This window comes from Acinetobacter sp. 1294596, assembly GCF_000582925.1.
In the GTDB taxonomy this organism is placed as follows: Bacteria; Pseudomonadota; Gammaproteobacteria; order Pseudomonadales; family Moraxellaceae; genus Acinetobacter; species Acinetobacter radioresistens.
Genome location: NZ_JFCC01000027.1, coordinates 1 through 40,399 on the forward strand (window position 1 = coordinate 1; position 40,399 = coordinate 40,399).

33 protein-coding genes and 2 pseudogenes are annotated in these 40,399 nt (G+C 42.5%); 24 read left to right on the forward strand and 11 right to left on the reverse strand.

Annotated features, from left to right (window positions below):
* A pseudogene (locus tag J502_RS10270) lies at positions 1-205 on the reverse strand (alkyl hydroperoxide reductase subunit F); the annotation flags it as partial.
* Between the two features lie 310 nt (positions 206-515).
* Here J502_RS10270 and J502_RS10275 point away from each other — a divergent pair.
* Both J502_RS10275 and J502_RS10280 read left to right on the forward strand, forming a co-directional pair.
* Positions 516-731, forward strand: coding sequence for a DUF1653 domain-containing protein (locus J502_RS10275; RefSeq protein WP_005406270.1), 216 nt, complete (start codon positions 516-518; stop codon positions 729-731).
* A 46-nt stretch (positions 732-777) separates the two neighbouring features.
* Positions 778-1,362, forward strand: a complete 585-nt coding sequence (locus J502_RS10280) for an O-methyltransferase (protein ID WP_005406438.1) — start codon at positions 778-780, stop codon at positions 1,360-1,362.
* A 34-nt stretch (positions 1,363-1,396) separates the two neighbouring features.
* Here the strand turns inward: J502_RS10280 and J502_RS10285 are convergent, their stop codons facing one another.
* Both J502_RS10285 and ahpC read right to left on the reverse strand, forming a co-directional pair.
* Entirely contained in the window at positions 1,397-1,603 is a 207-nt protein-coding gene (locus J502_RS10285) for a KTSC domain-containing protein (RefSeq protein ID WP_005019605.1), read from the reverse strand.
* A 183-nt stretch (positions 1,604-1,786) separates the two neighbouring features.
* The gene (ahpC, locus tag J502_RS10290; protein WP_005019607.1) at positions 1,787-2,350 is read right to left on the reverse strand and encodes an alkyl hydroperoxide reductase subunit C; all 564 of its coding nucleotides are present in this window, start codon (positions 2,348-2,350) and stop codon (positions 1,787-1,789) included.
* Between the two features lie 373 nt (positions 2,351-2,723).
* Between ahpC and hrpA the strand changes: the two genes are divergently transcribed.
* Together hrpA and J502_RS10300 are read left to right on the forward strand one after the other, a co-directional pair.
* The gene (gene hrpA, locus J502_RS10295; protein WP_502322086.1) at positions 2,724-6,548 is read left to right on the forward strand and encodes an ATP-dependent RNA helicase HrpA; all 3,825 of its coding nucleotides are present in this window, start codon (positions 2,724-2,726) and stop codon (positions 6,546-6,548) included.
* Positions 6,549-6,578: 30 nt separating this feature from the next.
* Entirely contained in the window at positions 6,579-7,688 is a 1,110-nt protein-coding gene (locus J502_RS10300; RefSeq protein WP_005019614.1) for a beta-ketoacyl-ACP synthase III, read from the forward strand.
* 94 nt (positions 7,689-7,782) lie between these two features.
* Here the strand turns inward: J502_RS10300 and pdxR are convergent, their stop codons facing one another.
* Complete coding sequence (pdxR, locus tag J502_RS10305; protein WP_034684000.1) at positions 7,783-9,270, reverse strand: MocR-like pyridoxine biosynthesis transcription factor PdxR; 1,488 nt, start codon at positions 9,268-9,270, stop codon at positions 7,783-7,785.
* Between the two features lie 250 nt (positions 9,271-9,520).
* On the opposite strand from pdxR, the gene J502_RS10310 reads away from it, so the two are divergent.
* Positions 9,521-10,768, forward strand: a complete 1,248-nt coding sequence (locus J502_RS10310) for an aromatic amino acid transport family protein (protein WP_034684001.1) — start codon at positions 9,521-9,523, stop codon at positions 10,766-10,768.
* A gap of 116 nt (positions 10,769-10,884) precedes the next feature.
* On the opposite strand, the gene J502_RS10315 is transcribed toward J502_RS10310, so the two are convergent.
* The 6 genes from J502_RS10315 to J502_RS10340 all read right to left on the reverse strand — a co-directional run bounded on the left by J502_RS10315 (position 10,885) and on the right by J502_RS10340 (position 17,622).
* Positions 10,885-12,300 (reverse strand): NAD(P)/FAD-dependent oxidoreductase, encoded by a 1,416-nt coding sequence (locus J502_RS10315; protein WP_005019620.1) that lies wholly within the window; start codon positions 12,298-12,300, stop codon positions 10,885-10,887.
* A 19-nt stretch (positions 12,301-12,319) separates the two neighbouring features.
* Positions 12,320-13,651, reverse strand: coding sequence for an APC family permease (locus tag J502_RS10320; RefSeq protein ID WP_005019621.1), 1,332 nt, complete (start codon positions 13,649-13,651; stop codon positions 12,320-12,322).
* A 195-nt stretch (positions 13,652-13,846) separates the two neighbouring features.
* Positions 13,847-14,554 (reverse strand): cache domain-containing protein, encoded by a 708-nt coding sequence (locus tag J502_RS10325; RefSeq protein ID WP_034684002.1) that lies wholly within the window; start codon positions 14,552-14,554, stop codon positions 13,847-13,849.
* A gap of 73 nt (positions 14,555-14,627) precedes the next feature.
* Entirely contained in the window at positions 14,628-15,347 is a 720-nt protein-coding gene (locus J502_RS10330; RefSeq protein WP_034684004.1) for a FadR/GntR family transcriptional regulator, read from the reverse strand.
* 56 nt (positions 15,348-15,403) lie between these two features.
* Positions 15,404-16,174, reverse strand: a complete 771-nt coding sequence (locus tag J502_RS10335) for a nuclear transport factor 2 family protein (protein ID WP_005026659.1) — start codon at positions 16,172-16,174, stop codon at positions 15,404-15,406.
* Positions 16,175-16,191: 17 nt separating this feature from the next.
* Positions 16,192-17,622 (reverse strand): gamma-aminobutyraldehyde dehydrogenase, encoded by a 1,431-nt coding sequence (locus tag J502_RS10340; protein ID WP_034684006.1) that lies wholly within the window; start codon positions 17,620-17,622, stop codon positions 16,192-16,194.
* A 384-nt stretch (positions 17,623-18,006) separates the two neighbouring features.
* On the opposite strand from J502_RS10340, the gene gabT reads away from it, so the two are divergent.
* The 3 genes from gabT to J502_RS10355 all read left to right on the forward strand — a co-directional run bounded on the left by gabT (position 18,007) and on the right by J502_RS10355 (position 22,156).
* Positions 18,007-19,287, forward strand: a complete 1,281-nt coding sequence (gabT, locus tag J502_RS10345) for a 4-aminobutyrate--2-oxoglutarate transaminase (protein WP_005406392.1) — start codon at positions 18,007-18,009, stop codon at positions 19,285-19,287.
* Positions 19,284-20,732, forward strand: a complete 1,449-nt coding sequence (locus J502_RS10350; protein WP_005406326.1) for an NAD-dependent succinate-semialdehyde dehydrogenase — start codon at positions 19,284-19,286, stop codon at positions 20,730-20,732. Before gabT ends, J502_RS10350 begins: the two co-directional genes overlap by 4 nt.
* A gap of 152 nt (positions 20,733-20,884) precedes the next feature.
* On the forward strand, positions 20,885-22,156 hold the full coding sequence (locus J502_RS10355; RefSeq protein WP_005406255.1) for a Glu/Leu/Phe/Val family dehydrogenase: 1,272 nt from the start codon (positions 20,885-20,887) through the stop codon (positions 22,154-22,156).
* Between the two features lie 149 nt (positions 22,157-22,305).
* Here the strand turns inward: J502_RS10355 and dsbD are convergent, their stop codons facing one another.
* A complete protein-coding gene (gene dsbD, locus J502_RS10360; RefSeq protein ID WP_034428826.1) occupies positions 22,306-24,180 on the reverse strand; it encodes a protein-disulfide reductase DsbD in 1,875 nt (624 codons plus the stop codon).
* Positions 24,181-24,469: 289 nt separating this feature from the next.
* On the opposite strand from dsbD, the pseudogene J502_RS10365 reads away from it, so the two are divergent.
* The 16 genes and pseudogenes from J502_RS10365 (at position 24,470) to J502_RS10440 (ending at position 40,201) form a co-directional block, all read left to right on the forward strand.
* Positions 24,470-24,892 (forward strand): annotated as a pseudogene (locus J502_RS10365) (YeeE/YedE family protein).
* Complete coding sequence (locus J502_RS10370) at positions 24,889-25,302, forward strand: DUF6691 family protein (protein WP_005019643.1); 414 nt, start codon at positions 24,889-24,891, stop codon at positions 25,300-25,302. The pseudogene J502_RS10365 and the gene J502_RS10370 overlap by 4 nt, the downstream one beginning before the upstream one ends.
* A gap of 13 nt (positions 25,303-25,315) precedes the next feature.
* Complete coding sequence (locus J502_RS10375) at positions 25,316-26,188, forward strand: MBL fold metallo-hydrolase (protein ID WP_005406491.1); 873 nt, start codon at positions 25,316-25,318, stop codon at positions 26,186-26,188.
* Positions 26,189-26,520: 332 nt separating this feature from the next.
* Positions 26,521-27,969: an NAD-dependent succinate-semialdehyde dehydrogenase gene (locus J502_RS10380; RefSeq protein WP_005406355.1), complete on the forward strand. Its 1,449-nt coding sequence runs from the start codon at positions 26,521-26,523 to the stop codon at positions 27,967-27,969.
* Positions 27,970-28,109: 140 nt separating this feature from the next.
* Positions 28,110-29,045, forward strand: coding sequence for a p-hydroxyphenylacetate 3-hydroxylase reductase component (locus tag J502_RS10385; protein ID WP_005406405.1), 936 nt, complete (start codon positions 28,110-28,112; stop codon positions 29,043-29,045).
* A 345-nt stretch (positions 29,046-29,390) separates the two neighbouring features.
* On the forward strand, positions 29,391-30,797 hold the full coding sequence (locus J502_RS10390) for an aldehyde dehydrogenase family protein (protein WP_034684009.1): 1,407 nt from the start codon (positions 29,391-29,393) through the stop codon (positions 30,795-30,797).
* 763 nt (positions 30,798-31,560) lie between these two features.
* Entirely contained in the window at positions 31,561-32,988 is a 1,428-nt protein-coding gene (locus J502_RS10395) for an amino acid permease (protein WP_005404447.1), read from the forward strand.
* Positions 32,989-33,219: 231 nt separating this feature from the next.
* Positions 33,220-34,092: an urease accessory protein UreD gene (locus tag J502_RS10400; RefSeq protein ID WP_005404448.1), complete on the forward strand. Its 873-nt coding sequence runs from the start codon at positions 33,220-33,222 to the stop codon at positions 34,090-34,092.
* Positions 34,093-34,178: 86 nt separating this feature from the next.
* Complete coding sequence (gene ureA, locus J502_RS10405; protein ID WP_005019651.1) at positions 34,179-34,481, forward strand: urease subunit gamma; 303 nt, start codon at positions 34,179-34,181, stop codon at positions 34,479-34,481.
* Positions 34,482-34,490: 9 nt separating this feature from the next.
* On the forward strand, positions 34,491-34,817 hold the full coding sequence (locus tag J502_RS10410) for an urease subunit beta (RefSeq protein WP_005404449.1): 327 nt from the start codon (positions 34,491-34,493) through the stop codon (positions 34,815-34,817).
* Positions 34,814-36,514: an urease subunit alpha gene (gene ureC / locus J502_RS10415; RefSeq protein WP_005404450.1), complete on the forward strand. Its 1,701-nt coding sequence runs from the start codon at positions 34,814-34,816 to the stop codon at positions 36,512-36,514. Before J502_RS10410 ends, ureC begins: the two co-directional genes overlap by 4 nt.
* Before the next feature lie 54 nt (positions 36,515-36,568).
* Positions 36,569-37,687, forward strand: coding sequence for a V-type ATP synthase subunit I domain-containing protein (locus J502_RS10420; protein WP_034684011.1), 1,119 nt, complete (start codon positions 36,569-36,571; stop codon positions 37,685-37,687).
* Positions 37,688-37,812: 125 nt separating this feature from the next.
* Positions 37,813-38,298, forward strand: a complete 486-nt coding sequence (ureE, locus tag J502_RS10425; RefSeq protein WP_034684013.1) for an urease accessory protein UreE — start codon at positions 37,813-37,815, stop codon at positions 38,296-38,298.
* Positions 38,285-38,950, forward strand: coding sequence for an urease accessory protein UreF (locus J502_RS10430; RefSeq protein ID WP_034684015.1), 666 nt, complete (start codon positions 38,285-38,287; stop codon positions 38,948-38,950). Before ureE ends, J502_RS10430 begins: the two co-directional genes overlap by 14 nt.
* Before the next feature lie 56 nt (positions 38,951-39,006).
* The gene (gene ureG, locus J502_RS10435; protein WP_005019668.1) at positions 39,007-39,621 is read left to right on the forward strand and encodes an urease accessory protein UreG; all 615 of its coding nucleotides are present in this window, start codon (positions 39,007-39,009) and stop codon (positions 39,619-39,621) included.
* Between the two features lie 10 nt (positions 39,622-39,631).
* Entirely contained in the window at positions 39,632-40,201 is a 570-nt protein-coding gene (locus J502_RS10440; RefSeq protein ID WP_005019671.1) for a HupE/UreJ family protein, read from the forward strand.
* Positions 40,202-40,399 lie beyond the last annotated feature (198 nt).

Here is a 40,399-nt window from a genome sequence, read left to right on the forward strand (position 1 = left end):
CTTTGGCCACACCAAAGCTTGGGCGGCGGCTGTGCTGGCCATCAAGGCGTGCAGTCACCTGATCAGACAGGGCGGCAATTTCATTGACCAGCTCTTTAATTTTATCTGACTTGTCAGAGCCATCTAAAGAGGCAACCAGTTCAATCGGGCTTTCCAGACGTTCGAGTAATGTTTTAAGTTGTGCTGAAGTATTTTGGTCTAACATTGCTAACTTCTCCAAAGGAGTCAATATTAAGGAATGAATTGATGATACTGCAAAGCTATTAATAGGTAAAACAATATGTTTTTATAAATACAATCGGTTTTAAGAATTGCGATTAAAGAATAGAGCCGGTTTTTCGGGCCTGTTCTGATCTTGTTTTTCATGACTTAGCTGTTTAGGCGGTGTGTAATTCGCTCGGTTCTCAATTGCAGGCGACGAGACAGTAAATAAAATATTTTACTTTCTTCATGCAGCAAATAAAATTTTTTATGGCATAGTCATGATTGTTAAATTTCTCTCGATGGAGTGCATCATGCAAATTACCCGTGGTATTTATCAGCATTATAAGGGACAGCTATACCAGGTTTTTTCTGTAGCGAAACACAGTGAAACACAAGAGGAACTGGTTATTTATCAATGTCTATATGGTGATTATTCAATGTGGGTTCGACCTTTAAGTATGTTTAAGGAAACGGTGGAGGTAGAAGGTGAAATCATTCCCCGATTTAAACTTATCCAGATCGTATAAATTTTAAATTTATAAAAAATTTATAATAAAAACAGGAAAAACTGCCATGGCGACTTCCGAATTTAATGCCTATATGGCTGAGCTCTATCAATCTTTCCAAGCTCATGATGCAGACCAGAATGACCGATTGCTGCGCTATCGAAATATTGAGCCAGAATCGGCTTACTATTTATCTATGCTAGTGCGTATTCAGCAACCCGAGAGATTGCTGGAAATTGGTACTTCTACCGGATACTCTACACTCTGGCTGGCAGAGGCGGCCAGAGCAACAGGGGCAAAATTAGTTACTCTGGAAATAGAGAAGGAACGGAGTCAGCAGGCACAGTGGCATGCACAAAAAATGGGATTAACTGATGTAATCCGGTTTTGGGTCGGAGATGCGCTTGAGTTTCTTCGCCACACTCAAGAACAGTACGATTTTATTCTACTTGATGCAGAGCGGGATGCCTATATTATCTACTGGCCTTATTTAAAGAAAGTTTTGACCCCAAAAGGGGTCCTGATTGTAGATAACGTAATTTCACATGCAGATCAGGTTAAAGATTTTATATCTTTACTTCAGCAGGAGCAGGACATGATGTTAACGACACTGGATCTAGGAGCCGGTATACTCATGGCAACACGAACCTGAATCTTTTATTTTCAAAACTTTAATGTACTGAAACTCACGCTATTGATAGCCGGTCAAAGTGCAAATTAAACTCCAGATATTTGTGAACAAAAGCAGTTTTGTCAGTAACGCGCATCATATTGTCATATACAAATGCCGGTACGGGGTGATAAAGCTCGCCTGTACCATTATTATAAAAAATTTTTAAATAACGTGAAGTAGAGTCATATTTCCAGTAAATAACAGCTAAAACTTGTGGCATAGGTTTCCTCCACGCTTTAGTTATATTTTCATTTATAATGCTTATAAGCTGACCATAGTCGAAATAAATCTTTCTGTGAGTATAAAATATGTTATTGCTGTGCTGGCTCGGCTATAGAATAAAATTCAAATAAAAAAACCGTCTCAAATGAGACGGTTTTTTATTAGCTTAATCTAATCAAGATTAGATTTTACCTACTAGGTCGATTGAAGGAGCAAGTGTTGCATCGCCTTCTTTCCATTTAGCTGGGCATACTTCACCTGGGTGAGCGTGAACGTATTGAGCTGCTTTTACTTTACGAAGCAGTTCAGATGCATCACGGCCGATACCGCCAGCATTGATTTCAACGATCTGGATTTTACCTTCTGGATCGATAACGAAAGTACCACGGTCAGCAAGACCATCAGCTTCGATTAATACTTCAAAGTTTTTAGCCAGAGTCCAAGTTGGATCGCCTACCATTGGGTATTCGATTTTCTTGATTTCTTCTGAAGAGTCATGCCAAGCTTTGTGAGTGAAATGAGTGTCAGTAGAAACTGAGTAGATTTCAACACCTAGCTGTTTGAATTCAGCATAGTTGTCTGCAAGGTCACCAAGCTCAGTTGGGCAAACAAAAGTAAAGTCTGCTGGATAGAAGAAGAATACAGACCATTTACCTTTCAGGTCAGCTTCAGTAATTTCGATGAACTGGCCGTTCTGATAAGCAGTTGCTTTGAATGGTTTAACTTCAGTATTAATTAAGCTCATCATTGTCTCCATGATTGAGTGTTAGCATTTAAATTTCATGATCTAGAATAGATAATTTTTTATCATTGGTAAAATAGTATTTTTACATTGCTTAAATCGGTAAAACAAATTAAGCCATTTCTATTTTACCTAAGTCTTGTCCGGTTCATTTTTTAAGGCGAAATCTAGAGCCAGACGGGACAAGCATTTTTGCTACGCATATAACATGCCGTCGGACCCTTTAAAATTCAAGGGTTAAAATGAAAAAAACACTAAATATATTAAAGTGAGAATTCTTTCACTGGATGTCATTACGGCGTAAAATAGACAGTTCGTATTTTTATATCAGGAATTGCGCTCGGTGCTGAGTCATTTAAATGTAGATCAACTGGTCATGGCGCGGGACTCTTATCGTTTAAATCGGCTAGGTAAAGGTAAAGATGCAAATCCCAAGCAGTATCAGGAACTTTTTGAAAAATCTAACGCCAAGGTGCGGGCACGTGTAGAACGCCTCCCGAATATTAAACTGAATCAGGATTTGCCAGTCACGCAATATGCGGACAAACTGATTGAAGCAATACAAACGCATCAGGTCATTATTGTGGCAGGGGAAACCGGCTCTGGTAAAACAACACAATTACCCCAGATAGCAATGCTGGCAGGCCGCGGCCTGACGGGAATGATTGGTCATACCCAGCCGAGACGTCTGGCAGCGCGTAGCGTGTCACAGCGTATTGCTGAAGAAGTGGGTGAAAAGCTTGGGGAATCCATTGGCTTTAAAGTCCGTTTTAATGAACAGGGCTCACAGGATTCTATAGTCCGGTTGATGACAGACGGAATTCTGCTGGCTGAGCTGACCCATGATCGTTATCTGACTAAATATGACACGATTATTATTGATGAGGCGCATGAACGTTCACTAAATATTGACTTTATTATGGGCTACCTGAAGCAGCTCATAAAAAAACGTCCTGATTTAAAAGTCATTATTACCTCGGCAACACTAGATGTAAATCGGTTTAGTCATTACTTTAATGGTGCACCAGTCTATGAAGTGGAAGGCCGGAGTTTTCCGGTTGAGGTACGTTATCGTCCGATTTCCGACCTGAACATTGCAGGAAGTGATGATGATGAGTTTGATGACTTCGAAGAAAATTTACCACGTGCAGTAGTTCAGGCTGTAGAAGAGTGCTTCAAGGATGCAGAAGAAAAAGGTCATCCGGAACATGCAGATATCCTGATCTTTTCAAGTACAGAACAGGAGATTCGCGAACTTCAGGAAACTCTGGAAAAACATGGTCCACGGCATACAGAAATCTTGCCACTGTTCGCACGCCTGGGTTTAGGTGAACAGCAGAAAATTTTTAATCCGGGAGGAAAGGGCCGGCGCATTATTATTGCTACTAACGTGGCAGAAACGGCACTGACTGTTCCTAATATTCGCTATGTGATTGATAGCGGTTTTGCCCGTATTTCCCGCTATAGTTATCGCTCGCGCGTACAGCGCTTGCCGATTGAAGCGATATCGCAAGCTGCTGCAAACCAGCGTAAGGGGCGCTGTGGCCGTATTGCGCCTGGGGTCTGTATTCGTCTGTATAGTGAAGAAGACTTTTTAAGCCGGCCAGAATTTACAGAACCTGAGATCAAGCGGACAAACTTGGCTTCAGTCATTCTGCAAATGCAGAGTTTAGGTTTAGGAAATCTTGAAAATTTTGACTTTATTGAGCCGCCTGACCACCGCCTGGTTAATGATGGACGTAAGCTGCTCATTGAACTGGGTGCACTAAACGAGAAAAAAGCTGAGCTGACTAAAATTGGTCAGATGATGGCACGTATGCCAATTGATCCAAGACTTGCCCGCATGATTCTGGGTGGGGCACACTTCGGTGCGTTAAATGAAGCTCTGATTATTGTGAGCGCACTGGCTGTACAGGACCCACGTGAGCGACCTGCGGATAAACAGACTCAGGCGGATCAGAAACATGCTTTATTTAAAGAAGCTGATTCAGATTTTCTATTTTATTTGAAGCTCTGGTCAACTTTAAAAGGCAACAAGGATAACCAGCTAAGTGAAAATAAACGTCGCGCATTTGCACGTCAGCATTTTTTAAGCTGGCTACGTTTACGTGAATGGAAACAGACTCATAAACAACTTGTTGAACTGGCTGAAGGCTTAAAGCTGAGTTTTAATGATAAACCTGCCAGTTATGAAAACCTGCACCGAGCCCTGCTAACCGGATTACTTTCCTTTATTGCCAACAAGACTGATGAAAAAAATGTCTATATGGCGGTGCGCCAGCAAAAGGCACGAATTTTTCCTGCTTCTGTTTTACATAAGGCGGGTGCATCTTGGGTAATGGCTTTTGAAATGGTAGAAACTTCACAGGTCTATCTACGGACATTGGCTAAAATTGAACCGGAATGGATTTTGCTAGCAGCCCGTGATTTGCTGAAGCATCACTATTTTGAGCCACACTGGTCGAAAAAAACAGGTATTGTAAATGCCTATGACCAGATTTCGCTATTTGGTTTAATTATTGAGCCAAAACGCCTGACCAATTTTGAAAAAGTTGATCAGGCAGCAGCTCATGAGATTTTCCTGCGAGATGCTCTCACAACCGGTAACCTGGGCATTATACCGCCATTTCTAAAACATAACCTGCTTAAACTTGAAGAAGTAGAGCGGGTAGAAGACAAGCTGCGCCGACGTGATCTGGTTGTAGATGAAGAAACTGTCTATCAGTTTTATGCTTCTAAAATTCCTTCTGAAATTGCCAGCCGACGCAGTTTTGAAGACTGGCTGGCTACAGTTGAGGCCAAAGAACCGCGTTTCTTATATGTCGATGAAGAGTCACTCTGGCTGAATGACCGTCCGACTACACAGCAGTTTCCGGATTATCTTCAAAATGGACAGTTACGTTTGGCTGCAAGTTACCGCTTTGACCCAAGCCATGATGAAGACGGGGCTACAGTAAAAATTCCATTACAGGCATTAGCGCAGGTCAATGAAGAGATCTGGTCTTGGGGAATTCCAGGCTGGCGTCAGGAACTGGTTGAGGCCTTGCTTAAATCTTTGCCAAAGGATAAACGACGTAATCTGGTGCCGATCACGGATACTGCACGCAAGTTGCTGCGTGAGGTACAGGATAAGGATTTGCAGCGTCATGTTCTGAATTATCTGACATTTGCCTTGCGGGGTGAACAGATTACAGAGAAGGATTTTTCAGTTGAACGGATTGATCAGTACCTGATTCCTTTTATCAAGGTAACTGATGAAAAAGGCCGAGTGATTGAAAAAGGACGTGATCTGGCAGAGCTAAAAGCACGTTGCCGTCAGGAAACCCAGCGACCGGTAAAACAGCTGAAAGGTGAATATAAAACTTTTCCGGAAAGCTTTATTTTTGAAGCCACTCAGAAAGTAACAGGCGTAGTGATAAAACAGTATCAGGCTCTGGTTCCGGTAAAAAGCTTTAGTGAGATAGAAGCTAAAGATGAATCAGGTGTTGTTATACAAAGTTTTAATGATCAGGCCGAAGCCATTAAACAGCATCGTGAAGGAGTAATTCGTCTGATTCACATGCAGTTAGGTGACCTGATACGTCAGCTTAAAAAGCAGTTGGGTAAGCCTCTGGCTCTGGCTTATTCGCCATTAGGTGACCGGGCCAAACTGGAGCAAATGCTGGTATATGCGACTTTGCAAATGGCATTAACTGAACTGCCGGTGAATGCCGAAGAGTTCCAGAATGTACTGGCAGAGGTTAAGGGAAATTTCCTGAGTTATGGCCAGCAGGCTTTGGCAGCACTCAGCGATATTTTTATTCAGTGGCAAGATATTCGCCGTAAACTGCTCGTGCTTGATCCGGAAATTTTTGGGCGTAGTATTGATGATATTGAAGATCAGCTTGACCTGATGCAACTGGGCGATTTCGTTTATACCCAGCCGCCTGAGGTATGGGCAGAATTTCCACGTTATTTGAAGGCCTTGGTTCTGCGTCTGGAGCGTTTGCCTAATAACCTGCAACGTGATGAAGCTGCTATTGCCCAGGTTGACCCGTGGATGGACAAGTTATTCAGTGTCCGTAACAATCCGAAATCTATAGACTTTTACTTTATGCTTGAAGAATTACGTATTTCCCTGTTCTCCCAGCCTATGAAGACCAAAATACCTGTTTCTGCAACTCGACTGCAAAAACTATGGGATCGGCTCGGAATCAGTTAAAATACCGTCATTCTTTAAAAGGAGTTTTACATGGGCATCCGCATTACTGGTACTGGCTTGTTTCATCCTGAAAATGTCATTACCAACGAAGAGTTAGTTGAAAGTTTAAATGCTTATGTGGAACAGTATAACCTAGAAAATGCTGAAAAAATTGCTGCAGGTGAACTAGAGCCCCGCCGTGGTTCAAGTGCTGAATTTGTTGAAAAGGCATCAGGCGTCAAGCGTCGTTATGTGTCTGAAAAAACTGGTATTCTTGACCCGAAACGTTTGCGTCCACATTTGCAGGAACGTGCTGATGACCAGCTGTCGTTACAGGCAGAGTGGGGCGTAATTGCTGCCAAGCAGGCGATGGAAAATGCTGGTGTTACACCTGAAGATATTGATGTCGTGATTCTGGCATGTTCAAACATGCAGCGCGCTTACCCGGCAGTTGCTATTGAAATTCAGACTGCTCTGGGAATTCAGGGGTATGCCTATGACATGAACGTGGCATGCTCTGCAGCGACCTTTGGCCTGAAACAGGCTCATGATGCCATTAAGACAGGCGCGCGTCGTGTATTGCTGGTCAATGTTGAAATTACATCTGCGCATTCTGATTTCCGTTCACGTGACAGTCACTTTATTTTTGGTGATGTAGCGACTGCTTCTATTATTGAAAATACAGACAGCAAATCTGGCTTTGAAATTCTGGACACACAACTGTTTACTCAATTTTCCAACAATATTCGTAATAATTTTGGTTTTTTAAATACTAGTGAAAATGCCAATATTGATGACAAGCGTTTCCGTCAGGATGGCCGCAAAGTATTTAAGGAAGTATGTCCGCTGGTCGCAAAAATGATTACTGCTCAACTTGAGAAAAACAGTATTCAGCCTAATGAAGTAAAACGCTTCTGGTTACATCAGGCCAATGCCAGCATGAATGAATTAATCTTGAAGCTGGTAGTAGGCAAAGAAGCAGCCCAGCCAGGGCTTGTTCCAATTATTCTGGATGAATTTGCCAATACTTCTTCTGCCGGGGTCATTATTGCCATGCACCGCACAGCACACGAAGTAAACGATGGTGAATATGGAATTCTGTGCTCGTTTGGTGCAGGTTATTCTGTAGGCTGTATTCTGGTACAAAAGCACGTAGTATAAAAATATCTTGTTAAACTCTTAAGAAGGGTACAGTTTAGGCTGTGCCCTTTTTATTGCATTTGTATAGTGAGTAAAAGGGTAGCTTTAACCCGGCTCAAAGTGCAATCTGATGTTCTTTTAGACATTGTCTTAATACGCTAAATGCTACAAGCATGTCTTTCTCCTTTACACAGGCGAAGCCCAGTAGCAGTCCGGCTTGTGAGCGGGTTGCATCCGAATAATAGCGTGATAAAGGTCTTACTTTGACACCACGCGAAAGGGCCATTCTGGCAATTGCAACGTCATCACTATGCTCTGGCAGCTTGAGGACCAGGTGTAACCCTGCTGCATGACTAAATTCATGAATAAACTCTGTGCCCAGATAGCGCTCAATCAGTTCAATTAGAAATGCACGGCGTTTACCATACAAAATTCGCATCCGACGGATATGAGCGGCATAATGACCTTCTTGAATAAATTCAGCCAGTGCCCGCTGTGTAAGTAAATGCCCGCCCCGATAAAGCTCGGCAGCTACCGTTTTCAGTGATTCGACCAGACTTTTAGGAATGACCATATAACCGATCCGTAAAGCCGGGTAAATCGTTTTACTGAACGTTCCCATATAAATGACGGGCGTATTTTCTTCCAGTCCCTGCAAGGAGGGAAAAGGCTGGCCGGAAAAGCGAAATTCACTGTCGTAGTCATCTTCAATTATCCAGCTGCCGTGATAACGGGCCAGGTTTAACAGTTGTCGGCGTCTGGATACGCTCAAGTGCGAACCAAGCGGATACTGATGTGAGGGAGTAACAAAGATCAGTTTAGGAACGGAAGACGTATGATCAGGAATAAGACCTTCATGATCAACGGGTACCGGATTAATACACAGTCCATTGATCCGTAAAATATTACGCGCACCCCAGTATCCCGGATCTTCAATCCAGACCTGATCACCGGCATCGCATAAAGAGCGTGAAACCAGATCTACTGCCTGATGAATACCTTCAGTAATTAGAATCTGGTCAGCCTCACAGCGTACAGAGCGCGCAACCCGCAAATAATCTGCTAATGCCTGTTTAAGTTCAAGACAGCCCCCGTCATTGCTATAGATGAGCCGTGAAATTTCCGGCTGGCGGCTTAAACGGTTCAGAATCCGACCAAACTCGGCGTGTGGAAATTCGGTAACGTCTGGTGCGCCTGGCACAAAAGCACCCCACTGATAGGGGGATGCGGCTGCACTTTCAAGAAATGCAGTACCACGCTTAGACAGATGCTTTAACTGTTGCTGGTTGGGCTGTTCTGCCAGATGTTCATGTCCCGGTACCGTCAGATAGCTCTCCGGCAGGTTTTCAGCGACCCAGCTGCCACGTCCCGTATGTGCCTGAATATAACCTTGTGCCTGTAAATGCTCATAGGCATTCAAGATAGTATTACGTGAAACCTTGAGTTCATGAGCCAGATCACGCGAAGCCGGTAGCCGTGTTTTAGGCGGTAAAATACCTTCTGTGATGGCATCACGTAAACAGCAGAATACCCGGTGATATAGAGCTCCCTCGGTCTGTTTCTGTAAGCGCTGTAACAGATGGTCTCCTAACAAGCTAAGCAATTGGCTCTCTCCGGTTTATTAAAAATGGCTCTCGTTTCTGGCCCCATAAAGCATGAAATTATAAAACCTTATGGATGGGCCAGCAGGTTCAACCCTGGAGCTGAACATATACTCAGGCTTAATTTACTGAAATTCAAGGGTCTTAAAACAAGCAGGATTGATCAGAAGATGAATCTGAACCCGTTATAAAAGCATAACAGGAAATTAGAAACCTAAGTCATCAAGGACTATAATTTATAAGGAATTCATCATGTCAGAAGAGACCATACAAGGCGCAGTACCTTTTACCGTTGCAGAGTGCAAAGAAGCGCCTGTCAAATCTTTAAGTTTTCTGGAAGGCGTTGCAATGATTGTCGGCACCAATATTGGTGCAGGTATTCTTTCTATAGCCTATGCAGCGCGTAAGGCAGGTTTTATGCCCTTGCTATTCTGGTTAATTGTCGCTGGTATTTTGACCACCATTACCATGCTATATGTTGCCGAGTCAACATTAAGAACCCGGGCACATCTGCAACTAAGCGGCCTGTCCGAGCGTTATGTAGGTGCTTTAGGCTCATGGATTATTTTCGCAGCGGTTTGTGTTAATTCAATGGGTGCATTAATCGCCTATATGAGTGGTAGTGGTGAGCTGCTGAATTCGCTGACCGGCCTGCCAAGGTCACTCGGCAGTCTTATTTTCTTTATTCCCGCGGCAGGAATATTATGGCTCGGGTTAAAAGCGATTGGCCGTAGTGAAAAAGGAATCTGTATATGCATGGTTGCTATGCTGGCAATTTTATTCGGTGCGACATTGCTCAATGAAAAAACCCAGTTTGTAAATCTGATGCAGGGCAACTGGATCTATATGATTCCAGTATTTAATGTCGTGGTGTTCTGTTTTTCTGCCCAATATATCGTGCCAGAAATGGCACGTGGTTTTAGTGATAAGCCTGAGCAGCTGCCAAAAGCTATTATTACCGGTATGGTAATTACATTTATTCTGCTGGCTGCGGTACCGATGTCCGTGATTGCTCTTAGTGGTCTGGATAACATTACCCAGGTAGCAACTTTAAGCTGGGGCAAGGTACTGGGTAATTGGGCCTTTTTCTCTGCTAACCTGTTTGCCTTGTTTGCAATGCTGACTTCGTACTGGGGGCTAGGTGGCAGTCTGGTTACAAATATCGGTGATCGTTTTAAACTGGCAATTCATACCGATATGAAAAAGCGTCTTCTGGTCATGGCCATTGTAACTCTTCCACCATTTTTGCTGGCTTATAGCGGTATGGTCTCTTTCGTTAATGCTCTTTATATCGCGGGAACATTTAGCGGTGTAGTCCTGTCTATCATGCCCATGCTTATTTTAAAAGGTGCGCGTGCGCGTGGAGATATTCAACCTTCATGGACATGCAGCTCTGCCATTACTCACCCGGGCATTAAAATTCTGATTATTCTTATCTATTTTGCCAGTGCTGTTTATGCTATTGCTGCATTATTCAAATTATTGCCAGCTGGCTGGTAATTTTTATTGTTTCTAAACCTTAACTGCTCATTTATGAAACCGGTAAAGCGATTTGCTTTACCGGTTTTTAATGATTTTAAGCTGGAGAAAACTATTTATATTTCTTAAATAAAATATTAAAAAGACACCATTTTACCTGGATTCATTAAAGCTCCCACACCATAAGCACTTTTTGCAATTGGAATCACAACAGGGGCCAGAGTGCGCGCAAACAGGATGTTGGCATGATCAATCTGGGTGAGCATTTTAAAATCACTAGATTGACCAATAAAATCTGCTGCAATGGCTTTACCAATACGCACAGTCTGGGCAACACCGTGGCCACTCCAGCCATGCACGGCATAAATTGGAAACTTACTCCCGAACTTACGGCTGTCTACAGCACCATTGACTGTCAAATCAGTGGTACCACTCCAGACAAAATCGATTTCAACCTGCTTGAGCTGTGGGAAAACTGTATGAATACGATTTTTTAAATAGTTCAAGGTCTTCTCTGGTGACCAGCAGCTACCTGTACCTTGTCCGCCAAACAACAACCGGTTCTGTGTGACCGGGCGATAATAGTCAATCTGAAATTGGGTGTCGTAAACCGGATGCTCCTCAGGCAGAAGCTCATGAATATCAAGCTCAAGCGGAGCAGTGGTACTAACGTAAGTATAGAAGGGAAGCGTCGTCTGTTTTTTCTGTGGAAGCAACTTAAATGATGCATGATGTACAGCCATCACTACACTTTTACGTGCCTTGACTGTACCAGTTGCTGTTCTGACATAAACGCCGTCTTCGGCTTCTTCAATTGCAATTACTTCAGTCTGTTCATACACGATACCCCCATTTTTGCAGAAGGCATAAATCAGGCCACGGTTTAGAGCAAGTGGATGAATCTGGCCGCCTAACTCATCAATCAGCCCGCCGGTATAATAGTCTGATTTAATGTATTCACCTAATTCGTGTTTACCTACAATACGTGTATGGTCTTCACCCAGATATTTACGGGCATCTGCGCCTTGGGTAAGACCAACCAGATGACCTTGATGAACCGCAGCAGTAATGTGTCCCCGTTTTCGCTGAAAATCCAGACCGTATTTTTCAGAGATTTCATCAATTAACCGCATCGCCTCTGTAGAAGTAAAATGCCAGAGTTTTTTTGCATCTTCATAGCCAAAATGTTCTGCCATTTCACCTGCTTCCCAGCGGGCCAGACCAGGTGTCAACTGGCCACCATTACGCCCCGAAGCGGCACTACCAACACGATTTTTCTCAAGTATAACAGTTTCGACCCCCTGTTCAGCCAGATGTAATGCAGTAGAGGCGCCTAGCAGGCCTGAACCAATGACAACCACATCACATTCACAATCAGTTTGCAGGGCATTAAATTCATGCCAGTCTGCCAGAGAACTTTCATAGTAATTTGCCGGATGGTCAGCCTGTAGATGACGGGGATTAACCCAGTTCCATTCTTTACCTGCCTGTTGAGTGGTTGACTGCTTAAAAACAACATCATTTAATATTATAGGTTTAGATATATTTAACATGGCTTTTGACCTCAATGAATTAATAAACATTGCTGATAGCAATATTCTGCTTTTTAAATTTTTTGTAAAAGAAAACGGAGATACCGGCCAATAACCAGATACAACCAAATATCAAGGAAGAATGATCCAGATTGAACCAGAGGCACAAGATGGCACAGACCGAAATAAATGGTAAAACCAGGTTGAGGAACTTATTTCTGAGTCCTCTGCGTTGCTGTTTTTTAATATAAAATTGCATAAATACTGAAAAATTCACCGCAGTAAAGGCGACCAGAGCACCAAAACTGATCAGGCTAACGACTTGGGCGAGATCCAGAAAAGCTGCACTCATTGAAATGAGGCCGACAAATAATACCGAAAAAAGTGGCGTACCGAGTTTAAAGTGAACTGCACCAAAGAATTTACGCGGGAAAATACCATCTCTGCCCATGATATGCAAAAGCCGCGAGGCACTGGCATGGGTAGCAAGGCCGGAAGCAAAGGTATTCATAATCTGCCCACACAGGAAAACCGACTGAAAAAAGGCTCCACCTACATAAAGCACAATTTCTGGCAGGGCTTCACTCGGATTATTGAAACGGACATTGCTGGGAAAATAAAGCTGGATAAACCAAGATGCACTAATAAAGATCAAACCGCCAATAAGGGTGGTCATCAGTACCGCACGTGGGATATTCCGCTTCGGGTCTTTGGTTTCAGCAGATAATGTCGTGACTGCATCAAAACCTAAGAATGAAAAACATAAAATTGATGCGCCAGCGATAAGTGGTAAAAGCTCATGATCTCCATTCCATAAGGGCGTAAGAGTCAGAACATGCTCATAACCTTGAGAAGAGCCTATACCCTGAATTACCAGATAAACAAATATAACCATGAGAATAATAGGCGCAAAAACAAAAGCCAGACTTAAGTTGGCTAATATGTTGATACGAAAACAATTCACCAGCGTGACAGCACTTGCAGAAATCATGACCCAAGCCCAATAAGGAACATCTGGAATCAGGGCAGTGAGGTAAATGGAAGCGAGTAACACATTAATGAGCGGAAGTAGGAGATAATCCAGCAGCGCGCACCAGCCAACAAAAAAGCCGTATTGTGGACCACAGCTTTCAGCAGTATAGGTATATGCTGAACCTGCTTTTTCAGATTCACGACTAAAACGCGCATAACTCCATGCAGTTAGCACCATTGCAATTAATGCCAGTATATAAGCTAAAGGTACGTGTCCATCGGTAACACCCGAAACAATGCCAAAGGTATCAAATACCGTCATCGGAGTCATGTAGGCAATACCAATAATAATGACTTGCCAGAGGGTCAGTTTTTTTAAATTTACAGTAGTTTTTTCCATATTATAAAAGCCCTTATATTTCTGTTTGCTACCCTGCAATTTTTAAGCCAGTCACTGATATGTTGCTGATATAAATAAAATAAGCATAAAGAATATGTGCCCAAACTTTTAAGTTCAGGTTCTTGTAATTTATAAGGTGGCTTGGCTTCTAATCAGAGGCTCAATTTAAAGCCTTTACCCATAACTGGTTTAAAGCTATAAAACCAGTAGCTGCAAGGGCTGGGATGACCGCACAATTGTACTAGCCATAGGCGTATGTCTCACCAGAGTACCCGTGCGAAAACCTTTTGTGTTGGAGGTAATTACACGGGCTGTATCATTAATAATTACAGCAGCCTGCTTGATTTTGCGAAGGCTAGGCAGAAAAACTTTTTCAAGTGAAGAGACCAGTAAGTCAATAGCAATTACCCCTACAAACTGGCTTTGTACCATTACGGGATAGGCTGTGGTAATTGTGTAGGCACCGTTACAGATATAGTCGACATAAGGCCCTTGAATATAGGGCTGTTTACTGCATGCTGGCTGTTGAAACCAGTCAAAGGACCGGAAATCGAGAAAACGCTGGGCATTCTGGTAGTTTTCAAGTTTAGCCTGTTGCAGTTCATCACCTTTTTTAAACCACCATTCCAGTGTCCAGTAATCTTTTTCTTCCTGGTTTTCGGGAGTATATCCTGCAAAACCAATCCCATGGGTATAAGTCGATTTTTCTAATGCAGCCTTAATTTCATATTGTAAAGCTTGACGCTCCTCAGTCGACAGTTTAATACCGCGACCCGGATCTATTATACGTCGAGATAAAATATGGCTGGGCTGCTGGGCCAATTGCTGTGCAGTTGAAGTGGTCTCACTTATAACCTGCTCGAGTAACATCTGGAGCTGTTCTATATATAATTCTGTTTTCATTCCTTTATATCCTTGTCCTTGTTATTTCACCGTCTGGATAGGAACATGCAACGTTCCGGTATATCTATTCTTGTTATGCGATGGACAGTTTGTACTCAAGCATCTGGTCAGTCAGCATTGAGATAATTTTTTTGGTGTGCAGTGCTGCCTGAGCTTCATCTGCCTGATCTAGCAATGGCAATAATTGTTGATACTGCTCAACTACATCTATATGAAAGTCTGTATCCTGATAAAGTATCGCAACCAGAGGGGCCCACTCTGCCTGAATAGAAAGCTCCTGATTGGCTAGTCTTGAGGACTGTGCAAACGAAGTTAGAGTTAACAGACAGCGCATATCGGTTTGTGCGCGGGTATCCGGTTGTATAGCCTGTGCAAACAAATGGATCAGTTCCTTCATTTTTGAAAGATCTTGTGTTGTCGTGCGCTGGGCAGCCAGATATACACTATGGCCAAGAATGGCGCTATGGTATTCGCCCAGATCTGCCAGATAATCACTGCTGGCCTGCCGCAAGGGATGCTGCTCTAGCAACAGATCAGGAGAAATTTCACAGATAAAACTTCCACCGTTACGTCCACGTCGCGTATCAATCAGGCCTTTTACTCTCAAGGTGTTTAATGCTTCACTAACCGTAATAGGTGATACTCCCATAAGGCGGGCCAAATCGGCCTCATTTGGAAGCTGTTCATTACTTTTGAGCAGACCGGAAATGATTGCATTTTCTAGCCGTCCTACCACCTGTTCCGAGCGCGTGGCCTGCTCGATAGGCGCAAATATAATGGTGTGTGCTGTCATGGCTAACTCTCTTTAAAGCCAGGCATAAAATACCCGGCTCAGGAAGCGGCTAATCTTTAAAATACGCCATAGCGATGTACAGCCTGGTCATCTTGGGGAACTGGAGCAATTGCATCCCAGAGTTCAACGATTTTACCGTCTTCTACACGCCATAATTCAAAATAGGCATGACGTGTACCTGCAATACTTCCTTCAGAGTGGGTCAAGACAAACTGGCCATCGGCAATGGTGCGATGAATTTTCGAGTATAGCAAACCTTGACCTTCGTTACGGATTTTGTTGAGGAAATCGATCACTGCTACAGTACCGTCGCCAATATCAGGACTATGCTGCTGAAATAATTCGCCGTTAGCATAATCTCTGAAGCCTTCATAATCACCTTCAATCAGCGTACGGGTAAAAAATTCTTTTACCAGTGACCGGTTATGTTCTTCCTGACCAGTCTTTGCTACCTCAGTGGGCCCATCAAGCTGGGTACGGCCACTAAGATTGGCTGCTGCTTCAGGTACCAATCCGTCCCAATGTTCTACAATTTTGCCATCTTTAACCCGGTAAATATCAAAACCGACCAGTGGCTGTTCATCTAGCCCTTCAAAGCGTCCATGAATAGCGACCAGATCGCCATCGGCCAAGATGCGAACAGCTTCATGTTTAAGATTTGGACAGTCTTGTACCAGTTGACGCAAACCAGAAAGCCCATCTGCGACCAGAGGCGAGTGTTCAATAAAGTCTGCCGAGAAGTAACGTTCAAGCGCACTGGTGTCATGCAGGCTGAACAGTTCATGATGCGCAGTTCCGACCAGTGCTTTAATTTCCTGTTGATTCATGTTTAGCTCCAGCCTGACTAGTCGTTTGAACTCATTACGTGCTTGATACGGGTATATTCTTCAAAACCGTAACCTGACAGGTCTTTACCATAACCTGATTTTTTGAAGCCGCCGTGTGGCATTTCAGCAGTCAGCGGAATATGCGTGTTGACCCATACTGTACCAAAATCAAGTTCGCGGCTGAGACGTGTAGCACGCCCGTGATCTCTGGTCCATACACTTGAAGCCAAGCCGTATTCAACATTATTGGCTTTATAAATGGCATCTGTTTCATCACTAAATTTTTGTACGGTAATCACTGGACCAAAAATTTCATTTTGAATTGCTTCATCCTGCTGTTGCAGACCGGTAATCACTGTAGGTTCAAAATAATAGCCTGGACGGTCAGCATGATGACCACCAGTTTCAATTTTGGCATGTGAGGGCAGACGTTCAATAAAGCCTGTCACATGTTTAAGCTGGTTGGCATTATTGAGTGGGCCATATAAGGCATTTTCATCATCTGGTTCACCGAACCGAGTGTTCTTTGCAGCAGCCACCAGTTTCTGCACAAATTCGTCATGTACTGCTTCAGATACAATTACTCGGGTTGCGGCGGTACAGTCTTGCCCGGCATTAAAGAAGCCGGTCATGGCTATCATCTCAGCCGCCTTGTCGAGGTCGGCATCTTCAAAAACCAGAACCGGAGCTTTACCTCCAAGTTCCAAGTGAGCCTTGGCAAGATTGGCCGCAGCAGAGGCTGCCACCTGTAAACCGGCACGCACTGAACCGGTAATCGATACTAAGGCTGGAACTTTATGTGAAACCACCTTGGAGCCTACATCTGCCTTACCTAGCACCACGTTAAAAGCGCCTTTTGGAAAAAATGGTGCTGCAATTTCTGCCAGCAGTAAAGTGCTTTCCGGTGTGGTATCACTAGGTTTAAGCACAACGGTATTGCCTGCAGCCAGTGCAGGTGCAATTTTCCAGACAGCCATCATGAGTGGATAGTTCCAGGGTGTTACCTGACCGACTACACCCACTGGCTCACGGCGGATACTGGACGTTAAGCCTTCCAGATATTCAGATGTTGCTGTCCCTTCCAGTAAACGTGCTGCGCCTGCAAAAAAGCGGATCTGGTCCGCACATATTGCTACTTCTTCAGAAGCGATCAGATGCTTAAGCTGTCCAGTATTACGGCTCTGTGCTTCAATTAGGCGGTCTGCATTGGTTTCAATAGCATCGGCCAGGCTTAGTAAAGCTTTCTGGCGTGCAGAGGGCGTAGTCCGTCCCCAAGTTTTAAATGCTTCTTTAGCAGCAGCATAAGCGGCATCTACTTCTGCTTCAGTTGCATTAGGCGACTGTGCATATAGTTCTCCAGTTACCGGACTGATCAGATCAAAATAATTATTGTCTTGCGGTTCAGAATATTCACTATTAATAAAATGTTTTAGTTTTACAGCCGTCATTTTTTACTCTTCCTTGGTTATAAAATATTATATATAAAACTATATGTATTATGTTTTATTTAAACTGTCAAATTATTTTTTTAAAAAGAAATAAAAGCAGGAGTAAGCAAAAAAATTTATCTAATTATTTTAGTAATTAGTAAGTAACTAAAAAGATTAACTTAATTTTTAAAAACCTAACATAACCTTGAAGGGAAAATAATTTTTTTATCTAACCTATTAAGATTCTCTATTTTTTATAGCAAAACAGATTGGCTCCTAAAGAAGAACAAGAAATGGCTCTCGTCAGAATTGGGTAAAAGGGTGAGATTAAAGCAGTCATCAGTCGTCAGACAAGCCTAGAGCAGGAACTGACGGTGCTTAAATAAAAATGAGGTACAAAAAATGGATTCTAAACATACTGATATTAACAGCCGCAAGCAGCAGGCCACTCCACGCGGTGTAGGCATTATGTGCTCATGGTATGTAGAACGTGCAGAGAACGCCACTCTGTGGGACATGGATGGGCGTGAATATACTGACTTTGCAGGCGGGATTGCCGTACTGAACACTGGTCATCGCCATCCGAAAGTGATTGCAGCAGTAACTGAACAGCTCGGCAAATTTACTCATACGGCATACCAGGTTGCACCTTATGAAAGCTATGTATCTTTAGCTGAGCGTATTAACCAGCGTGCGCCTATTGAAGGGCCAGCAAAAACAGCTTTCTTTACCACAGGTGCAGAAGCTGTAGAAAATGCGGTCAAAATTGCCCGGGCTGCCACCGGTCGTTATGGCATTATCACATTTAGTGGCGGTTTTCATGGCCGTACTTTTATGACTATGGCAATGACGGGTAAAACAGCACCTTATAAACGTGATTTTGGTGTCATGCCGGCAGGTGTATTCCATGGCCGCTATCCATCGCAGTCACAGGGAATCAGTGTGGACGATGCAATGGAAAGCATTGAAAATATTTTCAGTACTGACATGGTACCTCAAGATGTTGCCGCTATTGTACTTGAACCGGTACAGGGGGAAGGTGGTTTCAATGTCGCACCTCAGGAATTTCTGGTGCGTTTGCGTGAGCTCTGCGACCAGCACGGTATTTTACTGATAGCCGATGAAGTGCAGACCGGTTTTGCCCGTACCGGACAACTGTTTGCTATGCAGCATTACAGTATCAAGGCAGATATGATTACTATGGCTAAAAGCCTCGGCGGCGGTTTCCCGATTTCTGGCGTAGTGGGTCGTGCCGAAATAATGGATACCCCGAACCCGGGAGGACTGGGCGGTACTTATGCTGGTAATCCGCTGGCTGTAGCGGCTGCACATGCAGTAATTGATGTGATCGAAGAAGAACAGCTTTGCGAGCGTGCACATGTACTGGGTTCACAGCTCATCAAAACCCTGGAACAGCTTAAAGTTACCAGCTCCATGATTCAGGATATACGTGGTCTGGGTTCTATGGTCGCGGTAGAGCTTGAATATGCTGAGCAGGCAAAAGCGATTCAGGAATATGCCATGAGCCAAGGTCTTTTGCTGCTGACTTGTGGTAAATCAGCGAATGTTATCCGTTTTCTATATCCACTCACTATTCCGGCTGAACAGTTCCAGAAAGCTCTGGATATTCTGAAAGCCGGTTTCACAGCAGTCACCCAGCAAAATCTGGAGCGCTCTGCATGATCCAGCAAAATTTACAGTATTTACTGGACCATCCCGACATCACTTTTACCCAGCCTTCAGCTGATCATTATATCTGTGTACAGGATGCTGCTACAGGAGAACAGCTGGCTTGGGTCAGAACTTATGACCGTGTGGCTATAGAAAATGCTATTCAACGTGCTGAACAGGCACAGGCTGTCTGGAAACAGCAGACTGCCCTGCAAAAAGCTGATCTACTGTGGAACTGGTACCGCCTGATGCTCAAGCATCAGGAGGATCTGGCACAGATCCTGACTGCCGAACAGGGTAAACCGCTGTCAGAAGCACGGGGCGAGATTAGTTATGCTGCATCTTTCATCCGCTGGTTTGCTGAGCAGGCTCGTCGTGTAGATGGAGAGGTTTTGACATCATCTCAGGCACAGCAACGGTTACTGGTAATTAAACAGCCAATCGGAGTAACAGCGGCAATTACACCCTGGAACTTTCCGGCCGCCATGATTACCCGCAAGGTAGGACCAGCACTTGCTGCGGGTTGTTCAATGCTGATTAAGCCAGCAGAACAGACGCCACTTAGTGCTTATGCACTGGAGGTTCTGGCATTACAGGCAGGTATTCCAAAAGATGTCATGATTACACTGAGCGGCGAATCAATTGAAGTTGGCCAGACTTTATGCGAAAGCGACGTTGTCCGCAAGCTGAGCTTTACCGGTTCAACCGAGGTCGGCCGCATTCTCATGAAACAGTGTGCGCCAACAATTAAAAAGCTGTCACTCGAACTTGGGGGGAATGCGCCGGTTATTGTATTTGATGATGCCAATCTGGATCAGGCTGTAAAGGGAATAATGGCTAGCAAATTCCGTAACAGCGGCCAGACCTGTGTATGTGCAAACCGTATTTATATACAGGAAGGTATTTATGATGCAATCAGTGAACGTGTGATTGCTGAAGTTGCCAGGTTAAAAGTGGGTGACGGCCGACAGTCTGAAATAACACAAGGCCCACTGATTGACGAAGCTGCAATTGAGAAGGTCCAGTCGCACATTGAAGATGCCGTTAGCAAAGGTGCAAGCATCCGTACAGGCGGCAAACGGCTAAATCAAACCAGCACATTTTTTGAGCCAACCGTTTTAACTGGTGTCACTCAGGAAATGAAAATTTCTCGTGAAGAAACTTTTGGTCCACTGGCTCCATTATTCAGTTTTAGTACTGAAGAAGAGGTAATCCAGATGGCAAACAACACAGAATTCGGGTTAGCTGCTTACCTGTTTACACAAAGTACAGCCCGGCAGTGGCGTGTGGGGGAAGCGCTGGAATACGGCATGGTAGGCATCAATACTGGCCTGATTTCAACAGAAGTTGCTCCTTTCGGTGGTATAAAACAGTCAGGGCTGGGGCGCGAAGGCTCGCAGCATGGGATTGATGAATACCTGGAAATGAAATATTTATGTGTTGATATAAGTAACTAAAATTCAAAAATATCACATAGCCTGAGTGGTGGAAAATTTTTTCATCTCTCGGGCTATGTTGATATATGTTAAAGGTTCTTCACTTCTATATAGAAGTCCACCACTATAAGAACTTCTCCCATGCACATTAGAATTTCCTGAAGGAAACAGTTATGTCTAATCTTTCTTATATTAATGAAGAGGCAGGCGCCTGGAATACCTATCTGGCCCAGATTGATCGGGTGGCTCCATATCTGCAACATCTTGCTGATTATATTGATACTTTAAAACGTCCCAAACGTGCTCTTATTGTCGATGTGCCCATTGTAATGGATGACGGAACCATTCGGCATTTTGAGGGCTACCGGGTACAACATAATCTGTCCCGCGGTCCGGGGAAAGGAGGTATTCGTTACCATCCAGATGTGGATCTGAATGAAGTCACCGCGCTGGCTGCCTGGATGACCATTAAAACAGCTGTAGTCAATCTGCCTTTTGGTGGTGCCAAAGGCGGGATTCGAGTTGATCCGCGCGCTTTATCAACCCGTGAACTGGAACGGTTAACGCGTCGTTATACCAGTGAAATTGGCCATATTATTGGCCCACAAAAAGATATTCCGGCTCCTGATGTGGGCACTAATCAGAATGTCATGGGCTGGATCATGGATACTTATTCATCAAATAAGGGCTATACAGTGACGGGTGTAGTTACGGGCAAACCGGTCCATTTAGGGGGGTCACTGGGACGTGTCAAAGCTACTGGCCGTGGTGTGTATATTACCGGACGTGAGGCTGCCAAAAAAAATAATCTGGCGATTGATGGTGCTAAAGTCGCCGTACAGGGGTTTGGTAATGTGGGCAGTGAAGCAGCAAATCTGTTCGCACAGGCAAATGCCAAGGTGGTATGTATTCAGGACCATACCGGTACGATCCTGAATAATAATGGTATTGATCTGGACGCTTTACGAATTTATATGGAAGAGCATCCAGGTGTACTCGGTTTTCCAGGTGCTACGCCTATAACTAATGACGAGTTTTGGGATGCTGAAATGGATATCCTGATTCCGGCAGCGCTTGAGGGACAAATTACTGTTGAACGTGCTGAAAAATTAAAAGCCAGGCTGGTTTTGGAAGGCGCAAACGGTCCGACCTATCCTGAAGCTGATGACGTGTTGCTGCAACGGGGCATTACGGTGGTGCCAGATGTTATCTGTAATGCCGGAGGGGTAACTGTCAGTTATTTTGAATGGGTACAGGATATTTCAAGCTACTTCTGGACTGAAGAAGAAATTAATCAGCGTTTGGATAAACTGCTTATTCAAGCAATTCATGATGTCTGGAATACTGCTGAGGCCAAGAAATGTACTCTGCGTACCGCTGCCTATATTCTGGCATGTGAACGAATTCTGATTGCACGTAAAGGTCGCGGCATCTTCCCGGGTTAACTTTTAACCGGCAGATAAATACTAAAACCATTGTGAGAAAAACCCAAACAGGATCTATAGATTGATCAGGTTTGGGTATTTAACAGTCAAAAACTATTTGTAAATTAGTATATAAATAAGCAAATAACTTTACCGTTTTAAGATTCAAATTAATTCTCTGTATGCCTGAGCTGACGAATGAGTTGCTCGGCATTAAATGCACCGGTTAGACGGAGCTCACGTTTTTCCTGCCCATCCGGCTGTAAAAACAGAACCGTTGGAGGTCCCAGAATTTCCCGTTCAGATAAAATCTCATCCTGAGAAGGCTGATAATGAGACAGGTCAAGTTTGATTCTTTGCCATGATTTTAATGCTCCTTGTACATCTGCACGTGGCGTAATATCGCGCTCGATAGGCTGGCAAGCAACACACCAGTCCGCATACACATCAATCACGATAGGACGCCGAATTTGACGGGCTTTGGCCAGTACTTGATTTAATTCTTCAGCATTTCGTACTATCTGCCATGCATGAAGTTCAGAGGCATGTTGTTCGGCATTTAAAGATGACAGAGCATTTTTTATATTCCATCCACTTATGCCAATCAATAACGCTGCCAACAAGCAGGTCAAAATCTTGGCTTGCCCCTTGTTCTGCTTTCGGGTGATCCAGCCCAGATAAAGTGCGAGGGCCAACAGTAAAACTGCAAATAGAGAATAATATAATGTCAGAGAAAGTAGAGGCCGGATAAAATATACTGCCATCATCAGCATAATAAAGCCAAAGCTGAATTTGAGCCGCTCCATCCACAGTCCGGGTTTAGGCAGGAAGCGGGCACCAAATACTGCAGCAATAAATAAGGGCAGACCGATACCCAGGCCGAGCATAAACAGGTACAGACCGCCCAATAATGGACTTTGTGTCTGTGAAACAAATAAGAGTGAACCGGCTAAAGGCGCACTCATGCATGGGCCAACAATCAGGGCTGAAAGGACCCCCATCACAGCAGCGCCGTAAATGGTTCCACCAGTCTGCCGGTTCTGGATACGGTCCAAACGCTGTAAAATACCTTGGGGTAGCGACAGCTGAAACAGGCCAAGCAGATTGAGTGCAAATACTACAAATAGCAGTGCAAAGCCAATAATCACCGGTGGACTTTGAAACCAGCGCTGAAAACTGTAACCAACCCCAGCCACCAGCATGCCCATTAATGCATAAACCAATGCCATACTGACAACGAATGCTGTAGCGATAGGAATAGCCCGGTAACCTTTTTTACGCTGCACGATAATGCCTGACAGAATTGGAATTAAAGGTAAAGAACAGGGCAGGAAAGCCAGAAGTATTCCAAAAATAAAAAAGATCAACAGATTAAGTAGCCAGGAATCCTGCGAGAAAAGATTTAAAAATACCTGATCATTATTCCATTGATTTGACCATAAAAAAGAGCTATCTGAAGTATTTTTAGAACTAATAGATTGATCTGTATCGGTATTTATAACTTCCAGCTGTTGGGCTTTATAAATTGAGGACTGCCCTGCATCAGAAAATGAATCAATATCCTTACGGCTAACAAGCGTCGGATTTTGTTGTGCCGATTCGCTACTTGTAAACGAAGCCTGAGTATTATCAAGCTGGAGCAAGCCGTTTTTTTGAGACTGTAACTGCGGAAAAAGTCCATCCTGATCAGTGGTCAAGGTAGTACGTTGTACAGGATAACACAGCCCGTCTGCCGAGCAGCCCTGCCAGCTGATCTGATAACTGGTCTTTGGCTTCACCTGAATTTTAGCTGCAACCTGATGATAATGAACCTCTGTAATTCCAAAGGTTGGATCATTTTTCTTTGTACCTTTAGGCAGTTCAATGTTTAATGGCTGCTGGCCAACCATAACCTTGAACTGGTTATGATACAAATAATAATGTGGTGCAATATTCCATTGTAGCAGGGCTTCTTTTTGTGAAACTGATTCAGCCTTGAGCTGGAAGGCCTGTGCGGCAGGCAGAAAACTAGCATTTGCCAAAGCGCTAGTACTGACTATGCTCACAAAACAGGAGAGTAAAATTTTTCTAACGTGCACTTCTATTCATAGGGGAGGCTAAATATTTAATTGTATTATGCCTGTCTTAAAAACAAGACGCTATGAACAGTTTTGTTATTCATTTTCAAGCAAACTAGTTATAAAAAACGAATAAGCTCATTATAAATTTCTATTTATTCCAAGTTTTATTAAAAAAATAGATATAACAAATATATAGGAAATTATTAAGATTTAATAATTGATTAAAATATATATTTATATTATATATAAATATATATTGTTATTTGGTGGACCTATGATTCAGGACTATTGGCTTGCCCTACTTGGTGGAGCATTACTTGGCTGTTCGGTGATCGGCTACCTGTGGGTCAATGGCCGGATCGCTGGTATCAGTGGGCTGATTGCACAGGTACTTAATCCCGCTACTTTATGGAAAACACCGGCTCTCTGGTTTTTGCTCGGCCTTATATTAACGCCTTTTCTATATAGCTTATTTGTAATACCAGAGATTTAATTGAATGCCTCGCCCTGGATGATGATTATCGCCGGGTTGTTAGTAGGCTTTGGTACCCGTCTAGGTTCTGGCTGTACTAGTGGTCATGGTATCTGTGGTATTAGCAGGCTTTCCAGACGCTCAATGGTTGCAACATTAAGCTTCATGCTCGCAGGTTTTATCACGGTTTATCTGCTTCGGCACGTTCTGGGAATACAGTCATGAAAAATATTTTGGCCTTTATATTTGGTAGTATTTTTGCGCTTGGGCTGAGTATTTCAGGAATGGCTAATCCTGAAAAAGTACTGGATTTTCTGGATATCACTGGTACATGGGACCCAAGTCTGGCTTTTGTGATGATAGGTGCCATCTTAGTGGCCATTATTCCGTTTCAGAAAGCGCTACGTTCTGCCGAGCCTAAAACTGTATTCCATGAAACAATAGAACTACCCACCAATCAAAAAATTGATTCTAAACTCATCATGGGTGCGCTGATTTTTGGTATGGGCTGGGGTATAGCTGGAATTTGTCCTGCACCAGGACTGACCCTGATCGGCCTTGGCCATTATGAATCACTCTATTTTATTTTAGCGATGCTGGCCGGTGTATTTGTTCATCGCAAATGGTTTGGATAGGAGAGCGAATATCATGACAGTAGAACCTCTGGTTAAGGCATTTTTTGATAATGATACCAATACTTTCAGTTATGTAGTTACTGATCCTGTCACAAAGCACTGTGCTGTCATTGACAGTGTGATGAATTATGATGCAGCTTCAGCTTCCATGCATTACCAGCAGGCTGATGAAATTTTGCATTATATTAAACAGCAGGGCTTAACGGTTGAATGGATTCTTGAAACACATGTGCATGCTGATCACATGACAGCTGCGCCATATATTCAAAGTAGTGCAGGTGGCAAAATTGCCATGAGTAAAAAAATCTCTGTAGTGCAGGAGACTTTTAGCAAAATTTATAATTTTGAGCCTGAATATTTTAAGGTTCATCATCCTTTTGATTATCTGTTTGAAGATGGTGAAAAGTTCAAAATTGGCGAACTTGAAGCCTACAATATTCCGACGCCAGGGCATACACCTGCCTGCCTGAGTTATGTCATCGGTGATGCTGTTTTTGTAGGAGATACCTTATTCATGCCAGACTACGGTACAGCACGTTGCGACTTTCCAAACGGCAGTGCTGAACAGCTGTTTGATTCGGTACAGGCTTTATATCAATTACCTGATCATACCCGGGTATTCCTGTGTCATGACTACAAGCCAGAAGGCCGGGATGAGTTTGTACATGAAACGACTATTGGTGCGCAGAAACATGGCAATGTCCATATTCAGGAAAATACCCGCAAACAGGACTTTGTAACTATGCGCACCCAGCGCGATGCCAAATTATCTATGCCTAAACTAATCTTGCCAGCGATTCAGATCAATATGGATGGAGGACAATTACCAGAACCGGAGGCAAATGGGGTACGTTATCTGAAAATCCCTCTTAACTTCTTTAATTAATTTTGCTAAAGACCTCTACCTATAACAGGAAGAAACTCGTAAAGACTAGTAATGCCAGAACTTAAACTCATCTGAAAATTCTGGTTCTGGCCAGGCAGCATTAAAAATTTTTATTATATTTCATATTTTATATTAGCCTTAAAATTCTAAAAATATCTTTTATAAAAAACACATAGTGACTCGATTGAGGTTTGGTACAAAATTTGTCTTAGTTAGTCTAAAAAAAATATTTCTAAAAAAAATTATGAAATAATTGTTAAAACAATCATATTTAAACATTGAAGAGAAACCAAGCCATTAAAGGGTTTAAGCGTTTATCAGGGAGTGTATGAGTGCAATTAAAAAATTCTGGTTTATTTAAACAACAGGTATTTATTGATGGTCAATGGCTAGAAGCAGAGCAGAATAAAAATTTTGCCGTAATAAACCCGGCTACTGGTGAAACCATTGCTCATGTACCTTCTGTTAGTGAACAGCAGGTAGTAAAAGCAGTAGAAGCGGCTGATCAGGCACTACAAAGCTGGAAACAGACCACTGCAAAAGAACGTTCAATCCTGCTAAAAAAATGGTACCAGCTGATGATTGAACATCAGGAAGATCTCGCGATAATTTTAAGTACGGAACAGGGTAAACCAATGACCGAAAGTCGCGGAGAAATTCTGTATGGTGCAAGCTTTATCGAATGGTTTGCTGAAGAGGCTAAACGCACTTATGGTGATGTGATTCCCCATGATAAGCAGGGACGTCGCCTGCTTGTGATTCGTCAGCCAGTTGGCGTAGTGGCTGCAATTACACCTTGGAATTTCCCCAATGCCATGATTACCCGTAAAGTTGGTCCGGCATTGGCAGCAGGCTGTACTGTCGTGATTAAACCAGCTTCTGAAACTCCACTTTCTGCACTGGCTCTGGCCGCTCTGGCTGAAGAAGCCGGAATTCCAAAAGGTGTAATCAATGTAGTGACTGGCAGTGCCCGTGAAATAGGTGGAATCCTGACTCAGCATCCTCTGGTGCGTAAGGTATCTTTTACCGGTTCGACCGCCATTGGTAAATTACTGATGCAGCAATGCTCTTCAACCATGAAAAAAATCAGTATGGAATTAGGTGGTAATGCACCATTTATTGTGTTTGAGGATGCAGATCTGGATAAAGCAGTTGAGGGAGCGATAGCATCAAAATTCCGTAATAGTGGCCAGACCTGTGTATGTACTAACCGTATTCTGGTTCAAAACAGTATTTATGATACTTTTGTTGAAAAGCTTGCCGCTGCTGTAGCAAAACTCAAAGTTGCTCCTGCTTTTGAACCGGGTGCAGAACAAGGCCCGCTGATTAATGAAAAGGCAGTTGAAAAAATTCAGGAACATATTGATGATGCAACCTCCAAAGGAGCTAAAGTCATTTGTGGTGGGCAGCGGCATCAATTAGGTCAGACATTTTTTGAGCCAACCGTCTTAACTGATGTAACCCCAGATATGCAGGTCGCACAAGATGAAACCTTTGGACCACTAGCACCGGTTTTTAGATTTACCGAAGAAGCAGAAGCCATCCGTATGGCGAATGATACTGAATTTGGCTTGGCTTCTTATATTTATACGCAAAATCTAAGTCGGGCCTGGCGTGTAAGCGAAGCTCTTGAATACGGTATGGTCGGTATAAATGAAGGTTTAATTTCTACTGAAGTTGCACCTTTTGGTGGAATAAAGGAGTCGGGTTGTGGCCGTGAAGGTTCTAAATATGGGATCGAAGACTACCAGGAACTTAAATACTTGTGCATGGGTATCTAGTCAGTTTCTGGCAATTTCTTTGAGAATGTAATTGTATAGTTTTATGATGACCTGATATTTCATGATGAAATCATGAGTATAAGGCCTGTCCAGGAAACTATTTAACGTTACAATAACAGGGAGAAATTAGACTGAACGTTATGAACACAATTAACACAGCCCCTGTTATTGATACCAAAGCCTTTCGCCGGGCACTGGGTAATTTTGCAACCGGTGTCACTGTAATGACTGCTCAGAATAGTCAAGGTGAAAAAGTTGGCGTAACAGCTAACAGTTTTAACTCTGTCTCACTTGACCCAGCATTGATTCTATGGAGTATCGATAAAAATTCTTCAAGTTACCGGATCTTTTCACAAGCCAGTCATTTCGCGGTCAATATTTTATCTGCGGCTCAAATTGAATTTTCCAATAATTTTGCCCGCCGTGCAGAGGACCGTTTTGCTGGAGTCGATTTTGACATGGGTGCCGGTAAAGCACCTTTATTAAAAAACTGTTCCGCTGTGCTGGAGTGTGAAAAATTTGATATTGTTGAAGGGGGTGATCACTGGATCATTCTGGGTAAAGTGGTTAATTTTCATGACTATGGCCGTTCTCCTTTACTTTATCATCAAGGTGTTTATTCTGCGGTACTGCCTCATCCGAGTTTGAATACGCCTGTTGAGCCCAGAGAAGATAGTTTTCCTGGCCGTTTATATCATAACATGTACTACTTGCTAACTCAGGCAGTGCGAGCCTATGAAAGCGACTATCAACCCAAACAGCAGGCTACAGGTTTTCGGACCAGTGAAGCACGTTTGTTACTTGTATTGGATAGTAAAACTGCCAGTAGTAAAAGTGCACTGCAGCATGAAGTCGCTATGCCCATTGCCGAGGTTGAACAGGCAGCCGAGATTTTAGCCCAAAAAGGTTTGCTTATTGAAACCGAGACTACTTATGTACTTACAGAACACGGAAAGAGTGCGGCCAATATGCTCTACCGGATTTCTGAAAGTCATCAACAGGAAGTATTTTCAAAATATACAGAAGAACAACGCGAACTCTTTAAAGAAATGCTTAAAGACCTGATCGAACTTTAAAAAGTTTTTAATTTTATATTTAACTTGTTCTGTTATTTTGTCTTACCTGAATTATGAACAGTTCAGGTAAGACCTTCACGTCTTTATAATAGCCTAAGCATACTGACCTTATTAAAATTTGATAATTTATTTTAAAATTTAATTACATTATTTATAATAAATTTATGCATAATGTAATAGGTCCAACGCTTAAATAAAAGGTATTTAAATAATAAGATGAATTAATTTAAATCCTAAAATAAGGATATTAAAGCAAAAGTGATTTACTTTGAAATCTGGAAAATTTTTATCAATTCTTAAATTGCTCAATTTAGTAATTTTTATAACACTAACCAGGATGGTAGTATGAATACTCATATCATTATTAACGGTGAAAATATTCAAGGATCAGCAGAAACTTTTAAAGTGCTGAATCCAGCTAATGAAGAAGTAGTTACGGAAATAGCCAGTGCAACCCTAGAGCAGGTAAATCAGGCAGTTCAGGCTGCCACTGAAGCTTTCAAGCAATGGAAAAATATTTCTGATGAGGAAATTAATAACAGTTTTAGTAAAATTGCGAATGATATCCGTCAGGAAAAAAAAGAAATTGCCCGGTTAATTACCTTGGAGCAGGGCAAGCCATTAGGCTTGGCAGAGTTTGAGGTAGAAGCGGGTGCTAGCTGGATTGAATACATCGCCAGTCTTGAAATACCAGTTGAAACTATTCAGGAACCTGGTGGTAAAACCATTCAGGTTTATAACCGCCCACTTGGTGTGGTCGCATCGATTACACCATGGAACTGGCCGTTTATGATTGCGGTCTGGCATCTGTTTCCGGCCTTAAAAACTAAAAACTGTATTGTCAATAAACCCTCAGAATATACTCCTTTAAGTACAGTCAAACTGGTAGAAATTATTAACCGTCATGTACCAAAAGGCGTGTGTAGCGTAGTACTTGGCACAGGTAAAGTCGGGCAGGTTCTCAGTGAGCATCCTGATATCGCCAAAGTTACATTTACCGGTTCGACACGTACCGGGCAGAGTATTTTGAGCCATTCGGTTAATACACTTAAAGGTGTAGTACTGGAATTAGGTGGTAATGATGTAGGAATCGTACTAGACGATATTGACGTAGATAGCACAGCCGAGAAAATTTTCGGCTCGGCGTTTTTAAATGCTGGCCAGACTTGTGCCGCATTAAAGCGCTTATATGTGCATGAAAATATTTATGAGGACTTAATACATAAACTGGTAGAAATAGCTGAACGGCAGGTTGTGGGTGATGGACAAGAAGAAAATACAACTTTTGGTCCGGTACAAAACCGTATGCAGTTTAATAAAGTTAAGGCGCTTATTGAGGATGCGATTGCTCAAGGTGGAGAACTGCTTACTCAGGCACCAGTACTGCCAGAAAACGGCTATTATATTGCACCGACTTTGATTGCAAACCTAAGAGAAGGTGTGGCACTGGTAGATGAAGAGCAATTTGGTCCGGCTTTACCTATTATAAAGTTTAGTGAGATAGATGATGTGATCCAGCGCGCCAATCAAAGCTCTTTCGGACTCGGCGGTTCAGTCTGGAGCCAGGATATTGAAAAAGCTCAAGAGATTGCTAATCAGCTAGAATGCGGTACGGTGTGGATTAACAGTCATGCTGACCTGTCACCTGCTGCACCATTTGGTGGTTGGAAACTTTCCGGCTTGGGTTATTCATTTGGCCTGGATGGCCTACTTTTATTTACCAAGAAACAGGCAATCCATATCAGTCGCTAAAATGTTAAGGTGCCTCTTAGCTGATAAATGAGATAAGAGGCATTTAACAGTCTGTTTTAAACGTGCAAGGTCAGGTTATATTCAAAGAATATAAGTAATTCTATTCTTCAATTATTCATGCCTATAGTTATCTTTAATTCTAAAAATCAAAACAATAAATTTTAAAATATAAAAAATATTAAGCCTGGTTTTCATATATTAAATCGGTGCTTTAACTTGATGATCAGAAATATAAATTGGCTCCTGACAAATTTTAAAAAATGGTACTCGCAGGCTTTGGATAAACACGCCATATTGTTTAAGACGATAGGGCCAGATGTATTAAAACGGGTGGTGGCGAACGTACCATGTACATGAGTAAAAACTTGTACTTGCAGAGAATATTAAATAATGAATCTAAAAAATAAAGTCAGAAGCAAAGATGGAATGCTGTTTGGCAATATCGAGTATTTTTAGTGTGGTGGCGGCTATAGTTAAGTGACACGAGCTAAATATCTCTGATTTTTAAAATGAGTCTCTAACCTGACTATAGTTTCCTTAAACTCTAAAGCTAATGTGTATAAATAAATCTGATTGATCAAGATCATTATTCATTTTAATTGCTGGCTATAAACTCTGGACTCTTCAATTCAAGCAAAACAATTTCGTAAGGTGTAGATATGGCATTTTTATTTCAAGACTAATGTACAGTTTGCTGAATCTTGAAATTTTTTAAGTCGCTATCTATTTGCAACCATTAAAAAATTCATGGAATGAATACAAGATGCAGATAAATAAAAAAGAATCTTCGAATCAGTTGAGTGATTCATTAAAAACCAGACACCTCACCATGATGTCAATTGCCGGTGTTATTGGCGCTGCTTTATTTGTTGGCTCAGGTAGCATTATTGCAGCAGCTGGTCCGGCAGTAATACTGGCTTACTGTGCCGGTGGAGCTCTGGTGGTATTTATTATGCGCATGCTGGGCGAAATGGCGGCGACCTCACCCGACACCGGTTCTTTTTCGACTTATGCAGAACGTGCCATCGGGCGCTGGGCGGGCTTTACGATCGGTTGGCTGTACTGGTGGTTCTGGGTACTGCTGATGGCGTGGGAAGCTTATGTGGCAGGATTAATCCTGCATGAATGGTTTCCCTTACTCAGTGTAAACGTATTCACCCTGATGATGACGATTACTCTGACTGCCATCAATTTTATGCGGGTGAGTAAATATGGTGAGGTGGAGTTCTGGTTTGCTCTAATTAAAGTGATTGCAATTGTCCTGTTCATTGTTTTGGGTATATTGGCAATTTCCCGGTTATGGCCAGTGGGTGGCGTCAGCGGTTTAAGCAATCTTAGCGCTCATGGCGGCTTTATGCCCAATGGTTTGGGGCCGGTCATTGTTGCTTTACTGGGTGTCATGTTTTCATTTTTAGGCGCAGAAATTGTAACGATTGCCGCCTCAGAATCTAAAAATCCGGTAGAACAAACCAAGCGCGCTATTAAATCTGTAGTCTGGCGGATCTGCCTGTTTTATATTGGCTCAATCTTCTTGATTGTCTGTATTGTTCCATGGAATGATCCTTTGCTTAGCCAGACAGGTTATGGAGCATACCGCCGTACTTTTGAAATATTAGGTATCCCTGCAACCAAATGGATCATGAACTTCGTAGTACTGACATCGGTCAGCAGCTGTTTTGTTTCAGGCCACTATACCGCATCACGCATGTTGTATTCGCTTTCAAAGCGGGGAGATGCACCCGCCCTGTTTCAAAAAACCCGTAAAAACGGTACACCAGTGTTTGCTGTATTGGCTTCTTGTGTAGTGGCATTTGCTATTGCACTGATGAATTTCTTTGATGCACTCAAACCCAGAGAAATTCTGGATATACTCATGAACACCACGGGTATGATCGCGATGCTGGTTTATCTGGTAATTGCTATTTCTCAGCTCAGGCTGCGCCAGAAAATGGAACGCGAAGGTCAGGAAATTAAACTCAAAATGTGGTTTTTTCCGTGGTTAAGCTATCTGGTGATTGCTTTTATTGTTGCATCTTTAATTGCCATGACTTTTATAGAGCAATATCGGGTTCTGGTTATTTCTACAGGTGGAGCGGCATTAATCGTTATTTTTATTGGGATTACATTGCAGTTTAAAGCTTACCGGAGAAAACTGGCAGCCCAGCGTCCACTTAAACGAAGTTATTTCTAGTATATCAATTCATCCATGCCTTAAATCTGTTTTAAATTTTTCAGGTTATAGCTACTGTTACAGAAGCTATAACCTGATGATTTTTTAATTATCCCTTTTAATTTAAATAATGTTTTACTAGCTTATAATCTGCTCATTTCTCTCATTGCTTAATATAAAAATTATCTCTTCAGCACATTTTGGTGCAGTTTTTGCATTTTTCCAGATGATCTTATTAAAAGTTTTAAGAAAATGCAGTTTTTGAATGAAGATAAACCCGATGAATCTGCTCGCTGGTTTGCACGTCTGGAATTGGGTTTTAAAGCAGCACAGGACCGCACTATTTTACAGCATCGATGGCATTTTGGACCAATTAGGGTGCAAAAAATGTTATGGCCAGAAAAAACTGGAGTGTGTCATGCCATTATTGTGCATCCGCCTGCAGGAATTGCCGGGGGCGATCATCTGACTTTCAAGATTCATGTAGATGAAGAAGCACATGCCTTGGTTACCACTCCTGGTGCCGGAAAATGGTACAAGACCAATGCGAAACAGGCTTTTCAGCACATTCAGATTCAGGTTGAAAATAATGCGATTTTTGAATGGGTTCCTCAAGAAACTATGCTATTCAATGGAGCATGGGCGCACTCTGAAACTATAATTCAACTAAAAAACAATGCCAGCTTTATTGGCTGGGATATGCTGGTGATTGGGCGCCAGGCGCGAGATGAACGGTTTACTGAAGGCCTGTTTCAGAACCGCTTTAAACTGTTAAGAAATGAGCAGTTACTGGTCGCAGATAGCCTGAACTTTAAGGGGAGTGACCGCTGGCTTAGCTCGTGTCTGGGAATGAATAATCTTGCAGTTATGGGAAGTTTCTGGGCTATAGCACCTGAAAAATTTAGAACCAGTTTTTATCTGGATCAACACCTTGATCTGATCCGTGAGCTGATAATGCGTATGGATACACCAGTAACTTTAACTCTGCTCAATGATGTGATTTGTGCCCGTTATCTGGGGGATGATGTCCGTAAATGCCATGATGCCTTTGCGGCAATCCGTGCTCGGCTGCGACTTTACTGGTTTGACCTGAATGAAGAGTTTCCGCGAATCTGGAAAACTTGATAGTTAAATAATCTTCAAGCCCGCCGCATTCTAAAAAACTTGCATATATATTGCATGACATTTGTGAAGAATTTTAGGAAAGAGATATGGAACTCAACCCTACTGAAAAAGACAAGTTATTGATTTTTACTGCTGGCTTGGTAGCAGAACGTCGTAAGGCACGGGGGGTAAAGCTGAACTATCCTGAAGCAATTGCTTTTATTTCAGCAGCATTACTTGAAGGTGCACGTGACGGTATGACGGTAAGTGACCTGATGCACTACGGCACTACCTTGCTTACACGCGCAGATGTCATGGAAGGTATACCGGAAATGATCGCGGAAGTACAGGTAGAGGCAACATTTCCAGATGGCTCCAAGCTTGTGACTGTCCATCAACCGATTGTCTAGGAGAGCAATATGATTCCGGGTGAAATTTTTACCCCTGACCTCGACATTGAAATGAATGTCGGTCGTCAGACCTTGAAAATCACTGTAGCAAATGCCGGAGACCGTCCAGTTCAGGTGGGTTCACATTTTCATTTTTATGAAGCGAATGATGCATTGCAATTTAACCGGGAAGCTACAAGAGGCTACCGGCTCAATATTGCTGCGGGTACAGCAGTGCGTTTTGAACCCGGTCAAAGCCGCTCTATAGAGCTGGTTGCGCTGGCAGGCAAGCGCGAAGTATACGGGTTTGCGGGTCGTGTAATGGGCAAGCTGGAAGAACAGGAACACAAGAAATGAAAATGTCACGCCGTGCCTATGCGGAAATGTTTGGTCCAACACTCGGTGACCGGGTTCGTTTGGCGGATACCGAACTGTTTATTGAAGTCGAACAAGACCTGACTACCTATGGCGAAGAGGTCAAGTTTGGCGGTGGTAAAGTCATTCGTGATGGAATGGGGCAATCGCAGCTGCTAGCAGAGGAGGTGGCCGATACCATAATTACTAATGCGTTAATTGTCGACTGGTGGGGAATTATTAAGGCTGATGTCGGTCTAAAAAATGGCCGGATCTGGAAAATTGGTAAGGCTGGTAACCCGGATATTCAACCCAACATTACTATTCCTTTAGGAGCAGCAACTGAAGTGATCGCAGGTGAAGGGCAGATTCTGACTGCAGGGGGAGTTGATACGCATATTCACTGGATTTGTCCGCAGCAGGTAGAAACTGCACTCATGTCAGGTGTCACTACCATGATTGGTGGTGGAACCGGGCCTGCTGCAGGTACTTCGGCAACTACTGTTACTCCAGGGCCATGGCATATCTCGACCATGTTGCAGGCCATTGATGATTTGCCCATGAATATTGGTCTACTGGGTAAAGGTAACTTAAGCAAACCGGAACCAGTTGTCGAGCAGGTCCAAGCCGGTGTTGTGGGTTTAAAACTTCATGAGGATTGGGGATCAACGCCAGCGGCCATCGATAACTGTCTAACTGTAGCAGAAAATTATGATGTACAGGTCGCCATACATACCGATACTTTAAATGAAAGCGGATTTCTGGAAGAGACCCTGGCAGCATTTAAAGATCGTACGATTCACACTTACCATACCGAAGGTGCGGGTGGCGGACATGCCCCAGACATTTTAAAAGCAATCGGGCAGCCGAATGTTCTACCATCCTCTACTAACCCGACCCGGCCTTATACGGTAAATACTATTGATGAGCATCTGGACATGCTGATGGTCTGCCATCATCTCGACCCGGCTATTGCTGAAGATGTAGCCTTTGCAGAAAGCCGTATCCGTCGTGAGACCATTGCAGCAGAAGATATTCTGCAAGACTTGGGCGCAATTGCTATGATGTCATCAGACTCGCAAGCCATGGGTCGTGTAGGTGAAGTTATTATCCGTACCTGGCAAACCGCGCACAAAATGAAAGTACAACGCGGTACACTAGAAGGCGATAATGCCAGTCATGACAATAACCGTGTAAAACGCTATATTGCCAAATATACAATTAATCCGGCAATTACACATGGATTAAGCCATGAAATCGGCTCAATAGAAGTCGGTAAGCTGGCTGATCTGGTACTGTGGAAACCGGCATTTTTTGGGGTGAAACCTTCCATGATTATTAAAGGTGGCATGATTGCTGCTGCGCCCATGGGCGATATTAATGCCTCTATTCCAACCCCGCAGCCTGTACATTACCGTCCAATGTTCGGGGCATTTCCACGAGGCGTGCACAATACCTGTATTACCTTCTTGTCACAAGTAGCGATTGAGAGAGGTGTACATAAAAAATTGGGACTAAAAAAGCTCATCAGTCCATGCAAAGAAACACGTAACCTCACTAAAGCGGATATGAAGCTAAATACTTACTGTCCTGTGATGGAAGTAGACCCGGAGATTTACGAGGTACGGGCAGATGGGAAATTACTGACGTGTGAACCTGCGGAAGTGTTACCAATGGCGCAGCGTTACTTCTTGTTCTAAATGATAATTTAGATCAATATGCCATCTTTACTATTAAAATAATTGAGGGTGAAGATGGCTTTTAAATTTGAAAGTCAGGAATTTAAGCTTAAATTTGATCAGGTCGAATCACTGGCAAGGAGCATAATAGAAGATGACACGTACGCAGAAAGTATTAAAAACTTAGCCAACCATTTTCTAACTGCAACCCGCGTTTTTAACACGAATCTTGATTTAAGTGATTATGATCAATATATCGAATATTCGAGGAAACAACCTGTATCAGATTTCGTAAAAGTCGTAGATCAAGCCCTCAAGAAATATAAAAATAGTAATTTAGAATCTGATTTAATCTATCTATTCGACATCAGTTTAAATTTAATCAATATCTATTTTTCTGAACTAACTTTTATTCTAGGTGGATTGAGTAATTCAATTTCTTTGGAAGTAGGCAGCGTTATTGACTTTGTTAATACCAAATATTCCAATGATCCCAATTTTAGACGTTATGTTAGATTTGCTGAAAGAGATTTACCATTTCAAATTTTTAAAGAGTTATTTCATTCCAATGAAATTAAAAATGTAGCGGAATTAAATAGTAAGTTAAATGAAGCTAATAATGCTATCAATACTTGGAATAGTACATTCGAAACTAAGCGAGATGAAGTAGAAAATTTAGAAAATAAACTTGAAGAATATAAAACTAAATATGATTTTGTTCTTTTAAATAAGGGGTTTAAGCAACTCTATGAACAGAAAAAAGAGGAATTGAAAAGTAGGAAGGAGGGATATTCTGCTTTTGGTGCAATGTTATTTTTTACGCCGTTATGCTCACTCGCACTTTTTATATTTTTATATTTCAGTTTAGGTGAGCAAGGACTTAAATTTATTATTTATTTATCATTACCCGTTACTACCTTCATGATTATTGTTTTTTATTTCGTGAGAGCAGGACTACAGCATGTTCGTTCGGTTCCATCTCAAATGATGCAACTTGAACTACGAATGGCGCTCTGCCAATTTATTTATAACTATGCAGAAGACTCTGAAAAGTTACATAAGAAAAACTCATCTGGTTTTGAAAAGTTTGAGAACATAATCTTCTCACCACTTGTGTCTTCTGACGATAAAATTCCGACTACATTTGATGGAATGGAACAACTTACTAAATTAATTGGCGAGTTCAGGAAATAAATGCACCAATAAAAACCTTATTGGCACGAAAAATGCTTAATTTTGAGGCGTAAAACTACTGATACTTAATATGAGAATCATAAAACATTCAATTGTTAGGGATCTTTGCTTTAAAAAGGATAAGCATGAAAATCTATACCCAGCGATTAGAGACTATTCACCATAACAGTTCCTTTGAAATTGTTGAGCTGACATTTGATACCCGTCAAAAAAGCCGTTTTCGTGCGACCTTAAATTCAGGTATCGATATTGGTGCAGATTTACCTCGTACAGGTATTTTAAGAAGTGGTTCATTTATTGCCACAGAGCAGGGTGATATCTTGCGTATAGATGCCAAACCTGAACGTTTGATGCAGGTGATCGCCCAGAGCGACTTTGATTTGGTAAAAGCAGCCTATCACCTGGGTAACCGTCATGTTCCGCTGATGCTCACACCTAGCGCTTTATATTTTGAACCTGACCATGTGCTGGCAGAGATGGTTACAGGACTGGGTCTAACCGTTGCTGAAATCGAGCATCCTTTTGAACCAGAAAGTGGCGCCTATGCACAACACAGTCATGAACATCGTCTAAGTCCAATTAAAGTTTTACATGCTCATGGCCATCACTAATGCCAGCCAGCTTCTCAAACTACTAACACTCTCTTCTACAGCCTTGCCGGTAGGTGCTTATTGCTATTCACAGGGGGTAGAAAGTGCGATTGATCAGGGCTTTATTCATGATGAAGTTTCTAGTATTGCCTATTTTGAAGAAGTACTTGAAATGCTGCTAGTACGCTTTGAATTGCCTGTACTTCAACGCCTGATACAGTTTTACGCCGATGAGGAGCAATTTTTATACTGGGCAAACTTATATCGTGCCAGTCGTGAAAGCAGAGAATTGCTGGCGGAGTCACAGCAACTGGCGTTTTCTCTAAATGCCTGGATACGAGATGTTCTAAAACTTCCAGTAACTGTTAAAAAACAGTTTGGTTTTGTTCCGGTATATGCCCAGTTATGTGGCCAACTACAACTAAATATAGTTGATGTCTTAACTGCTTATACCTTTAGTGTTCTGGAAAATCAGGTACTGGCAGCAGTCAAGACTATTCCACTTGGACAGATGAGTGGCCAGCGCATTCTATGGCATCTGCATGAACTGATCCCGCAGGCGGTAGAGCAGGCTTTAACACTACAGGATGATGAACTGAGTAGTAATTTGCCGCAATATGCCATGCTGAGTATGGCACATGAAACCCAATATTCACGTTTATTTAGGTCGTGAATGAAGCGCTGGTTTAAAAATTCAAAGTAAGTTGTGAAATTAAAAAGGAAAACAAGATGACAGAACGTAGTCCATTAAGAGTAGGCATTGGCGGACCGGTGGGTTCAGGTAAAACAGCTCTTACCTTGAATCTATGCCGTGTCTTACGGGATAAATACAATATGGCCGTGGTCACTAATGATATCTATACCAAGGAAGATTCAAACTTCCTGACCCGTCATGAGGCTATGAGTCCAGATCGTATTGTCGGGGTAGAAACGGGAGGTTGTCCGCATACTGCTATTCGTGAGGACGCTTCAATTAATCTGGCAGCGATTGATGATTTATGTGAGAAGTTTGATGGACTGGAACTGATCATTATTGAAAGTGGTGGAGATAATCTGGCCGCAACGTTTAGTCCTGAACTTTCTGATCTGACACTATATGTCATCGATGTTGCAGGAGGAGAAAAAATTCCACGTAAAGGCGGGCCGGGAATTACTAAATCTGATCTTCTGATTATCAATAAAACTGATCTGGCGCCAATGGTTGGAGCAAATCTGGACGTTATGGACCAAGACGCCAAACGTATGCGTGGTGAAAAACCATTTTTATTTTCCAACATGAAAACCCAAGATGGTTTAAATGAAATTATAGAATTTATTGAAAAACAAGGACTATTTAAAGCCTGAGGACACTTATATGAAAAATATCATTCAAAGAGCCAGTTTAATAATGCTTGGCCTGATACCGGAAGTCAGTCAGGCACATCCGGGGCATGACCATCATTCAGGTTTTAGCGCGGGTTTCCTGCATCCTTTTACAGGCATGGACCATATGATTATGGCACTGGCGTTGGGCGTTTTACTTTGGTCCGCAGCCAGACAGTGGAAAATACTTGGCATGGCCAGTATGGCTACCGCACTGGTATTTGGTTTCGTGCTGGGTCAGCAACAGTTATTTTCGAGCAGTCTTGCCGAGTATGGCATTATTGCCTCACTGTTGATGGTTACTCTTGCACTATGGTCAAAATCCAGAATAATTCTACCTGTGGCTACAGCATTACTGGTAACTTTTCATGGTATTGCTCATGGTAATGAGCTCGGTCATTCAGGCCATATCGCCGGACTTGTTTCAGGTATGATAATAGCGATGTCTTTGATTTATATCGCAGGCTTGGGCCTTGGAGCATTGATCATACGCTATATTCCTTATGGCAAGAAAATCGTTGGGGCATGTGCAGCAATTGTGGCCCTGATAGGCCTTACTTAGTTTTTCTTATTTCCTGCTGTTTAAGAGCTAAATACTTGTTTGGCTCTTAAATCTTCTGAAATTCTATGGATACAAGTAGCTATGCATCATGCCTTGTATCAAGTTAAGGCATGAGTAATCAGCTTTAGAAAATTAGCATTATCTATATTAAGTTAATTATCGCTATAGTCTAAAGTAGCTGAAGAATTTAATAATAGA

Coding starts and splice junctions, on each gene's coding strand:
- J502_RS10275 (WP_005406270.1), top strand. CDS start 516: ATGCAAATTACCCGTGGTATTTATCAGCATTATAAGGGACAGCTATAC.
- J502_RS10280 (WP_005406438.1), top strand. CDS start 778: ATGGCGACTTCCGAATTTAATGCCTATATGGCTGAGCTCTATCAATCT.
- J502_RS10285 (WP_005019605.1), bottom strand. CDS start 1,603: ATGCCACAAGTTTTAGCTGTTATTTACTGGAAATATGACTCTACTTCA.
- ahpC (WP_005019607.1), bottom strand. CDS start 2,350: ATGAGCTTAATTAATACTGAAGTTAAACCATTCAAAGCAACTGCTTAT.
- hrpA (WP_502322086.1), top strand. CDS start 2,724: ATGGCGCGGGACTCTTATCGTTTAAATCGGCTAGGTAAAGGTAAAGAT.
- J502_RS10300 (WP_005019614.1), top strand. CDS start 6,579: ATGGGCATCCGCATTACTGGTACTGGCTTGTTTCATCCTGAAAATGTC.
- J502_RS10310 (WP_034684001.1), top strand. CDS start 9,521: ATGTCAGAAGAGACCATACAAGGCGCAGTACCTTTTACCGTTGCAGAG.
- J502_RS10315 (WP_005019620.1), bottom strand. CDS start 12,300: ATGTTAAATATATCTAAACCTATAATATTAAATGATGTTGTTTTTAAG.
- J502_RS10320 (WP_005019621.1), bottom strand. CDS start 13,651: ATGGAAAAAACTACTGTAAATTTAAAAAAACTGACCCTCTGGCAAGTC.
- J502_RS10325 (WP_034684002.1), bottom strand. CDS start 14,554: ATGAAAACAGAATTATATATAGAACAGCTCCAGATGTTACTCGAGCAG.
- J502_RS10330 (WP_034684004.1), bottom strand. CDS start 15,347: ATGACAGCACACACCATTATATTTGCGCCTATCGAGCAGGCCACGCGC.
- J502_RS10335 (WP_005026659.1), bottom strand. CDS start 16,174: ATGAATCAACAGGAAATTAAAGCACTGGTCGGAACTGCGCATCATGAA.
- J502_RS10340 (WP_034684006.1), bottom strand. CDS start 17,622: ATGACGGCTGTAAAACTAAAACATTTTATTAATAGTGAATATTCTGAA.
- gabT (WP_005406392.1), top strand. CDS start 18,007: ATGGATTCTAAACATACTGATATTAACAGCCGCAAGCAGCAGGCCACT.
- J502_RS10350 (WP_005406326.1), top strand. CDS start 19,284: ATGATCCAGCAAAATTTACAGTATTTACTGGACCATCCCGACATCACT.
- J502_RS10355 (WP_005406255.1), top strand. CDS start 20,885: ATGTCTAATCTTTCTTATATTAATGAAGAGGCAGGCGCCTGGAATACC.
- J502_RS10370 (WP_005019643.1), top strand. CDS start 24,889: ATGAAAAATATTTTGGCCTTTATATTTGGTAGTATTTTTGCGCTTGGG.
- J502_RS10375 (WP_005406491.1), top strand. CDS start 25,316: ATGACAGTAGAACCTCTGGTTAAGGCATTTTTTGATAATGATACCAAT.
- J502_RS10385 (WP_005406405.1), top strand. CDS start 28,110: ATGAACACAATTAACACAGCCCCTGTTATTGATACCAAAGCCTTTCGC.
- J502_RS10390 (WP_034684009.1), top strand. CDS start 29,391: ATGAATACTCATATCATTATTAACGGTGAAAATATTCAAGGATCAGCA.
- J502_RS10395 (WP_005404447.1), top strand. CDS start 31,561: ATGCAGATAAATAAAAAAGAATCTTCGAATCAGTTGAGTGATTCATTA.
- J502_RS10400 (WP_005404448.1), top strand. CDS start 33,220: ATGCAGTTTTTGAATGAAGATAAACCCGATGAATCTGCTCGCTGGTTT.
- ureA (WP_005019651.1), top strand. CDS start 34,179: ATGGAACTCAACCCTACTGAAAAAGACAAGTTATTGATTTTTACTGCT.
- J502_RS10410 (WP_005404449.1), top strand. CDS start 34,491: ATGATTCCGGGTGAAATTTTTACCCCTGACCTCGACATTGAAATGAAT.
- ureC (WP_005404450.1), top strand. CDS start 34,814: ATGAAAATGTCACGCCGTGCCTATGCGGAAATGTTTGGTCCAACACTC.
- J502_RS10420 (WP_034684011.1), top strand. CDS start 36,569: ATGGCTTTTAAATTTGAAAGTCAGGAATTTAAGCTTAAATTTGATCAG.
- ureE (WP_034684013.1), top strand. CDS start 37,813: ATGAAAATCTATACCCAGCGATTAGAGACTATTCACCATAACAGTTCC.
- J502_RS10430 (WP_034684015.1), top strand. CDS start 38,285: ATGGCCATCACTAATGCCAGCCAGCTTCTCAAACTACTAACACTCTCT.
- ureG (WP_005019668.1), top strand. CDS start 39,007: ATGACAGAACGTAGTCCATTAAGAGTAGGCATTGGCGGACCGGTGGGT.
- J502_RS10440 (WP_005019671.1), top strand. CDS start 39,632: ATGAAAAATATCATTCAAAGAGCCAGTTTAATAATGCTTGGCCTGATA.